The organism is Microbacterium canaveralium, assembly GCF_047238045.1.
GTDB lineage: Bacteria > Actinomycetota > Actinomycetes > Actinomycetales > Microbacteriaceae > Microbacterium.
Window position 1 is genome coordinate 2,325,051 of sequence record NZ_JBDFMA010000003.1, and the last position, 55,871, is coordinate 2,380,921.

Below are 55,871 nucleotides of genomic sequence, written 5' to 3' on the forward strand. Positions count from 1 at the left end.
GTACCCGAGTCCCCGCACGGTGACGAGCATCGACGGCTCGCTCGGGCTCTGCTCGATGCGCGACCGGATGCGCTTGATGTGCACGTCGAGCGTCTTGGTGTCGCCGAAGTAGTCGGTCCCCCAGACGCGGTCGATGAGCTGGCCACGGGTGAGCACGCGTCCGGCGTTGCGCATGAGCACCTCGAGGAGCTCGAACTCCTTCAGGGGCATGTTGATCTCGCCGCCGTCCACCGAGACGGTGTGCCGGTCGATGTCCAGGGTCACGCGCCCGCCGCTGAGGATGCGCTCATCCAGGTCGGACTCCTCCGGGCTGCGGCGACGCAGGACCGCGCGCATGCGAGCCAGGAGCTCGCGCGTGGAGTAAGGCTTGGTGACGTAGTCGTCGGCTCCGAGCTCGAGCCCCACCACGATGTCGACCTCGGAATCCTTCGCGGTCAGCATGATGATCGGCACCTGGGACGTCAGACGCAGCTGGCGGCAGACCTCGGTCCCCGGCATGCCCGGGAGCATGAGGTCCAGCAGCAGGATGTCGGCCCCGCGCTCGCGGAACGCGGTGAGAGCCAGTGCGCCGTCCTCGGCGATCTCGACCTCGTAGCCCTCCCTTCGCAGCAGGTAGGCGAGCGGGTCGGCGAGATCGGGCTCGTCCTCGACGATCAGAACACGGGTCATGCGGTGTCTCCCTTCACGGGTGCGGGACGGGTTGCAGGGCCGGACTTGCGGCTCTTGCGACGCGCCTTGGGACGAACGAGGTCGAGGTCGGGCGCCTCGGACCGGGGCAAGCGGATGGTGAACGTCGAGCCGCGCTCGGGCCGAGACCACAGGCGAACCTCACCGCCGTGTCGCTGCACGGCGTGCTTGACGATCGACAGGCCGAGGCCCGTGCCTCCGGTGCGCCGCGAACGCGCCTGGTCGGCACGGTAGAAGCGTTCGAACACGCGGTGCTGATCGCTCTCGGGGATGCCGATTCCCCGGTCGGTGACGGCGATCTCCACGACGTCCTCGTCGAGCTTGATCCCCACCCCGACCTTCGAACCCTGCGGGGAGTAGGCGATGGCGTTCGCGATGAGGTTGCCCACCGCCTCGGTCAGGATCTGCGGCTCGCCCCGGACCCACAGGCCCTTCGTCCCTCCGCGCACGACGGTGACCTGGGCGGAGTCGGCCTGGATCGTGTGCGACTCGATCGCGGCCGTGACGACCTCGTCGATCGAGACGTCGCGCACCTCGCTCAACTCGTCCGACGCCTGAAGCCGCGACAGGCTGAGGATGCGGTTCGTCAACGCGGAGAGGCGCTGGATCTCCGCCTGCAGCCGACCGGAGAAGTACCGCACCTGCGCGGGATCGTCCGCGGCGGACTCGATCGCCTCGGCCAGGAGGCTCACCGCACCGACCGGAGTCTTCAGTTCGTGGCTGGTGTTGGCGACGAAGTCGCGGCGCATCTCCTCGACGCGCTCGCGCTCGGTGATGTCGCGGAGGACGAGGAGCACCAGCCGTGGCGACACGGGTGCCGCACGGACGGCCACGAGCCGCGGCTCGGCCGGCGCCGCACCCCGCCGGAGCCGGAGCGTCTCGCTGACGGAGGCACCGTTCTCGCGCGCCGCCCGCGCGACGCGGCGCAGATCGTCGTCGGCGATCGCGCTGCCGGCATCCAGCCCGAAGACCTCAGCGGCCGGAGACAGCGCCAGGACGGTCGCCGACGTGTCGCACACCACGGCGGGGTCGTCGAGGGCACCGAGCATGGACTGCACGCCCTCGGGGAGTTCGGAGGAACCCTGGGCGAGAGCCCGTTCCCTGGCCCGCTGCGCGACGACGATGAGGCTCACGACGGAGCTCCCGACGATGATTCCCACGAGGAGCGCGAGCAGCGAGAGCTGCGTGTGATCCATGCCCCCAGCGTAGAGCCGCCCATCGGACGTCACCGGACGTTCAGACGGGGAGGGCGAGGGCGAGCGGCTACTATTCACTGTCACAGCACCACTCGTTAACCTTCGGTGGGAAGAATCCCGGAGGGTCGCGGGACATGTGTGTGCCGTGCCGACGAGGAAGGTATCGCGATGCGCGAAGTGTTCCACCAGTCCCTCGAGGACGTCCAAGGTCGACTGGTCGAGATCGCCGATCTGGTCGCGGTCGCCATCGACCGTGCGACGCGCGCCTTCGGCAGCAGCGACGTCTCCCTCGCAGAGGAGGTGATCGAGGCCGACGCGATCATCGACGAGAAGGCCATGGCCCTCGACGAGCTCGCGATCGAGATCCTCGCCCGTCAGCAGCCTGTCGCTCGCGACCTCCGCATCGTCGTGACGGCGCTCCGGGTCAGCGCCTCGCTCGAACGTATGGGAGACATGGCCGAGCACATCGCTCAGCTCGCGCGTTCCCGCTTCCCCGAGCGCGCCATCCCCAAGGGCCTCAAGAGCACGTTCACCCGCATGGGTGAGCTCGACGTGGAGGTCGCACGCAAGCTCGCCGAGCTGCTGCGCACGCAGGACCTGCGTATCGCGGAGGAGATCCGCGACGTCGACGACGACATCGACGAACTGCACATCAGCGTCTTCGAGAAGGTGCTCGGCGACTCGTGGAAGGGCGAAGCCACCGCAACGGTCGACGCGACGCTCGCCAGCCGCTATCACGAGCGGTTCGCCGACCACGCGGTCTCGGTGTCCAAGAAGGTCGTCTACCTCGCCACCGGAGACTGGGCCGGCGCCGACGACGTCACGCCGACGACAGCGCTCTGACGCCGCACACGTCGAAGGGGGTGGATGCCACTGGCATCCACCCCCTTCTCGTTGACGCGGGCGTTACTTCTTGTTGCCCTGCGCCGCGACGGCAGCAGCACCGGCCGCGGCGGCCTCGGGGTCGAGGTACTCGCCGGGTCCGAGCGGCTTCATGTCGTCGTCGAGCTGGTAGACGAGCGGGATGCCGGTGGGGATGTTCAGCTCGGCGATATCGGCGTCACTGATTCCCTCGAGGTGCTTGACGAGGCCACGCAGCGAGTTGCCGTGCGCGGTGACGAGCACCGTCTTGCCGGCCTGCAGGTCGGGGACGATCTCGCTGTGCCAGTACGGGAGCATGCGGTCGATGACGATCTTCAGCGACTCGGTGTCGGGCACCTCGCCGTCGATGCCGACGTAGCGCGGGTCACCGACCTGGCTGTACTGGTCGTCGGCGGGCAGCGGCGGCGGCGGAACGTCGAACGAACGACGCCAGAGCATGAACTGCTCGTTTCCGAACTCCTCGAGCGTCTGCGCCTTGTCCTTGCCCTGCAGGGCACCGTAGTGGCGCTCGTTGAGACGCCACGAACGCTTCACGGGGATCCAGAGGCGATCGGCCGCGTCGAGGGCGATGTTGGCCGTCTGGATGGCACGGCTGAGCACCGAGGTGTGCAGGACGTCGGGCAGCACACCCGACTCCTTCAGGAGTTCGCCGCCGCGCTGGGCCTCGGCCTTCCCCTGATCGGTGAGCCGGACGTCGACCCAGCCGGTGAACTGGTTGGTCTTGTTCCACTCGCTCTGCCCGTGGCGGAGGAGGATCAGCGTGTGAGGCATGCCTCCATGCTAGCGACGCCGAGCGAGCCCCTCGGAGCCGACGCCTGGCATCATGTCGCAAGTGACTCCCTCCCCCGTCGGCCGCCCCACGCGCGGCACCACGGGAGTCAATCGCCTGCGCCGCGTGGACCGTTGGATCGCCCGGCATCCGGTGCTCCGACGCGCGGACGATCCTCTCGTGGTCGATCTCGGATTCGGGGCGAGTGCCGTGACCCCCCTCGAATTGCACGCGCGCCTCCGCCGCACCCGTGCCGACGTCGAGGTCCTCGGACTCGAGATCGACCCCGAGCGCGTCGCTCGGGCGCGGGCACAGGCGGAGGGAGTGGAGGGGATCGGCTTCGCGCTCGGCGGCTTCGAGGTACCGACGCCCGCTGGACGGCGCCCGGCAGTGATCCGCGCGATGAACGTACTGCGGCAGTACGACGAGGCCGACGTCGCCGGGGCGTGGGCGCGGATGTGCGCGCGGCTCCCACCCGACGGCATCCTGGTCGAGGGAACGTGCGATGAGATCGGCCGCGTGGTGACCTGGGTCGAGGTGGGGGCGGATGCCGTGCCCCGGTCGCTCACGGTGTCGTTGCGGCTCGCGGATCTCGACGATCCCGCGATCCTCGCAGAGCGGCTCCCGAAGGCGCTGATCCACCGCAACGTCCCGGGCGAGCGGGTGCACGACTACGTCGCCGCGCTCCAGCGCGAGTGGAACCGCGCCGCAGCGGTCGCGCCGTTCGGGCCCGTGCACCGGTGGCGGACCGCGGTCGAGGCGCTGGCCGCCGACGGGTGGCCCGTGCGGGGCCGATCGCGCTGGCGGCTCGGCGAAGTCGGGGTCGACTGGAGCGCCGTCGCCCCCGGCTGATCACACGCGCGGCAGGAGCGCCTGAGCCTCGGCGAACGGCATACCCGTCGCCACCAGCAGGTCGACCGTCAGCGGCCGCATCGCGGCCACGAGGTTCAGCTCGCCGACGTTGCCGTCGGGGAGGATGCGTGCCGGGTCGAGCCGGGCGGCGAGGGCCGCCAGCGTCGCGCGGGCGGCGGGTTCGACCGAGACGTCGTCGAGCGCGTCGCGCACGAGACCCGCCCCGCGCTCGATCTCGGCGAGCAGGTCTGCGGGAACGGCCCGCGACTGACCGTCGGCGCACAGGTACGCGGCCCGTCGCCCCACCACGCGGAGGTTGCGGGTCGCCAGGTCCATCGCGGCGCGGACGCGGGCGTGCCGTTCCAGCTCGGTCCGCTGACGGCGCAGGAACGGCGAGATCCGGGCCACTTCCTGCCCGGATTCGAGCGAGCCGCTCCACGCGTCCACGTAGGTCTGCAGCGCTCGCGCGCGTTCCAGCCCCCGATCGGCACGAGCACGGTCGCCACGCCGGAGCGCACGGACGATCGTCGCGATGGCGACGTCGAATGCGTCGAAGAGTTCGTCGGCATCCCGCAGTTCCGTGCGGCGGAGAGTACGCGGGATCAGCGCCGTCACGAGCAGGGCCGCCACTCCCCCGACGACGCCGTCGATGAGACGGACGAACGGGGCGCCGGTCACGATCACCAGGGCGATGAGCGATTGGACCACGGCGGCCAGCGCGAACCCCGGCTGCGGCGAGAGGAACCGCGCCACGACGAGAGTCACGAACATCGCCACCGCGATCTGCCACCACCCGGCGCCCGCGATCAGGAGGACCAGCTCGGCGAGCAGGATGCCGACGAGCATCCCCGCGACGGTCTCGGCGACGCGCCACGGTCGGGCGTCCCGCACCAGGCCGAGGCTCGACACCGTCACGGTCGCCGCGAGAAGGGGAACGGTGTGTCCGAGCACGAAATGCGCGAACACGAACGCCGCGGTCGCGGCGACGACGATCTGCACGATGGCGGGGAGCGACTCGCGCACACGACCCCACCGACGTCGAAGCGTCGTGCGCAGGCGCGAGCGCGGCACGACGACGCCGACGGTCGTCGAGGACTCCTCGCCTGTCATCCCGCGGCGCGTCGGCGTCCGAGGCGCGGCAGCCGCGGAACCCCGGCGGTGGCCCCCGCGTCGGCGGGGACGACCGTCTCGACCGCGGCGGCGATCGGACCGTCCGCGGTGTCGACCACGTACGGCACGTCGGCGGGCGCGGTGCGCTTGACGAGGGCGAGCGCGATGGGGCCCTCCTCGTAGTGCACGGCGACGGAGGTCACGGCCCCGATCGCGTCGTCACCGACGCGCACCACATCACCGCGCGACGGGAGCACGCTGTCGCTGCCATCGAGCTGGAGCGCGACCACGCGGCGCGGCGGATGACCGAGGTTGTGCACCTTCGCCACGGTCTCCTGGCCGCGGTAGCAGCCCTTCGACAGGTGCACGGCGGTGCGGAGCCAGTCCATCTCGTGCGGCAGCAGCCGCTCGTCCGCGTCGACCGACACGCGCGGACGCCACGCGGCGACCCGGAGTGCCTCGACGGCCTCGCGCCCGGCGAGGGACACCTCGCCGGCCACCGCCGCGGCGACGATGCGGTCGAATTCGGCGGCATCCACGACGGCTTCCGCCCAGTCACGGTCGCTGCCGGGATGATCCTCGACGCGGGCGTACGCCCAGCCACCTGGAGAGACGTCGGGCCACGGGTCGACCCACACGACGGGGACCCCCGCAGGGGCGAGCGGGTTCAGCGACCCCACCGCCGCGCGCGTCCCGCCGATCACGAAAGCCTCTTCCGACCGGTCGCGCACCTCGACACGCAAGCGGAAGCGCATGCGGCCGAGCCACGCGGCGAGGGGCTCGGCGTCGGCGGCATCCACGATCAGCCAGGTGGTCTCGCCGTCATCGATGACCGACGCGGCGTGCTCGACGCGACCGTTCGGATCGAGGATGAGCATCTCGGTCGACACGCCCGAGGGCAGATGCGTCAGGGCCTGCGACGACAGCGAGTCGAGCCAGCTCAGCCGATCGGGGCCGTCCACCGACAGCACCCGACGTTCTCCCAGCGGTGCGAGCGCCGCGCCGGATGCGAGCCGGCGCTGCTCGGTCAGGGGCGAACCGACGTGGCGGAGGCCCGCCTCATCGACGATCGCGCCGGGAACCTCCGAGAGCGACGCCATCACTCGGCCCGAGCCAGACGGGCGGACGCGTGGGAGGCGAGTTCGCGGCCGAACGCTGCGATGTCCCACGCCCACAGCAGGTGGTCGTCGACGAGGCCGTAGAGACGGGTGGCGGAAGCGTACGGCTTGGCGCCCGCCGTGCGGACGATCGCGTCGCTCGCGAGGTCGACGCGGGGCCCCCGCACCTGGCCGATGTACAGCTCGAGGACGCCGTTCGAGTGAGCCGCGCTCACCTCGAGCGGGAACCCGCCCTCGGCGGTGCGGAGCGTCTCGACGTCGTCCGCGGTGCGGCGCGGCGCGGACTCGGTCGGCGGGAGGAGCGCGGGTCCGGCATCGGCGTCGGTGGCCGGACGAGCCACCCGCCAGTAACCGGTCTCGGACACCAGGGCGCGACGGTCTTCACCGTCGAGCAGCCACGCGTGCGCCGAGTAGTTCAAGAAGTCGCCACCGTCATGGCTGAAGCTCACGCGGTGCGCGAACTCGCCCGTGAAGGTGCGACCGTCGGCCTCGTAGTCGATGACGCCGGTCCCCTCCCACACCCCGATCAGCCACGACAGCGGGACGAGGTCGGCCGGAAGGTCGGTCGGAATCTCGATCACGACGGCGCTCGTCAGCGCTGACCGCGATAGAGGTTCCAGATGACGGTGCCGGAGACGAAGGCGATCGCCAGCGAGGCGAGACCGAGAAGTCCCACGAAGAAGAGTTCGAGCGCGAGGAGATCCATGCGACAACTCTATCGGGGAACGATGGATGCCAGCCCGAATGCGGCCGTGATGAGACCCAGCACGACGACGGCTCCCAGGACGCTCGCCGCGACCCTCTGGATGAACGCCTGCGAGCGTCCGTACCAGAGCTGCACCGCGAAGGCGGCGATGACGCATCCCCCCAGCGCGACCGTGATCCACGGGGCGTGCAGGTCGGTGGGAACGAACAGCCCGATCGCGAGGCCGGCCACGAGGGCGAGCACCCAGACGGCGACGATGCCGCCGAACGTGCGGCGCGGCGCGAGGTCGGGAGTCGACATACCGTCCATCATCGCGCACACCGGCCCATCGGCGCGCGAGGAGGATGCGCGAGGCGCGCCGCGACGCGGGCGGCGGCGGGGGTGACGGCACGACCGCGCAGCTCCCCCCTAAGATGGGCGGGTGCGGCAGGACCGCACTGGGAGGTCCGTTTGGCTCAGCTTCTCGTTCTCAGCTCCGCCCCCGGCGGTGGTGCGGCGTTGCCCGCGCTCGAATTGTTGAGCCATCGCGTGCGGCAGATCCCGGCTGAACCGGCGCAGCTGGTCAACGCCCCGAGCGCCGACGTCGTCTTCGTCGACGCGCGCGTCGACCTCGTCGGCGCCAAGTCGCTGTGCAAGATCCTGACGACGACAGGGATGGAAGCCCCTCTCGTCATCATCGTGACGGAGGGCGGACTCACCGCCGTCTCGACCGACTGGGGCGTGGATGACGTCGTGCTGGTCGGCGCCGGGCCCGCCGAGATCGACGCCCGCATCCGCCTGGCGATGGGACGCCGCAGCGCCGAGCAGGTTTCGTCGCGCATCTCCACGTCCGGCATCACGATCGACGAGTCGTCGTATTCGGCGAAGGTGCACGGCAAGCCGCTCGACCTGACCTACAAGGAGTTCCAGCTCCTGCACTTCTTCGCCACCCATCCGTCCCGCGTGTTCACGCGTGAGCAGCTGCTCAGTGAGGTGTGGGGATACGACTACTTCGGCGGCACCCGCACGGTCGACGTCCACGTCCGCCGCCTGCGCGCCAAGCTCGGCGACCTCGAGCAGCTCATCGGCACCGTGCGCAACGTCGGCTACCGCTTCAACGTGTACGAGGACGACCAGCCGCCCGTTTCCGCGACGTCGTCCTGACCCCTCCGCGCAACCGTTCACGCGCACGTCATCGACCCCTGCAATGATGAGGGAATGATCGAACACGACGTGCTGGACGCGGGCCTGGGTGACGCGGACGACGACGACTTCGACGAGGCCGTCGAGGCCGAGGACGAACAGCTCCCCGACCACCGCTACCTCGACCGCGAGGTCAGCTGGTTGTCGTTCAACCAGCGCGTGCTGGAACTCGCCGAGGACCCGACCGTTCCGGTTCTCGAACGCGCCAACTTCCTGGCGATCTTCGCGAGCAACCTCGACGAGTTCTTCATGGTCCGCGTGGCCGGCCTCAAGCGCCGCATCGTCACCGGTCTGGCCGTGCCGACGAATGTCGGGCGCGCCCCGCTGGATGTGCTCGCCGACATCTCCGCCGAGGCGCACCGCCTGCAGCTCCGCCACGCGGGCGTGTGGACCGATCAGGTGCGGCCGGCCCTCGCCGAGGCCGGAATCGAGGTGGTGTCCTGGGATTCGCTCGACGAGGACTCCTCCGCGCGCCTCACCGAATACTTCCAGCGCAACGTCTTTCCGGTCCTCATGCCGCTCGCGGTCGACCCGGCACACCCGTTCCCCTACATCTCGGGCCTGTCCCTGAACCTCGCCATCCGCATCCGCAACGCGCGCACGGGTCGTCAGGAGTTCGCCAGGCTCAAGGTGCCGCCGATGCTCCCCCGCTTCGTCGAGGTGCCGGGCGACGGTCCCGGTGTGCGGTACCTGCCCCTCGAAGAACTCATCTCCAACCACCTGGGCGACCTGTTCCCGGGCATGGAAGTCCTCGACCACCACGCCTTCCGCCTCACCCGGAACGAAGACGTCACGATCGAGGAGGACGAGACCGAGAACCTCATCCAGGCGCTGGAGGCCGAGCTGCTGCGCCGCCGATTCGGGCCGCCCATCCGCCTCGAGATCACCGACGACATGGACGACCTGACGCGCGATCTCCTCCTCAGCGAGCTGGACATCACCGATCAGGAGGTCTACCGCCTCCCCGGTGCCCTCGACCTGCGCGGACTGTTCGACATCTCGCGCATCGACCGCCCCGACCTGCACTATCCGCCGCACGTGCCGAAGACGGCCCTCCCCTTCCAGCCTCCCGAGCAGAGCAGCCGCGCCGACATCTTCGGTGCGATCCGCAAGGCCGACGTCCTCGTCCACCACCCGTACGAGTCGTTCGCCACCAGCGTCCAGGCGTTCCTGGAACAGGCGGCGAAAGACCCGAACGTCCTGGCCATCAAGCAGACGCTGTATCGCACGTCGGGCGACAGCCCCATCGTCCAGGCGCTCATCGACGCCGCCGAGGCCGGCAAGCAGGTTCTGGCGCTCGTCGAGGTGAAGGCGCGCTTCGACGAGGCGAACAACATCGTGTGGGCGCGCAAGCTGGAGAAGGCCGGTGTCCACGTCGTCTACGGCCTCGTGGGACTCAAGACGCACTGCAAACTCGCCCTCGTCATCCGCGAGGAGGAGGGGCGCCTGCGTCATTACAGCCACGTCGGGACGGGCAACTACAACCCGAAGACCAGCCGCATCTACGAGGACTTCGGCCTGTTCACGGTTGATGACCAGGTCGGCCGCGACCTCACGCGCCTGTTCAACGAGCTCAGCGGGTACGCGATCGAGAAGAAGTTCAAGCGCCTGCTGGTCGCCCCTCTGCACCTGCGGAAGGGTCTGGTCCGGCACATCGAACGCGAGCGCGTCAACGCCCTCGAGGGCAAGCCGTCGGGTGTGCGGATCAAGGTCAACTCGATGGTCGACGAACAGATCATCGACGCGCTGTATCGGGCGAGCCAGGCCGGGGTGCCGGTCGAGGTGTGGGTGCGCGGCATCTGCTCCATCAAGCCCGGCGTCGAGGGCATGAGCGAGAACATCCGAGTCCGGTCGATCCTCGGTCGCTACCTCGAGCACTCGCGCATCTTCACCTTCGTCAACAACGGCGACCCGCAGGTCTTCATCGGCAGCGCCGACATGATGCACCGCAACCTCGACCGTCGCGTCGAGGCGCTCGTGCGGGTCGTCGATCCGAAGCAGATCCAGGAGCTGTCCGACCTCTTCGACCTCGCGATGGACGAGGGAACGAGTTCGTGGCACCTCGGCCCGGAGGGCGAATGGGTCCGGCACAGCGTGGATGCCGAGGGCACCCCGCTGATCGACCTGCAGGAGCACACCATGGCAATGGTGCAGCGCAAGCGACGTTCCCGGGCGGCTCGGTGACGGAAACGGCCGTCTACGCTGCCGGGGGCGTGGTCTGGCGCATGATCGAGGGCAAGTACCGCGTCCTGCTGATCCACCGCACCAAGTACCGCGACGTCACGCTTCCCAAGGGCAAGGTCGACCCCGGGGAGACGCTCGCCGAGACCGCCGTGCGCGAGATCCGCGAGGAGACCGGCATCCGGGTCGCCCTGGGTGTGCCCGTCGGCGTCTCGCGATACCGGATGCCGAGCTCCCGCACCAAGATCGTCCACTATTGGGCGGCCGAAGCGACCGATGCCGCGGTGCGGACGTCGACGTTCGTGCCCAACAAGGAGATCGCGGCGATCGAGTGGGTCAGCGTGAAGAAGGCGCGCAAGCACCTCAGCTATCCGGTCGACATCGAGATCCTCGACGAGTTCGTCCGTCTCATCGACGAACTGGCACTGCCGACCTTCCCCGTGATCGCTCTTCGCCACGCGAAGGCCCGCTCGCGCGAGGAGTGGGACGGCACGGATACCGCTCGACCGCTGACGCCGCGCGGTCGGCGGCAGGCGAACGCGATCGTCGGGCCGCTGCTCGCCTTCGGGGTCCGACGGATCGTCTCCAGCCCGGCCGAGCGCTGCGTGCGCACGGCGGTCCCGCTGTCGGCGGCCCTCGCTCAGCGCATCGAGCTGACCGAGGCCATCAGCCAGGACGCGTGGGAAGAGGGGCGCAGCGACGCCCGCTCTGTCGTCGGCGAACGCGTGCGTCTGCGCAAGCCGGTCGTGGTCGTCAGCCACGGCCCGGTGCTTCCCGACATCATGCACGAGTTGGCTCTGGCGACCGGCACGATGCGCGGCTCGTATCTGGGCAGCTCGTCAGCACTCGAACCCGCGGGATTCTCCGTGGCGCACATTCCGGTCGCGCACCCCGGTTCGGGGATCGTCGCGATCGAGACGCACGAGCCGCAGGTGTGACGCTCCCCGCCGGGATTCGGCTCGCGTGGCGCCGCGTTCCCGAGGGCGAGCCTCGCCGTTCGGTTTCGCGGGCGCTGCTGGCCGAGCTCCTCCCCGGAGCGACGTTCGTCTCGCGATGCGCGTCGTGCGGCGGCGACCACGGTCGCATCCGGGTGGTGGGGACGGATGCCACGGTGTCGGTGTCCTACGTCGACGGGTGGGCGTTCGCGATTTCGGGTCCGGGGAACGCACGCCTCGGACTGGATGCCGTCCCCGCCGCGGCCTCGGGACTCGAACGCGTGCTGCCGCGGGGCAACGCCCGATCCTGGGCACGTGTCGAAGCGGTGCTGAAAGCCGACGGGCGCGGGCTCACCGTCGATCCGGCCCGGGTCCGGGTCCGTGCGATCGCCGACGGCGCCCACTGGAGCGCGCGCATCGACGACGACGCGCCCGTGGTCGGCTGGGACATCCCCGGTCCCCCCGGGGTGCTCCTCGCTGTGGCCCTGGGCTGACGGCGTCAGGGCAGCGGCGGGAGCTCCACGCGGTCGATCCAGCGCGACAACATCTCGGCGGCGTCGGGTCCACCGGCCGAGAGGACCGCGGCGCGGAAATCGTCGGTGGTCACGAGTCCGTGGCGGTGCTCGCGCGTCCATCGACGCACGAGGTCGAAGAACGCACCGTCGCCGATGCTCCCCCGTAGAGCGTGCAGCGCGAGCGCTCCGCGCTTGTAGACGCGGTCGTCGAACATGTCGTCGGGACCGGGGTCGACGAGCAGCAGATCCTGGGGCTTGGCGGAAAGGCGCGCGAAGTGGCTGCGCGCGCAATCGTCGGCCGAGCGTCCGCCGGATGCCTCGGACCACAGCCACTCGGCGTAACAGGCGAAGCCCTCGTTGAGCCAGATGTCGCTCCACCGCGCGATACCGACGCTGTTGCCGAACCACTGGTGGGCCAGTTCGTGCGCGATGAGACGCTGCGCCGCCGGCACGAGGTGGTTCATGCCGAACACGGCGAGTCCCTGCGCCTCCAGGGGAATCTCCAGCTCGTCGGCCGTCACGACGAGCGCGCAGGCCTCCTGCGGGTACGGGCCGAAGAGACCGTCGAAAGCACGGAGCATCTCGGGGACCGCCGCGAACGCACGGTCGGCGGCGGCGAAGAGGGCGGGAGGCGCGGTGACGGTCACCGCCGGCACGACGCCGACCCCCGAACGGGCCAGGGGACGCGTCCGGTATCGCCCCACATGAACCGCGGCCAGATAGGTCGCGGTCGGGACGTCGGAGGTGAAGACGGTGGTCGCCCGGCCCCCGCGACGAGTCGTGGCAGCGGGCACACCGGTGGCCGCGACGGTGTAGCCGTCGTCGACCGTGATCCGCATCGTCATCCGCGCTCGATCATCGGGGCGGTCGTTGCAGGGGAACCAGGTGGGCGCGCCGGTCGGCTGGCCCGCGACGAGCGCGCCATCCGTGAGTTCCTCCCAGCCGACCGCTCCCCAGCGGGACCGGCGTGGGGCGGGCGCCCCCGCGTAGACGACCTCGACAGCGAACGGATCGCCGGCCGCGATCGGCCGCGGTGGCACGACACGGAGCTTCCCCGCCGAAGCGGAGAACCGTGCGGGGGCACCGTCGACGCGGGCGCGCGTCGCGCGCAGTCCCACGAGGTCGAGCACGATCGCGGACAGATCGGCCGCGGCGGTCGCGCGGATCGTGGCGCTTCCCTCGAGACGGTTCGTGCGGACGCGGTAGTCGAGCGTCAGGTCGTACGACTCGACGCGGTATCCGTCATCGCCGCTCTGCGGGGCGTACAGGTCGCCGCCGCTCACGTGGTCGACTGATAGGCGCGCACCTTCACGGCGCGCCAGGGTCCGATGGGGTTGCCGCTCCACCGCGAACCGACGGGGACGGTCTCGCCGCGCATCACGAGGGACGCGGGACCGACGGTCGCGTGCGCCCCGAGGGTCGATGCGGGGAGCACCACGCTGTGCGGCCCGAGGGTCGCACCGGGTTCGAGCTCGACGGTGTCCATACTCATGATTCGATCATGGAAGAGGTGGGTCTGGACGACGCACCCGCGGTTGACCGTCGACGCGTCACCGAGAGTCACCAGATCCGGTTCGGGCAGCCAGTAGCTCTCGCACCACACCCCGCGGCCGATGCGGGCGCCCAGACTCCGCAGCCAGACCGCCAGCGCGGGCGTTCCCGCGGCGGCACGGGCGAACCACGGCGCCGCCACCATCTCGGTGAACGTGTCCGATACCTCGGTGCGCCACACGAAGCTCGACCACAGCGGCTGCTCCCCCGCCCGGATGACGCCCACGATCACCCATTTCGCCGCCGTCGAGACGGCCGCGGCGAGGGCGCCCGCGGCGAGCAAGACGAGTCCCGAGAGGAGCAATGTCCATACCGGACCGGTCGTCTCCCAGAGGCCCGCGAGCGTGAAGAGGACGCCGAGTCCGATCGCGCACGTCACGACGACGGGGATGAAGCGCCCCAACTCCCACAGTGCGCGTGCGAGCCGCAGCCCCGGCGTCGGACGGTACGTGCGCGACTCGTCGCCCTCGGCCGACAGCCGACGCAGCCGCACGGCCGGCGAACCGAGCCACGACGACCCCGGCTTCGCCTTGAGCGGCGCCGCCGAGAGTACGGCGACGAGGCCGTCGCGCGGCACCCGGTGGCCCGGCGCGGCCATGCCGGAGTTGCCGAGGAACGCCCGCTTGCCGATGCGCACGGGGCCGATGCGCATCCACCCGGCGCGCAGTTCGTACGACGCGACCATCGTGTCGTCCGCCAGGAAGGCTCCGTCCTCGATCCGTGCCATGGTCGGCAGGAGCAGAACTGTGGATGCCTCGACGTCGTGGCCGACGCGAGCGCCCAGCATCCGCAGCCAGACGGGTGTGAACAGGCTCGAGTACAGCGGGAAGAGGATGGTGCGCGCCGAGTCGAGCAGCCGCTCGATGGTCCACGCCTGCCAGGCGACCCGGCTGCGCACGGGGAAGGTGCCCTCCACCAGCCCGATCGAGAAGACGCGCACGAGCAGGACGACGGATGCCGCGAACACCAGACCCGTGACGGCGACGCCCGGCACGAGCCAGACGAAGGCCGCCCCGGTCGCAGCCGCGAGCGACTCGGCACCCCGCATGCCCTGTGCCACGACGAGACCGCCGACGGCGAAGGACAGCAGGGGCAGGACGGCGAGCATCACGGCGGACGCGGCGTAGGCCCACAGCCACCGCGTGGGAGCGGACGGCCGCTCCGTCGGCCAGCCCTTCGCCGTACCGCCGACGCGCGCGGCGGGCGAGCCCGCCCACGACTGGTCGGCCTTGACGCGTCCGAAGACGGCGGAACCGGGCGCGATCTCGGCGCGACGACCGATGCGCGTGCCCGGGGCGAGGGTCGAGCGCGCTCCCACCGCGGCCTCCGCCCCGATCCGCACCTCGCCGATGCGGACGAGGTCGCCGTCGATCCAGTAGCCGGTGAGATCGACCTCCGGCTCGATCGACGCGCCGTCCCCGATGACGAGCATGCCGGTGACCGGCGGCAGGGCGTGAAGGTCGACGTTGCGGCCGATACGGGCACCGAGGGCGCGAGCGTAGTACGACACCCACGGTGCACCCGCGAGGCCGACGGCGTCCACCTGGGCGGCGATCTGCTCCGCCAGCCAGAGCCGCACGTGCACGCCCCCTCCCCGGGGGTAGTCGCCGGGTCGGAGACCGGCCAGGAGGAGACGCGCCGACATGACAGCGATCGCCATGCGGCCGAACGGCGTCGCGAACACCAGGAGGCCGATCAGCAGCACCGGCCAGGGGACGGAGGGCAACACGTCGAAGCCCGGGACCAGCCGCAGAATCGCTGAGCCGGTCAACAGATAGAGCAACCAGCGCACGCCCGAAAGGATGAACAGCGGCGCGCCGAGAAGGGTCTGCACCCACTGCGTTGCGCGGGGGGTCGGCGTCGGCCGGTGGAAAGCGGCCGGAGCGTCGTCGGTGAGTTGCGGGCCCAGGGCTTTCGCCATCGCGCCGAGACGGGGGACGTCGTAGATGTCGGCGACAGAGAACTCCGGAACGCGGACACGGATGCGAGAGACGAGCTGCGCCGCGGACAGCGACCCGCCACCGAGGTCGAAGAAGTCGGACTTCCGGTCGGTGACGGGAAGCCCCAGCACCGCCTGCCACTGCTCGGCGAGCCACTGCTCATCGGCGGAGAAGTCGGTGGGGGTCGGCGCGTCGACCCCGGGAAGCGGCCAGGGCAGCGCGGCCCGATCGACCTTGCCCGAGGTGCGGACGGGGAGTTCATCGACCACACCCAACAGCGGAATGGTCGCGGCGGGCAGGCGCTCGGCGAGCGCGGCGCGGGCGGCGGCTCGGTCGAGCTCGGCGCCCTCCTCCATCACCAGGTATCCCACGAGGATGGGAACCCCCGCCTCGGTGGTGCGCACCGCGACCGTCGCCGCGTGGACCTGCGAGAGGTCCTGCAGCGCCGACTCGACCTCGCCGAGCTCGATGCGACGGCCCCCGACCTTCACCTGATCGTCGGCGCGCCCCTGGAAGACCAAGCCCGCGCTCTCGAAGCGGACGAGGTCGCCGGAGCGATAGGCGCGCTCCCACCCGAGCGTCGGCATCGGCGCGTACTTCTCGGCATCCTTCGCCGGATCCAGGTAGCGGGCGAGGCCCACTCCCCCGATGATCAGCTCACCCGCCTCGCCTTCGGCCACCGGCTGCCCGTCGGCGTCGACGACCGCGAGGGCCCACCCGTCCAGCGGCAGACCGATGCGGACGGGGGGTGTCCCGTCCAGGAGCGCCGCGCACGCGACGACCGTCGCCTCGGTGGGCCCGTAGGTGTTCCAGACCTCTCGACCGTCGGCGACGAGTCTCGCGGCGAGCTCGGGCGGGCAGGCCTCGCCGCCGAAGATGAGCAGGCGGACGTTCTCGATCGAGTCCGCCGGCCACATCGCCGCGAGAGTCGGAACGGTCGAAACGACCGAGATGCCCTGGCGGAGCAACCACGGCGCGAGATCCTCGCCCGAACGCACGAGGGAGCGCGGCGCGGGCACGAGGCACGCCCCGTGGCCCCAGGCGAGCCACATCTCTTCGCACGAGGCGTCGAAGGCCACCGAGAGTCCCGCGAGAACACGGTCGCCGGGGCCGAGGGGGTCGCCCTGCAGGAACAGGCGCCCCTCCGCCTCGACGAACGCCGCCGCGGATCGGTGCGAGACTGCCACACCCTTGGGCACGCCGGTCGAGCCCGACGTGAAGATGATCCAGGCGTCGTCGTCGACGGTCGGCGGCGCGACGATCGGCACCGCGCTCGTGCTCGGGTGCGGCGCTTCGCCGTCGTAGAGGCGGACCAGCGCCTCGTCGCCCGCGACGAACTCTCCGTCGCCGGCGATGATCCCCTTCACGCCGGCCTCCCCGAACACCAGGCGTGCGCGCTCGTCCGGGTCGTCGGCATCCACCGGGACGTACGCGGCCCCAGCCGCCATGACGGCCAGGATCGAGACGTACAGCTCCTTCGAGCCGGACGGCATCCGAACGCCCACTCGATCACCGCGGCGCACCCCGGCCGCGTGGAGCGCCGCAGCGGTGCGCCACACGCGCGCCAGGAGTTCGCGGTAGCTGAGGGCGCCTGATCCGTCGTCGATCGCCGAGGCCTCCGGATACCGGGATGCCACGTCGGCGAGGATGTCGATGAGCGTGCGCGCCGGCGCGGCGAAGCTCGTACGGTCGAGCAGCTCTTGGCCGGGATACGCGGGGGTCGTCACGGGGGTGAAGCGTACACAGGCCAGGAAAACACCCCGGAACGGCGGCACCGGTTCACCTTCCGTTCACCCGTGCAACGCACTCTCGTAAGGGACGGTGTTTACCGTGCGGGAGAACCCTGCACCGGGTTCGTGTCCCCGACATGCGAAGGATTCACATAGTGAAGCTCTCCCGACTCGCCCAGCTGGGCACCGTGGCCGCCGTGGCCTCTCTTGCCCTCGCCGGCTGCGCCTCCTCCAGCGGAGGCACCACGGAGTCGTCTCCGTCCGCTTCCTCCACGGACGTGGCGTTCACGATCGACCCCAACCTCGCCGGCACCATCACCGCCGGTGGGTCCAGCGCCCAGGCCAACGCGCAGGCCGCCTGGACCAGCGCCTACAACGCCACCGCCAAGGGCGTGACCATCAACTACGACAAGTCGCAGGGCTCCGGCGGCGGTGTCACCAACTTCCTCAGCGGCGCGTACGACTTCGCCGGCTCCGACTCGCCCCTCAACGCCGACCAGACCACGCAGTCGCAGGCGCTGTGCACCGACGGAGCGGTCAACATCCCCGTCTACCTCGACGGCGTCGCGATCATCTTCAACATCCCCGGCGTGACCGACGTCAAGCTCAGCGGCGAGACGATCGCCAAGATCTTCGCGCTCCAGATCACCGACTGGTCCGACCCGGCCATCACCAAGGACAACGGCACGGCCCTCGCTGCCGGCCCCATCACCACGGTCGCTCGCTCGGACGGCTCGGGCACCACGCAGAACTTCACCAACTACCTCGCCGCGACGCAGTCGTCGGTCTGGACCTCGCCGGCTGGCAAGGACTGGCCGATCGAGGGCAACGTGTCGAAGCAGAAGGGTGGCTCCGGCGTCGTCGAGGCGGTCAAGGCCGGTTCGGGCACCATCGGCTACGCCGACCACTCGGCCATCGGCGACCTCAACTCGGTCGCGATCATCCAGGACGGCGCCGCTCTGCCCTACAGCGCTGAGGCCGTGACGGCCACCTTCGACGCCGCTGCTGTCGAGGCATCCAACGGTGTCCCCGGTGACCTGTCGAAGAAGTTCGACTACTCCAAGCTGACCGCCGAGACGTACCCGATCCCGCTGGTCTCGTACGCCATCACCTGCACCGAGTTCAAGGACACCAAGCAGGCCGATCTCGTGAAGTCGTACCTCGGCTTCGTCACCAGCACGCTCGGCCAGCAGGTCGCCGCGAAGAACGCTGGTTCGGCTCCGCTCCCCGAGTCGGTCCTCGCGGACGCCGCGAAGACGCTCGAGGCGATCAAGTAAACATCTCTCGGATCCGAACCGGTCCGCACCCTGGTGCGGGCCGGTTCGGGCTGATCAGGAGCGTCGACGTCCGCGTCGACGCTTCCGCTGAGCCCGATCATCCTCAGAGAGAATCCCGACCCGAGGAGCACACCATGACCACTGCCGAGCGCGAGGTCAGCCGTGGCTGACACCGTCTCTGCTCCCCCGGCCGGGGGCCCTTCCACGATCGTCGGCAAGCGCCGCGCCGGGGACACCGCCTTCCTCGGCCTGTCGATGACAGCCGCCGTCTCGATCATGATCATCCTGGCGGGCGTCGCGATCTTCCTGATCATCAAGGGACTCCCCGCGATCACCGGTGACTGGACGCAGGGCGACCTCGCCGGCTACCAGAACGGCTCGTGGACGAACTTCTGGGAGTACGTCGGACCGCTCCTGTGGGGAAGCATCTGGGCGGCTCTGATCGCCATGGTGCTCGGCACCCCGGTGGCGATCGGGATCGCGCTGTTCATCTCTCACTACGCGCCCCGCCGCATCGCCGGGGCGCTCGGCTACATCGTCGATCTGCTCGCGGCGGTCCCCTCGATCGTCTTCGGCCTGTGGGGCATCATCGTGATGCGCCCGCTGCTGATCCCGCTCGGTGAGTTCCTCAACACGTACTTCGGCTGGATCCCGCTCTTCGCCGGTTCCCCGTCCAGCACCGGGTCGACGTTGCTCACCGGCTCGGTGGTCCTCGCCGTCATGATCCTCCCGATCGTCACCTCGATCACGCGCGAGATCTTCCTGCAGACCCCGCGTCTGCACGAAGAGGCCGCGCTGGCCCTCGGCGCCACGCGCTGGGAGATGATCCGCCTCTCAGTCTTCCCCTACGCCCGTAGCGGCATGGTGTCGGCCACTCTTCTCGGCCTCGGCCGCGCACTCGGCGAGACGATGGCCATCGCGCTCATCATCTCGCCCAGCCTCATCTACTCCGTGCTGATCCTCACCGACGGCTACAACTCCCAGACGATCGCCGCCAACATCGCGCTGAACTTCCCCATCGCCACCGACCTGCAGCGCTCCGCGCTCATCGGCACCGGTCTGATGCTGTTCGTGGTGTCGCTCGCGGTGAACATCCTGGCCCGCTACATCATCGGCGCGACTGGCCCGGGGGCGAAGGGTCGCAAGAAGGGGAAGCGCTCGTGACCACCACCAAGAGCCCGTCGAAGGTGTCGACGGCATCGCCGCCCCTGGCGCTCACCAGCGGCCAGCTCCCGCGCTTCATCGAGCCGATCATGCTGCTCGGTGTCGCGGTGCTCGTCGCCGCCGTGCAGTTCCTCCTCGGCGGTTTCCACCTTCCGAGCTGGCTGATCCTCACCGCGGTGCTCTACCTGATCGCGATCGGGGTCGGGTCGTCCATCGTCGAGAGCCGGCGCAAGGCCGTCGATCGCGTGGTCCGTGGCCTCGTCACCGCGGCCTTCCTCCTGGCTGTCGCCCCCCTCATCTCGACGCTGTGGACCGTCGTGTCCAAGGGGCTCGAGGTCGTGAACTGGACCTTCATCACGCAGACGGGCGGCAGCGCGTTCGACCCCGAGACGCTCGAGGTCGTCGCCACCCCCGGTGCCCTCCAGGCGATCGTGGGAACGCTCATCATCACCGGTATCGCCGCCCTCATCTCGGTGCCGATCGGTATCCTCGCGGCGGTCTACCTCGTCGAGTACGCCCTGCCGACCAACCCGCTGCGTCGCACGATCACCTTCCTCGTCGATGTCATGACGGGTATCCCCTCGATCGTCGCCGGTCTGTTCGCGTTCTCGTTCTTCGCGCTGATCGTGGGCCCCAAGGCGTTCAGCGGGTTCTCGGCATCCATCGCCCTCTGCGTGCTGATGATCCCCATCGTCATCCGCTCCACCGAGGAGATGCTGCGTCTGGTGCCCGCCGATCTGCGCGAAGCCTCGCTCGCGCTCGGCGTGCCGCGATCGGCGACGATCGTGAAGGTCGTGCTGCGCACCGCCGCGAGCGGAATCATCACCGGTGTCGTGCTCGCCGTGGCCCGCGTCGTCGGCGAGACGGCGCCGATCTTCATCGCCGCCAGCTTCACCGACAACTTCAACTCCAACCCGTTCGACGGTCCGATGCAGACCCTTCCCGTGATGGCGTACACCGCGTACAGCTTCCCGGGGCAGAACATCGACGCCTCCCAGGCCCAGGCCTGGGGCGCCGCGTTCCTGCTGGTCGTGCTCGTCGTCATCTTCAACCTGATCGCCCGCATCGTGGCCTCGGTGTTCGCACCGAAGGCGCGCTGATCCCAGGAAGGCCCCCGTGTCCAAGCGCATCGAGGTCGAAGACCTCAACGTCTACTACAGCGACTTCCTCGCGGTAGAGGGCGTCTCGATCGACATCCAGCCCCGCACCGTCACGGCCTTCATCGGCCCGTCGGGCTGCGGCAAGTCCACATTCCTCCGCACCCTGAACCGCATGCACGAGGTCATCCCCGGCGGTCACGTCAAGGGACGCGTCCTCGTGGACGGCGACGACCTGTACGGACCCGGCGTCGACCCCGTGCTCGTGCGCCGTCACGTCGGCATGGTGTTCCAGCGCCCGAACCCGTTCCCGACGATGTCGATCCGCGAGAACGTCCTGGCCGGCGCGAAGCTGAACAACAAGCGCCTCTCCAAGAGCGACGGCGACGCGCTCGTGGAGAAGTCGCTGCAGGGCGCGAACCTGTGGAACGAGGTCAAGGACCGCCTCGACAAGCCGGGCGGTGGCCTCTCCGGCGGTCAGCAGCAGCGCCTGTGCATCGCCCGCGCGATCGCGGTGTCCCCCGACGTGCTGCTGATGGACGAGCCCTGCTCGGCGCTCGACCCGATCTCGACCTTCGCGATCGAAGAGCTCATCTCCGAGCTGAAGAACCAGTACACGATCGTCATCGTCACGCACAACATGCAGCAGGCCTCGCGCGTGAGCGACAAGACGGCGTTCTTCAACATCGCCGGCACCGGCAAGCCGGGCAAGCTGATCGAGTACAACGACACCGCGACGATCTTCACGGCCCCCACCGTCCAGGCGACGGAGGACTACGTCTCGGGTCGCTTCGGGTAATTCCCTGCTTCCGACGATGGCCCCGCTTCGCGGGGCCATCGTCGTTTCCGCGGTCAGTCGCGGGGAGAGAGCAGGTACGCGTTGAGCTCGTCCGTCACGGCGCGGTCGACGGCCTTGGGGTGCCCGTCCACGGCGGCGATGGGAGCGGCCAGGCGCACGCTCGACAGGAGCCAGGCGGCATCCGCCCGGGCCAGATCGGCCAAGGCCACCGTCTCGTACACGGCCTCGAAGCCTCGCTGCTCGAGGTGGGTGAACAGACTCAGCTGGGTCGTCCCGTGCAGGATGCCGGCGTTCGGCGTCGGCGTGACGAATCGGTCTCCGAAGCGGAGGATGACGGAGGCGGTGGGCGCCTCGAGCACGTAACCGTCGCTCGTGACGAACACGGCGTCGTCGGCGCCGCGGCGCCTGGCTTCGCGCAGGGCGGCCATGTTCACCGCATAAGACAGCGTCTTGGCACCGAGGAGGAGCCAGGGCGCTCGCGCCGGGACCTCGAGCGCGTAACCCCGGTCGAGCGTCACGACGCGGACGCCCTCGAGGCGTGCGCGGCGGCTGTCGGGGGCGTCGGCGAGCGTGACCCACGCGGTGGGAGTGGGGCCGTGCTCGACACCGCGGCTGAGGATCAGTTTGACGACGCTCTCACCGGCCGGGGCCTCGGCGGCGACACGCTCGATCGCGGCGCGCCACTGCGCGAGATTCGGCTCGGGCAGATCGCACAGCCCCGCGGAGTGAGCGAGTCGTGCCAGGTGCGGGCCGACCTCCTGCGGGTGTCCGTCGATCACACCGATCGACTCGAAGACGCCGTCACCCCGCTGCGCGCTGAGGTCGCCGACGCGCAGTGCCGGACCGTCCGGGTCGATGACCGTGAACGTGTCGGAGAAGTCGTCTCGCCGGATGTCGGATGCCAGGGGGTCGATCACGAGAGCGGAACGCCAAGCCATGGATCGACCCTATGCCCTCGTGCCGACACGCCCGGGCCGCGTCAACCAGCCCGCGCGAGGGAATGCCGAGGTGCCCCACTTGTTACACTTGGATAGCCGGGCCGCAGTAACCCCGGGCTCCATCTTCTGCCGCTGTGAGCGGCCTTGCGCCGAGAGGCGTTCTGCGGCCCGGCACTTTTCTGCCCTGACGGCGCGGCGGCGGGGCGCTCCCTCCGCGAGTCAGGTCAGCGCGTCCCGGCGCCACAGGGTCGCCGCCGCGGCCAGATCATCGGCGTAGGTCGACAGCCGGAGGGCGCGCGTGGTCAGTGCGCTCGCCCTCTCGGACTCGGTGTTCTCGTAGTCGTCGGCCACGTGCGTGGCCCCCGATGCCTGAACGCGGCAGAATGCCGCGGCGCGTTCGAGCGCCACCGCGAAGTCGCCCTCGAACAGGCCGCGCAGGATCGTGTCGATGAGCTGCACGAGCTCCTCCGGACCCGCGGGGGCCGGGGCGCCCACGACCACCGGGTCGACGGTTGCCATCTCGACGCGCCCCCGCTCGAACAGGAGCGCTGCCGTCGCCGCATCGTCGTGGATCATCAGCTGCAGCAGGTAGAGCCGCCAGAGCGCTCCGGGGAGCGACCGGGCAGGCGAACGTGACCAGAGCTCGGCGATGTCGTCGATGCCGTGGTCATCGGTGAACGTCACGAGCCGGTCGACGACATCGCCCGTCGGATCAGCGCGGACGCGCGACAGCAGGGCCTGAGCCGTGCTGTGCGCGACGCGCGACACCTCGGCCGGGTCTTCCGCGGCGAACAGGCGGTCGAACAGTTCGGCGGGACGCCGTACGGGCTTGTGGAAATCGCGAGGGGAATCGCTCATCGTTCCAGGCTAGAGCGTGCGCGCGTCCGGCCGGGCCGGGACAGCGATCGTTCAGGCCGTGGCCAGCGCGACGACAGGCGCAGAGCTCGGTGTGCCGTCGGGCGACCCACCCGCGGGCTCGACCGTCACGGCGATGACGTCGCCGGAGTGGAACTGCCCCTGCAGGATCGCGGTCGCCCGGCCCTCGGCATCCGTCGAGAAGATCCCCGCCGCGATGGGGGTGTCGTCACGAACGAACCACAGCTCGTACGTCTGGTCCGTGGAGAGCGCGGGCATGCCGTCGGTCACGAGCACGCTCTGGCCCGTGGAGGCCGACCAGTGCGCGGTGACGACGCCACCGTCAGGCATGGTCGTGCTGGCCGATTGCGCGTCCGGCGCGGTCGTCACCTGCTCGAGTGCGACGAGCGACGCCGGCCGCGTGAGCTGCTGGCCGATGGTCACGGCGCCGAAGCCGAGGACCAGCACCGCCACGATGGAGGCGGCGAGGGTGAACCAGCGACGCGGGCCCCAGCCCGCTCCGGCGGGGGGTCCCGCGGTCACGGCTTCGAGTTCGGGCTCGACCGGCGCGGGTCCGGCGGCGGCGAAGTCCTCGACGTCGTCTGAGCTGCGCTCCGGCTCTGCCTGCGACAGCTGCGGGAGGTCGGTGATGCGCGCCAGAAGGGAAGCGCGAATGGATGCCGGCGGCTCGACGGGCTCGACCGTCGCGCTGATCGCGGCGACGGCGTCAGCGGCATCCCGAACGTGGGAGGACCAGTGGGGGTTGCCCGCCAAAGCCTCCTGGTACGCGCGTTCATCTGCTTCCGACAGCGCATTCAACGCGTGACCGGCAGCGAGGTCGGCGAAATCCCTCTCGTTCACTTGTCCACCCCCATTTCCATTCTCAAGCGCGACAATCCGTCACGCATCCTGGTCTTGACCGTACCGAGCGGCGCTCCGACGAGAGTAGCGATTTCACTCTGGCTGTACCCGCCGAAGTAGGCGAGCGTGAGTGCTTCCTTCTGTGCGTCGGGCAACGTCGCGAGTGCATCCACGACGCGCCGCCCTTCGATCTTGAGTTCTACGTTCTCTGAGACATCGTCGTAGGCGACGTCGATATTCCGGAAGCCTGCGCGCACATCGCGATCACTGCTCGACTGCGAAGACCGCACGCGGTCCACCGCTCGTCGGTGCGCGATCGTGAGAACCCACGACCTTCCCTGTCCTCTGTTCGGAGTGAAGCGCGAGGCGGATTGCCAGATCTCCAGGAAGACCTCTTGGAGGACTTCCTCGCTCTGCGACCGGTCGACGAGAACTCGCAGGATGAGACCGAACGCGCGAGCAGACAGCGTGTCGTATAGCTCGGCGAAGGCATTGCGGTCGCCCGTGGCGACTTTTTGCAGCAGCTCTCCGACGTGGTCGACGTGGTCCGCCCCGTCATCGGGGAGGGAGAAACCGTCGATCACCATGAATCCCAGCATGCCGCACGCAGTGGGTACTTCCCTTCCCCGTGCGCGCGTGGCGCGCATGAGGTACGCAACCGTGACCCGGCCGAGGCGAATCGCCGGCACCGAGGCACCTGGTCGGCATCCCTGGAAATATTCCAAAGAATATTTTCGACCGTCCGACCTGGGATTTCTTGCCACTCCTCACGCGAATTCGCAACAAACCGCAATCCGAACCGGAGGGGGTCCCGAAGACCCTGTGTACGCCGCAACACGGCGAACCGCCCCTCGCACCGGGGTGTCCTAACGGGTCGCAGACGCGGTCCGAACGATTTCGGAGGAATGTCATGCTCACCAAGAAGAAGCCTGTCGTCGCCGGTCTCGCCCTCGTTCTGGGTTCGGCCTTCGCTCTCACCGCATGTTCGGGTGGTTCCACCACCGCCGGCGGCACCACCGAGGAGTCCTCGTCGGCTCCCTCGATGGCCGCCTCCCCCTCGGCCTCGTCGAGCATGATGGACCCGGCCGCCAACCTCGTGGGCCCCGGTTGCGCCGACTACGCTGCCGCCGTTCCCTCGGGCGCCGGTTCGGTCGACGGCATGGCTGCCGACCCGGTTGCGGTCGCCGCCTCGAACAACCCGCTGCTGACCACGCTCACCGCTGCCGTCAGCGGCCAGCTGAACCCCGACGTCAACCTGGTCGACACGCTGAACGGAAGCGAGTTCACCGTGTTCGCTCCCGTCGACGACGCGTTCGCGAAGATCGACGCCGCCACGATCGACTCGCTGAAGACCGACTCCGCCACGCTGACCAAGATCCTCACGTACCACGTGGTTCCCGGCCAGATCACCCCGGACGAGATCGACGGCACCCACACCACCGTCGAGGGCCAGGACGTCACCGTCTCCGGCTCGGGCGACTCGATTAAGGTCAACGACGCCAACGTCATCTGCGGTGGCGTCCAGACCGCCAACGCGACCGTGTACCTCATCGACTCGGTGCTGATGCCCCCGATGTAATTCTCGGAGCGTGATCATCACGCATCCGACCGGTCGATGAACGATCGGACCTGACGGCGAGCGCCGGACCCCAGGCGAGGGGGTCCGGCGCTCGCTCCTTTGTGCGTTCAGCCGCCGACGACGCGAACGATCTCGTCTTGGACGAGGCCGGCCGCCGTGGGCCCGGCGTTCATGAACCACGGATCGAAGTCGACCGTCGTGGTCTGCCCCTCGGCCACCGCGCTCAGCGTCGACCACAGCGGCGCCGTTTCGATGAACGCGACGCCCTGGCCGGTGCCGCCGTAGAAGACGTGGTCGGCGTCCGCGAGGTCGATCTGCTCGGCGCTGATGTCCTGCGAGGTCTCGTCGAAACGCTGCGATTCCGGTCGCCCGAGACCGAGGTCTTCTGCGAGGCCGCCCACGAAGGACGGCACGCCCATGATCCGCGTGCGATCGCCGGTGGACTGCAGAAACGACACCGTCGGGGCCGTTCCCGGCAGCGTCTGCGCGAACGTCGCGCTGTCGGACTGCAGGGAGTCCAGGACGCCTCGCGCAGCACCCTGCTCGCCGAGCGCGTCGGCGATGAGCAGGAAGTCGCTCTTCCAGTTCACGCCGTTGCCCTTGGTGACGACCGTCGGTGCGATCGCCGAGAGCGCGTCAAAGATCTCGGTACCGCGCGTGGAGTTGATGAGGATCAGGTCGGGGGCCGCCTGAGCGATCGCCTCGAGGTCGGGCTCGGTGCGCTCTCCGATATCGGCCATGGCGTCGAGCCCGGCCGCATCGGCGGCGAAGGCGTCGCGCAGGTACTGCGGCACGAGGCCGCTGTTCTCGGCCCGCGTGGCCGCCACCGGGACCTCACCGAGGCTGAGAACGGCATCCAGCTGACCCGTCGACACCACGGCGATGCGCTCGGGGGCGGCGGGGATCTCGGTCGTTCCCGCGAAATGCGTGACCTCGCGCGGGAAGACCCCGTCCGCTTCGCTCGATCCCATGCCGGGCTCGAGGTCGCGCGACACGACCCACTCGCCCGTGGAGCCGGCCTCCGCATCGGGCAGCGCGGGGGCGGGCGCGGCGGAGGCGCAGCCGGCGAGGGCGAGCAACGCGCCGATGCTCGCCGCGGACACGGCGAGACGTCCTCGGGAACGGAAGCGGGAAGACGGGAAACGAAGGAACGACATGGGGTTAGGTTAGCCTTATCTACATGCCGCTGACTGACGTGGGAGCTCCTCCCGCGGCGACACTCGTCGCTGTCCGGCGGCGGCAACGGCACGTGCGCGCGGTGGTCGTCACGGTCACGGTGTGCGCCCTGCTGCTGGCCCTCGTCGTCGCGAGCCTGGCGGTCGGATCCCGTCCGCTCGCGTTCCCCGATGTGATCGCCGCCCTCGTCTCGGATCGACGGGATGCCACGGGCGTCATCGTCCACGAGCTGCGGCTCCCCCGCACCCTCACCGCACTGCTCGCCGGCTCTGCCCTCGGTGTCGCGGGGGTTCTCATGCAGGCGGCAACGAGGAACCCTCTCGCCGACCCCGGCCTCCTCGGGGTCAACGCCGGAGCGGCGGTGGGTGTCGTCGTGGCGATCGCGTTCTTCGGTGTCGGAACCGCGGGCGGATACGTCTGGTTCGCTTTCGCCGGAGCGGCGGGCGCCGCCGCGGCGGTGTATCTCGCGGCGCGCCCGGGAGGCCGTGGAGGCGCGGTGGGGCTCGTCCTGGCCGGCGTCGCGCTGAGCGCGTGCCTGAGCGCCGTGGTCCGCATCATCACGCTGGCCGACGACGACACGTTCGAGTCGTTCCGTTTCTGGGCGGTGGGGTCGTTCGAGCGCCGCGACGCCGACGTCGCCGTGCAGCTCCTGCCCTTCGCGGTGGTCGGACTCGTCCTCGCGGTCGTCGTCGCGCGCGGCCTCGACCAACTCCGCCTCGGCACAGACCTGGCGCGCGCGCTCGGCGTCTCGCCCGCTGTCGTGCTCGTGGCATCCGGGATCGCGATCACGCTGCTCTGCGCGACGGCCACGTCGGCCGCAGGGCCGCTGGCGTTCATCGGTCTGCTCGTGGCGCATACCGTCCGCGGCGCCGGCCCCGCCGACCTGCGCGCCCAGCTCCCCCTCGCCGCCCTCACCGGCGCGACGGTGACACTCGCGAGCGACGTGATCGGACGTGTGATCGCCGTGCCCGCGGAGGTCGAGGCGGGCATCGTCGCCGCGTTCCTCGGCGCGCCGCTGCTGCTGTGGCTCGTCCTGCGGAGGACGACGTCGTGACCAGCGCCGTGCATCGCGTGCGGTCTCGTCGTCGCATCCGATACGGCGTCGCTGTGGCGGTTACCCTTGCGATCGCCCTCGCCGCGGCGGTCGTCGGCGTACTGACCGGCTCGTTCCAGGCGTCGCCGGCGGAGGTGGCATCCGCTCTCCAGGGAACCGGCGAGGCCCGGACGACTCTCGTCGTCGTGGGCATGCGGATGCCGCGTATCGCGGCAGCGCTGCTGATCGGGGCGGCGCTGGGGCTGGCGGGGGCGGTGTTCCAGACGCTCGCGCGAAATCCGCTCGCGAGTCCCGACATCGTGGGCTTCAGCGCAGGTTCGGCCACGGGCGCGCTGATCGGCCTCACTCTCATCGCCCCGACCGCGTCGCCCGCCGCCGGAGCCTGGATCGGCGGGCTGCTCACGGTTGCGGTCGTGATGCTCATCGCGCGCAGCGCGGGGGTGTCGAAGGAGCGCACGATTCTCGCGGGCATCGCGCTGGCGATCCTCCTCGCCGCGGTCAACGACTACCTGCTCACCCGCGCGCCGCTCGAGATCGCTCGCAACGCGAGCCAGTGGCTGTACGGCAGTCTCGCGGCGACGTCGGCTGCGGACGTGCTGACGCTCGCGGTGTCCGTCGGCGTGCTCGCCGTGGCGATCGCGGTGGTGCACCGCGACGTCCGCGCGATCGAGCTGGGCGACGACACGGCGCGGTCCTTGGGCGTCCGCCTGGGCTGTGTCCGGCTGTTCCTCATCGTGGTCGCGGCCCTGCTCACCGGTACCGCAACGGCCGTCGCCGGGCCGATCGGTTTCGTCGCCCTGGCCGCGCCGCAGCTCGCCCGGCGTGTGACCGGGTCGAGCGGCATCCCTCTTCTCGCGTCGGCGGTGACCGGCGCGACGGTGCTGCTCGTCGCCGACGTCATCGCCCAGCGGGCGCTCGCTCCGCTGCAGATCCCGGTGGGGCTGCTCACCGGCGTTGTCGGCGGGGCGTACCTGTTCTGGGTCGTGGCGCAGGGGCGACGGTGAGGGGTTGCTCTGGCCTGCACGCAGCGGCCGCGGCGCGGGTCTCGCACGGGCCCGTCGGGGCCGTTCGTGGACGCTGGCACCCCGCGACCGCCGGTAGGGTGGATGCCACGGGCCTCTAGCTCAGTCGGTAGAGCATCGGACTTTTAATCCGCGGGTCGTGGGTTCGAGCCCCACGGGGCCCACCACGTTAGCGTTACTCGAAATATCGTCCCTGGCGATGTTTACGGTGCGCCGGTAGGCGACGCATGCGACCTCCGGTCCCTCTGGCCAGATACCGAGGACCTGCACCTCGTCCGCCCAGTAACGCTCAACTGCGGCGATGATGTGCCCGATGAAGTCCATGTTCATCTCCCGGGGAGCTGGAGGCGCGAGCGGGGACGCCCCGATGCTCAGCCTGTCACGACGGCTCGGCGATCGCTTCTGCGAGCGGCTCGCCGGCGTCGAGGTTCTGCGTGAACCATCTGGCTGCCAGCCCACCTGCCTCTTCCGTGGAACGCTCTCGCGCCTTCGTCCCGAGACCGCAGTCCTCTGAAACAGAGCACTCTGCTGAAACAGAGCACTCTGCGACCGCCCCGGTTGCGGTGGTGGAAAGGTCCCGCGAGCACCACGTGGAGCGGGGCGGCAGATCTCTTGGTCCCCACCTTCACCCGGTTCAGCGCCAACCTCCCATACTCGTCTGGATGTGGAACCGTGCTCGCGCGATGTTGCCCCGAACCTGCCCGGTGGTGAGTCCGGTTGTCCGGGCGATCTCCGTGTAACGCATCTGTTCGACCTCGCGAAGCAGCCAGCAGTCCCGTTGCGTGTTCGTCAGCGCTCGCACGGCGACAGAGAGGTCAGTGAGCTGTGCGTTTCTCATCGCCGACGCTTCGGGGCCGTTCTCGTCGGGGCTCTGGAGGAAGCGGGGAAACGGAACCTCGTGCCGATGTCCGCGCAGGTGGGTGAGCGCCTGGTGGGTGGCGATTCGGATGAGCCATCCCCGCACGTGTTCTCGCTCCCGCAGCTGCAGCAAACGCTTCCACGCGATGACGAACGCTTCTTGGACGGCGTCGTCGGCTTCGATAGGGGTCCCCGCGATCCGGGTGGCCGCGCTCATCATCGCCGGGCCATGCCGAAGAGCGAGCGCCCGAAATGCGGAGACATCGCCGGCGATCGCGAGGCCGACGAGAATCCCATCCGCGATCGGGAGCGAGGCGGCCGGCCACGGGACGTTGGAGGCGTGGAACGGTGGCATGGGTGTGGCCCTCCCTGCACGCGAGGCGGAGCGATCCAGAAGGCGAGAGTCAGCGGCTGAATTCCGCTACCCGAAACTGCATAGGGCTCTGGGTCACCTCGTTCACAGCCTCGCGGTCGGGCTCCGGGCAGACGTACAGACCGCGCCGGCTTTGCGCATGGTGGCTGAGGTCGTGCAGCCACGCCTGGTTGAGCGTCGGGTGGCGGCTGCCCTGGTACTTGAATGCCATGGCGGAATGGGCGTGGATGTAGACGGTGGTGCGTCCGCCACCCGTACTGAGGTCGTCTTTCCACGTGAAGGAGAATGCTTCGCCTCGGCGCACCTTCGAAAGGATCACGGTTTGCAGATGAGCCAGGACGCGGTCGTCAATGTCGATCTTGAGAGTGGTGCCGAAGATGAACTTGCCCATGATGGGACCGTCCTGCGCGGGCACGAGACGTCGGATTGCACTCCGAGTCGAGCGGAGCTGAGGACAACGACGCGCCTGAACCCACTTCTGACCTCCAGAGTCGCGGGCCGCGCCGCATGACGCCACCGGTTGCGCATCGGGGCGGGCCGTGCTTCTTCATTGTGGCGAGTCGGGCCACCCCGGGCGCAGCAGGCGAGCCACCCCCGACTGAGCGGGTTACGCGGGAATTCTGCGCACGAACTCATGGATGCGACGAGCAACGTCGGCGGCCGCGGTGAACTGTGCGAGGTGCCGGTGACGTGGGATGACGACGACATCTGCCGAGGGAGCGGACTCTTTCAGCTGTGTGCACCACCGTTGGCCGGCGATGACGTCGGCGCTGCCACGGACGATGAGGAGAGGCATCCGGAGGAGGGCCACCCTCTCATCGAGGCGATAGCGGAGCATATGGCGGACCTGAGTGGCGTACCAGAGGGGCCCGCACCGCAGATAATCACGGAACACCATGACATTGAGGGCGAGAGGTTCCCGCAGAAAATCGGTCACGAGCAAGAGCATCTGAGCGCTCAGGCTGCGATGTCGACGGTCGGTCACCGGTCCGCAGACGACCACCGCGGATGCCCGCTCGGGATGCTGCAGGGCGAGTTCGACAGCCCACTGGGCACCCATGGAATGTCCGACGAGAATCCCGCCGGACACCCCCAAATCCTCGAGCACGGTCGCGAGCGCGTTCGATATCTCAGCGACATCCGGCGCCCCGGCGGGTTTGGGGAGGCCGCCGAAGCCGGGAAGATCGATCGAGTGCACGTCCCCGTGTGCAGAGAGTTCGCGATGGAGTCTCGTGAAGTACTTGTGTGAGGTACCGAGTCCGTGGACGAGGACGAATGCGAGCGCGTTCGGCGCGCGCCGGTGACTGGAGACGGCCCGGAAAGTCAGGCCGTTGACTGTCCGCTGCGTGACCGAGCGATCGACGGCATGTGATTCATCCGACACGCGCTCCGCGGTGGGGCGTGCAGGAGTCTGGCGGGTCACGCCCCGGCCCCGGATTCGGGAACGCGGATGGTGAGTGCGCCCGGCTCGATCCAGGCATGGAAAGCCGTGGCTTCTCCGAAAGCGTCACCGTCGAGCTCGATCTGTTCCGGACGCGACAGTCGGGCGGTGAAGCGGGTGGCCGTTTCGTAGTGCAGGTCACCGTCATTGCGACGCTCACCCGCGATCGACCGGCCGGGCGCGGTGCGACGGACGATCCCGTTGATCCAAGCGATCTTCCACCACACGCGGATCCAGCCGAGCGCTCCGCCGGGGCGCATCAGAAGAAGGTCGAGAAGGCCGTCGTCCACGACCGCGTCGGGCATCAGCAGGATGTTGGAGGGGAGGGATCCACAGTTGCCGAGGATGACGGTATGAACGGTCGCGCGTTGGGGCTTGCGGTCGTCCCGTCGGAAGCGCAGGTGCAGTTCGTCGGGATCGCGCAGCGAGGCGATGATTGCTCGCAGATACGCAATCCACCCCGCCTTCTTCTTCAGGTCGTCGTCGGTGTTGTCGATCATCTTCGCGTCGATTCCCATTCCGGCCATCACCACGAAGACGTGACGAGTGCGCGTGCGGTCCTGACGTTCGATGTCGATGACGCCGAGATCGATGTGCCTGTCCACTCCGGTGAAGGCGGTGCGCACGGAATGAGGCAGGTCGTTGAGGGTGAGGTGCAGATTCCGGGCGAGCAGGTTGCCGGTCCCGGAGGGAAGCAACGCGACGGGGACGGTCGTGCCCCGGACCGCCTCCGCGATGGCGCGAACGGTCCCGTCACCACCCGCGGCGATGATCAGATCGGCGCCGGCCTCGAGCGCTCGCGCGGTCACGCCTTGCCCGACGTCCTCGACGGACGTTTCGTACCAAGAGGTTTCCGACCACCCGGCATCGGTTGCCGCATCCGTCACGGCGGCGCGGAGGCTGTCGATATCCACTTTGGTGGGGTTGTACACCACCGCGGCGGTCTTTCGCGCCGTGTCCGGTGTCACGGGCGCCCCGTGCGGCCGAGGTCGTGCAGGTGTGGGACGAGCGTGGTGCGAGCCGACATGGCGCCGCCTCTCAGATTGCGGACTCCGACAACACACCACCGTGAGCGAAACCGCCACATGGTTGCCAAGGCCCGAAATCCGTGCAGCGCGTGCGGCCACTCCCCTTGCCGCCTTCGGTCGACCGTGAGGGGATACGCTGGCATGCGGCGTAGCCGCACGTGCGGGCCACCGCCCCACATCATGAAGACCTTCTCCTCGCTCTCCGCCCTCCGGCTCGATGCACCGGTGCTCATCGTCGGCGACGGCCGGATGGGCCGCGCACTCGCCGAGGCCCTCGCCGACGCCGGCGTGCCCGTGGTCGGCCCCGCCGGCCGCGGCGAGCACGGCGCGGATGCCGGGATCGTCCTTCTCGCGGTTCCGGATGCCGCGATCGTCGACGCCGCGCGGGCCATCGCCCCGGGCCGACTCGTCGGGCACCTCTCGGGTGCACTCGACCTTTCGGTGCTCGCGCCGCATGAGGCTTTCGGCATCCATCCCCTGATGACCGTGACGGGCGCCGGAGCGTCCTTCTCGGGGGTGACCGCGGCGCTGGCCGGCACGACCCCGCGCGCGCACGCGGTCGCCGAAGCCCTCGCCGACGTGCTCGGGATGACCGGGGTCACGGTGCGCGACGACGATCGGGCGGCGTACCACGCGGCCGCGTCGATCGCCGCGAACTTCCTCGTCACGCTCGAGGGGATGGCGGAAGACCTCGCCGCCACCGCCGGCGTCGACCGCGACGCGCTCGTCCCGCTCGTGCGCGCCGCCGTAGAGAACTGGGCCGAGCGCGGGGCGGAATCCGCCCTCACTGGACCCGTCTCGCGCGGCGACACGGCGACCGTCGCGCGGCAGCGCGCGGCCATCGCCGAGCGGCTGCCCGATCGCCTCGCACTCTTCGACGCCCTCGTGAACGCGACGCACGACCTGGCCGCGACGCAGCACGCCGGAAGGACGGCGGCCTCGTGAGCCCCCGGATCGTGCGGACCGTCGCCGAGCTCCGCGACGTCCTCGCGCCGCGCCGGGGCGATGGCGTCGGGTTCGTGCCGACGATGGGCGCTCTGCACGAGGGCCACCTCTCGCTGCTGCGTGCCGCCCGGGAGGACAACGGCACGGTCGTGCTGTCGATCTTCGTCAACCCGACGCAGTTCGGCGAGGCCGCCGACCTGGACGCCTACCCGCGTACCGAGTCCGCTGACGTCGCCCTCGCGGCCGAAACGGGCGTCGACGTTGTCTTCGCTCCGTCGGTGTCCGAGATGTACCCCGCCGGTTTCGCCACGACGGTGTCGGTCGGCGGCGCCATCACCGGCACGCTCGAGGGCGCGGAGCGCGGGCGGGCGCACTTCGACGGCGTCGCCACCGTCGTCGCGAAACTGCTCCTGGCCGTCCAGCCGGATCGCGCGTACTTCGGCGCGAAGGACGCCCAGCAGGTCGTCGTCGTCCGCCGGATGGTCGCCGATCTCGGCATCCCGGTCGAGATCGTCACGCGTCCCACGTCCCGCGACGCGGACGGCCTCGCGCGGTCCAGTCGCAACACGCGCCTCTCCCCCGCCGACCGTGCGCTCGCGGCCGCGATCCCGTGCGGGCTGCGGGCAGCCCAGGATGCCTTCGCCCGTGGCATCCGGGATCCTCAGCTCCTCACCCACGCCGTGCGTGGCGAGCTGACCGCGGTAGACCTCGACCCCGAGTACGTCGAGATCGTGGATGCCGACAGCCTCCAGCCGATCGCGGAGATCGAGCGCCCCGCGCTGCTCGCCCTCGCCGTGCGCGTCGGAGACGTGCGGTTGATTGACAACGTGGTGCTGGCGCCCGGCGTCGACGATCGCATCGTCCTGAACCCGGCCGAGAGGAGCCACGCATGACGGGTCCGAAGGTCACGCTGCGGCGGCTCCGCGAGCTCGCCGACGCCGGAACGCCGATCGTCATGGTCACCGCCTACGACTTCGTGTCGGGGCGCGTCGCCGAACGCGCGGGCGTCGACATGGTGCTGGTCGGTGACTCCGGCGCCCAGGTGGTGCTCGGCCTCCCCGACACGACCTCGGTGACGCTCGACGAGATGCTCATGCTCGCCAAGGCCGTCCGCCGGGCGGTGCACACCCCTCTCGTCGTGTGCGACCTCCCGTTCGGCACCACCGAGCTCAGCGACGAGCAGGCGGTGGCGACCTCCGTGCGCTTCGTGCACGAAGCCGGCGCCGACGCCGTCAAGCTCGAGGGCGCGAATCCCGCCCGGCTCTCGCGACTGCGGGCGATCGTGGATGCCGGCATCCCCGTCGTGGGACACGTCGGCCTCACGCCGCAGACGGCCACGGCCCTCGGCGGTCTCCGCGCACAGGGCCGCACGGCCGACGACGCGATCCGGGTGGCGCGCGACGCGATGGCCGTTCAGGATGCCGGAGCGTTCGCGGTCGTGATCGAAGCCGTTCCGGCCGATGTCGTCGAGGAGATCCGGCGAGCGCTTCGCATCCCGGTCATCGGCATCGGAGCGGGCACCGCGGACGGTCAGGTGCTCGTGCAGCACGACCTGCTCGGGATCACCGAGGGTCGGGCTCCCGTGTTCGTCAAGCGCTACGGCGCCGTCGGCGACGCGATGGTCGAGGGCGTCGAGGCCTATGCGCGGGAGGTGCGCGAGGGCGCGTTCCCCGGCGCGGAGCACGTGTACCCGGCGTCCGCCGAGGTCGCGGCTGCGGTGCGTGCGTTCGTCGAGGGGCGGAGCCGCTAGCTCAGCTTCCGCTCTTCGCCCAACCGTCCGGCGCCGCGATGTTGAACATCCAGGCGACGCCCCACGGGTCGACGAGTTCGCCGTAGAAATCGCCCCAGACCTGCTTCTCCAGCGACTGGACGACCTCGGCACCACGCTCCACGAAGCTGTCGTAGAACCCCGAGACGCGATCGATCTCGTCGCTCATGAACGCGGCGTGCACGCGATTCTTCCCCCACCCCTCGGTGGGTTCTCCGAAGGCATCCGCCCCCATGACCGTGAATCCCTCGGCGCGGAGCTCGGAGTGCATCACCCCGTCCGCGGGAGCATCGGGGATCCCGAAGTCGGCGAATGTCGCGATCACCAGCTCACCGCCGAAAACGGACTGGTAGAAGGTCATCGCCTCACGGGCGTGGCCGGCGAACGAGATGTAGACGACGAGCGCGGTGGACATGGCGGCATCCTTCCGGGAGTGCGACGGTTCACGCTCACCGTAGACCGCGGCACTCGCGCGGAGAAGAAGAGGAATCCACGGAGCAGAGGAATCCCATAGCAACGGTGAGGATGCCACGAGTCCGGGCCGGGCATGCTGACGGCGTCCCCGACCCACCGGCATTCAGGAGCCCGACATGAACCGCATCCCCGAACCCGACCAGACGCCCCTCGGTCCCGCCTACGAAGGCCGCCTGCTCGACCGACCCGGCGACGAAGTCGTCGACCAAGGAGCGGGGTTCGACCTTCGGACCATGGTGGGCCGACGCGGGCTCCTCGGGCTGGTGGGCCTGGGAGCGGGTGCGACGATCCTCGCCGCGTGCACGCCGCAGAGCGACGCGGCCGTTCTCGCCACCCCCTCCCCCACGACCACCCCGACCTCGACACCGACCCCGTCGGCAACCGCGTCGGCCGCGGCGTTCGCGACGGACGAGATCCCCCAGGAGACGAACGGTCCCTACCCCGCCGACGGAACCAACGGTGTCAACGTGCTCGAACGATCGGGCATGCTCCGCAGCGACATCCGCTCGAGCCTCGACGGCGGCGCCACCGCCGATGGCATCCCGCTCACCTTCACCTTCACGCTGAGCGATCTCGCCAACGGCAACACCGCGTACGCCGGCGCCGCCGTCTACGTCTGGCACTGCGACGCCCAGGGCCAGTACTCGATGTACTCGGAGGCGATCGTGAACGAGACGTACCTCCGTGGCATCCAGGTGGCCGACGCACAGGGGCGCGTGACGTTCACGACGGTCGTTCCCGGCTGCTACAGCGGTCGGTGGACGCACATCCACTTCGAGGTGTACCCGGATGCCGCGTCGGCCACGACCGTGACGAACCAGATCGCGACATCGCAGGTGGCGTTCCCGAGGGACATGCTCGACGCTGTCTACCGGGACTCCGCGTACACGGGGTCGGCCGAGAACCTTGCCGACCTCGGCAGCATCGACAACGACAACGTGTTCTCCGACGGCTACGCGCTGGAGATGGCGAGCTTCGCGGGAGATGCGGCCAACGGCTACGTCGGGACCCTCGCGGTGGCGGTGGATGCCACGACCGCCTCGGCCGTGTCGTCGCCCGGTGGGCCGCGGTCCTGACGGAGCCGCTAGCTCACCGTCCCCCGGCCATCGGGGCCCCTCCCCGCCGGCAGACGCACCTCGAACGTCGTCGCGCCCGGGCGGCTGTCGACGGTGATCGTCCCGGCGTGGGCGAGGACGATGGCCTGCGCGATCGAAAGCCCCAGGCCGGTGCTGCCCGCGTCGCGGTTGCGCGACTCGTCGCCGCGCGCGAAGCGTTCGAACAGGCGGTCGGCGACCAGCCCATCGATTCCCGGACCGGTGTCCGAGACGCGGAGGACGGCCTCTTCTCCGTCGGGGAACACCGAGGTCGTGACCACGGTCCCCGGCGGAGTGTGGGTATGGGCGTTTCGCAGCAGATTGGCGATGACCTGGCGGAGGCGGTCCTCGTCGCCGGGGACGGTGAGCGGCGCATCCGCGGCGATCTCCAGGCGCCACTCCCGATCGCGGTCGACGGCCTGGGCGTCGCTCACGGCATCCACCGCGAGCAGCGGCAGCTCCACGTCGTCGTCGCGCAACCGCTGGCCCGCATCGAGGCGGGCGAGGAGGAGCAGGTCCTCGACGAGCGTCCCCATCCGCCGGGCCTCGGACTCGATGCGCTCCAGCGAGCGACGCTGGGAAGCCGTCATCGGTTCGGTGCCCGCGAGCGACAGTTGCGCGTAGCCGCGGACGCTCGCGAGGGGCGTGCGGAGCTCATGACTGGCATCCGCGATGAACCGGCGGAGCTCGCTCTCGCTGTGCTCGCGCGCGGCCAGGGCCGACTGCACGCGCCCGAGGAGGTCGTTCAACGATGCGCCCACGCGACCGATCTCCGTGCCGGAATCGGTGTCGGCGGCATCCACGCGATCGGGGATGTCGACGTCTCCCCGTTCGAGAGAACGCTCGGACACGCGTTGGGCAACGGCGGCGACGCGATCGAGCGGGCGGAGGCTCCGGCGGACGAACCACGACAGACCCGCGACGGCGGACACGAGGGTGAGGGCACCGACCGCGACCAGGATCGCGGTCAGTGCCCGGGTGGTCGCGTCGGCATCGGCGAGCGACAGCCCGGAGATGACAGTGCTACCGTCGGACGTCGCGCGAGCGACTGCCCGGAAGGACCCGAGGTCGCCGCCGAGATCGACGGTCGTCGGTGGGTCACCGGGGCGCACGGCCGACATCAGCGCCGCGATCTGCGCGTCGGTGAGCGCGACCTCGGAGCCGTCCGCACCCACGTACCCGGAGAAGCGCGGCTCGCCCCCGCTGTCGACGACGGCCTGCAGCGACCCTGACCGGGGAGCCGGCCGCCCGCTCGGCGCGACAGCGCTCGGAGTCGGCGCGGCTCCGGATCCGGACCTCCCGGGCACGAAGTCCCCGGGCGTCCCGCCGTCACGTTGCGCGGCGAACTGCAGCGTGGCGGAGACCTGCTCGTCCAGCCGGTCGTACACGAAGGCGCGGAGCGCCGTGAGCGTCGCGAGACACATCACCACGATCGCGAGAGCCACCAGCGCGCTCGCCCCCACGACGAGCACGCGCTGCAGAGTGGGCGGCCGGCGACTCACGACGCCTTGATCGTGTAGCCGACCCCGCGCACGGTGTGGATGAAAGGTTCCCGGCCCGCGTCGATCTTGCGGCGGAGATACGAGATGTAGATCTCGACGACGCCGCTGTCGCCGCCGAAGTCGTATCCCCACACGGCATCCAGGATCTGCGCCTTGCTGACGACCCGGCGCGTGTTCTGCATCAGATACCGCAGCAGCTCGAACTCTTTCGCGGTGAGTTTGACCGGGATGCCTCCCCGCTCGACCTCGTACGCGTCCTCGTCGAGCGCGAGGTCACCGACGCGAAGAAGGGTGTCTGCGGCCGCCGCGGCGGCGACGTGACGTCGAGCCATGCCCCGCAGACGCAGGATCACCTCCTCGAGGTTGAACGGCTTGGTGACGTAGTCGTCTCCGCCGGCGGCGATGCCGGCGATGCGATCCTCGACGGCATCCTTGGCGGTCAAGAAGAGCACGGGGACGTCATTGCCCGCGGCCCGCAGGCGCGTCAGCAGCTCGACACCGTCGAGCCCGGGCATCATCACGTCGAGGACGAGCAGGTCGGGGTCGAAATCACGGATGACGTCCATCGCGTCGCGTGCGTTCGTGACCGCGCGCGCATCCCACCCCTCGGCTCCCATCGCCATCCGCAGCAGCTCGCCGAGGTTCACCTCGTCATCCACCACCACGGCGCGCACGGGAGAGCCGTCGGGGCGGGTCAACGGGAGTCTCGGGGCAGACATGTGCCTCAGCATGCCGTGTCCCGGCCCCGCATGCCACGCGTTCGAGGGCGATCGAACCACCCGCATATGCGCTACATAGCAACGCTGAGGGATCGATGAGGGCGCCGTCCCTACTTTCAGGGCCACGGCCGCACTCCGCGCCGAGAAGGAGAACCATGTACTGGACGTACCTGCGGCGCGAACTCGCGGGCCGCACCAAGCAGACCGTGATCGTCGCCGTCGGACTCGCCGTGGCGATCGCCCTCGTGATCGTCGTCAACGCCCTCTCCGCGGGGGTGCGAGACGCTCAGACCCAGGCACTGGCATCCGTGTACGGGGTGGGGACCGACCTCACCGTGACCGGTGCCCAGACCGAGCCGACCGAGGGGCAGCGAGGACCTCGTTTCGACTTCGGGGAAGGCGACGGATCCTCGCAGGACGGAACCACCTCGCTGAGTCAGTCGCGGTTGATCACCGACTTCCTGAGGGCGAACCTCGATGCCTCGACGGTGACGACGGTCGCCGAGATCGACGGCGTCGCCGCAGCCACCGGAGCGCTGTCCCTGACCAACACCACGTTCTCGGGGCAGATCCCCGACCGCAGTGCCCCATCCGGACCCGAGAGCGGCGAACAGAACGGACCACCCGCGGGTGGCGAAGGCGGGAGCGCTTTCGACATCCAGTCGTTCAGCGTGCTCGGCGTCGACCCTGCCGCGACCGTCGGCCCCCTGTCCTCGGTCACCGTCTCCGACGGCCGCGCCCTCGCCGCCTCCGACGCCGGCGCGAACGTCGCGGTGGTGGACGCGACCTACGCCGCGAGCAACAGCCTCACCGTCGGCGGCACCATCGACGTCGGCGGCACCGCCATGCAGATCGTCGGTATCGTCGCCTCGGCATCGGCCGACGCCGACACCGCCGCGAACGTCTATCTGCCCCTCGATGTTGCCCAGTCGCTCTCCGGTGCCGGCGACGTCGTCTCGACCGTGTACGTCCAAGCCGCATCGGCGGATGCCATCGGCACCGTGCAGAGCGAGGTGCAGGCAGCTCTCCCCGACGCGACCGTGAGCTCGCAGTCGCAGCTCGCCTCGACCGTCTCCGGATCCCTCTCGAGCGCCTCATCCCTCATCACGAACCTCGGTACCTGGCTGTCCATCGTGGTGCTCGTCGTCGCCGTCGCCCTGGCGGTGCTGTTCACCCTCTCCGGTGTCGCGCGCCGCACCCGAGAGTTCGGCACCCTCAAAGCCATCGGCTGGTCCAACGGCCGGGTCGTCCGGCAGGTCGCCGGGGAGTCGCTCGTGCAAGGACTCATCGGGGGCGCCGCGGGCCTGATCCTCGGCCTCGGCGGCATCCTTCTGGTGAACGTGATCTCCCCCACGATCTCGGTCACCGCCTCCGCCAGCGGCGAGAACGGCCCGGGCGCCGGGCGCGGTCCGGGCAGTGGTGGCTTCGGCGGCGGCGGTTTCGGACAGGCGGCGGCCCAGGCCACCGACATCGTCCTGCACGCCCCCGTCACGCCCGTGATCGTCATCGCGGCAGTCGGCATCGCCGTCCTCGGCGGAGTGCTCGCGGGGGCGTTCGGTGGCTGGCGCGCCGCGCGCCTCAGCCCCGCCGCCGCCCTCCGCTCCGTCGCCTGACGGACACCCTCACCCAAGGAGAAGACATCGTGACCATGACAACCGCATCCTCCAGCGACGCCACCGCGGCGAAGGCGATGGCCTACCGCCTCGAAGGCGTCACGCGCACGTACCGGCAGCGAGAACGCGCCGTGACGGCGCTGGCCGGGATCGATCTCGAGATCACGGCCGGGGACTTCGTCACCATCCAGGGTCCCACCGGCGGCGGCAAGTCGACCCTGCTGCAGATCCTCGGGGCACTGGACCGCCCGACGTCGGGGGCCGTGCGACTCGGCGATCTCGACATCGCCCAGGCCTCGAACGACCAGCTCGGCCGAGTGCGCGCCGCCGAGATCGGATTCGTGTTCCAGGGGTTCAATCTCATCCCGACCCTCACCGCCGCCGAGAACGTCGACATGGGACTGGAGCCGCTCGGCCTCGACCGGCAGGAGCGCCGACGGCGGGTCGCGGAAGCTCTCGAGCGCGTCGGGCTCGCCGACCGGCACGACCATCGGCCCGGAGAGCTCTCGGGCGGTCAGCAGCAGCGCGTCGCGATCGCCCGCGCCGTGGCCAAGCAGCCGCGAGTCCTGCTGGCCGACGAGCCGACGGGCAACCTCGACGAACACATGCGCGACGAGATCCTGGACGTGCTCGAAACGCTCAACACCGAGGGGCTGACTCTCGTCGTCGTCACGCACGACTCGGCCGTGGCCCGCCGCGCGCGGCGACGGCTGCGCCTGGCGAAGGGCACGATCACCGACATCACGCACCGGTGAGACGCGCTGCTGCCGATGCTGTCAACGCATCGGCAGCAGCGCGACTACGAGGCACGCGATCCCGGCGACCGCGAGAACACCGGCGTACAGCCAGCGATGATCGGTGCGCGCCAGCCGACCGTAGAACCCCTCCACGCGGGATGCCGCCGAGGGGAAGAGCGACCACGCACCGGCCAGCCCCGCGAACGGAGCGGCGAGCGCCACGAGGAACACCGCGAACGCCGCGAGTCGCAGGACCGGGTCTCCCGTGACTCCCTCGGTCACCCGCCCGGTCATGTACATGATGGGCAGGGTCGTGAACCCGACGACCGAACAGCCGAGGCCGAGGAGGAAGTAACTCCACGTGCGCGTCCGGGGAGCGGCGGTCGCGGCTCGGGGACGGCGGATCGGCTCGCGCAGCTTCCATCCGGCGACTCCGACGGCGGCGGTCAGGAAGAGCGCCCCCGCCACGGCATCCACTCGGGCGTCTCGCAGGGCGTCCGTCGTGCGCTCCTCGGCCGCGGTGACCAGAGCGGTCGGATCGAAGCTCTGCAACAGCGCGTACAGGAGCGTCGCCCCGACGGCGAGGCCGCCGATCATCCAGCCGATTCGCCTCGCGACCCGGGTGTTCTGCGCCAGCACGTCGGCGGTCGCGGCATAGAGCGCGGGATTGAGGCCAAGACTGAGCCCCAGGCCCACGAGCGTCGAGAGCGCGGCGAGCCAGCGGACGACGTCGGTCACAGCGGGCTCCCCTCGCGCGAGCGGGCGGATGCCACCGGGCGAATGTGTCACAGCGTAGCGGCGGGCCGTTCTACTCCCGGTGTGCCGCGGGGTCCGCCCGGCGGATTCGGCCCGAGACGACGCGCGGTGGCGCGTCGACGTCGCGGATCCGTCACCGCGCGGCATCCGTTCCCGCCCCCGCTCCGAATAGACCCATGACGGCGGCGCTTTGCGTGTCGTCGACACGGAGAGGGATGCCATGACCACCGACACCGCCACCCGCACCGACGAGCCGACCACGGTCCGTCGTCCTCGAGGCTGGTTCTGGGCCGCGCTGGCCGGGCTCATCTCCGCCGCCGCGCTGCTCGCCGTCGCCGAACTGTTCGCGGTGCTGGTCGCGCGTTCGGCGAGCCCCGTCCTGGCCGTCGGATCGGTCATCGTCGACATCGTGCCGCGCCCCCTCAAGGAGTTCGCGATCACCGTCTTCGGCGAGTCCGACAAGATCGCCCTCCTCGCCGGTGTCGGCCTGGGGGCCGCTGTCGCCGCCGCCGTCGCGGGTGTGCTGGAGTACCGATTCCGTCCGGTCGGCGCGATCCTGCTCGGCGTGGGCGGTGTCCTGGCCACGGTCGCGATCGTCACGCGTGCGGGAGCCACCGGTCTCGCCTGGCTTCCGCCTGTCCTCGGAACCATCGCGGGCGTCGCGCTGCTGCTGATCCTCAGCCGTCGTCTGCGTCGCTGGTCGACCGCGGCGGCCGCCGGCGATGCGCAGGCGGCGGGCGTCAGCCGACGGGGCTTCTTCCTTCTCTCGGGCTTCAGCGCGGCGACGGCCATCGTCGTCGGTGTCGGCGCCCGTGTGGTGAACGCGGCCACGGCGTCGGTAGCGGCCGCTCGCGACGCTCTCCGCCTCCCGGCCGTGCGCAGCACGGTCACCGTCCCCGAGGGCGCGTCTCTCGACGTCCCCGGGCTTTCGCCGTTGATCACGCCGAACGCCGACTTCTACCGTGTCGACACCGCCCTCACCGTGCCGAATGTCGACCCGTCGACCTGGCGCCTGACCATCGACGGCATGGTCGACACGCCCGTCGAGCTGTCCTTCGACGACCTGGTCAACATGGGTCTGGACGAGTACGGCGTGACCCTCACGTGCGTCTCGAACGAGGTCGGCGGAGGGCTCGTCGGCAACGCGATCTGGCAGGGCGTGCCGATCCGCGACGTGCTCCGGCTCGCCTCCCCGCAGGGCGACGCCGACATGGTGCTCTCCGAGAGCGTCGACGGGTTCACGGCATCCACTCCCCTGTCGTCGCTGACCGATGACGGACTGGATGCCATCTTCGCGGTGGCCATGAACGGCGAACCGCTTCCGTTCGAGCACGGCTTCCCGGTGCGCATGGTCGTTCCCGGTCTGTACGGCTACGTCTCGGCGACGAAGTGGGTGACGAAGCTCACGGTCACCCGGTTCGACCAGATGGAGGCGTACTGGACACCCCGCGGGTACTCCGCCGAGGCCCCCATCAAGATGTCGTCGCGCGTGGACACGCCCAAGATCGGCTCGCCCGTCCCGGCAGGCAAGGTCCCGATCGCGGGAATGGCCTGGGCGCAACCGATCGGCGTGAAGACCGTCGAGGTGAGCATCGACAACGGCGAATGGCAGCAGGCGACGCTGTCGACGCCGATCAACGACCAGTCCTGGGTCCAGTGGATGCTCGAGTGGGACGCCCAGCCCGGCACGCACTACATCTCGGTCCGCGCGACCGACAAGCAGGGCAACGTGCAGATCCAGGAGCCGGCGGCGATCGCGCCGAACGGCTCCAGCGGATGGCAGCGCACGCTGGTCACGGTGAGCTGACATTGCGCGTAACGGCCATGGCACGGTTCGTGTCAAGCGGTGGTCTTGCGCGCGTGGCCCCGGCATGATCGGCTCATGCCTTCAGCAAGCATTCTCCCGGTCATCGGCGTGCGCCCGTGAGCGTCGCCGAGCACGACGGGTCTTACCGTGGCCCTCACCATCCCTCTCCCGTGGACGGTCGACCCATCGCTAGCCTGAGGCGGGCGTTACCCGCCGACTGGGACGGGCAGGTCGACCAGTTCGCGATCGTCAAGCTCGACGGCGGCGGTGTCGTACGCGGGTGGAACCTCGGCGCCCAACTCATCAAGGGGTACGCCGAGAACGAGATCATCGGTGAGCACTTCTCGCGGTTCTACCGGGATGACGATCGCGGTCGCGGCCTCCCCGACCGTCTGCTCGCAGCCGCGCAACGCGACGGACACGTCGAGGACACCGGGTGGCGCGTTCGCAAGGACGGCAGGGAGTTCTGGGCGAGCGTGACCATCTCGGCGATCCGCAACGAGTCCGGCCAGGTGCTCGGGTTTGTCAAGATCGTGCGCGACCTGACCAGCGAGAAGCGGAGTGCGGACGAGAAGGCGACCCTCCAGCGCACCTTCGCCCATGATCTGCTCTCGCCCGTCACCGCGCTGCGCGGCTACCTCGATCTCCTGGCCGATGAACTCCCTGCCGATCACCGGCTCCTCCAACTCGCCGGCGAGGCCAGCGACCACCTCGTCGCGATGGCGCAAGCCCTGATGGCCGACGCGAACTCCCGCCCCGAGGGTGGGCGCAGCCGGGCGACGATGGACCTCGTCACCCGCGGTGCGATCGCGCTGGTCCTGCCCGGTGACGCGGCGGATCGAGTCGCCCTCGGCCAGATGGATGCCGTTCCCGTGGTGGGCGACGTCCTGAGCCTCCGCCGCGCGGTGGCCAACGTGCTCGAGAACGCGGCGAAGTACTCCGACGACGTCATCGACGTGGAGGTCTACGAGACCGACGAGGGAGCGACCGTGCGCGTGCGCGACCGGGGGCGAGGCATCCACCCCGACGATCTCCGGTCGGTACTCGACGAAGGCGAACGAGGACGTCTCGCCGACCCGCATGACGGCGGCAGCGGAATCGGCCTGGCGAGCGTCCGACAGATCGCGCAGGAGCACGGGGGCACCGTACGGATCTCCAGCGAGCTCGGGGTGGGAACGAGCGTGACCCTCACGATCCCCCGCGCCGAGGCAGAGATCACTCCGAACGAGTGAGGCGCGCCCCCGCCGACTCGATCTCGGACAACGCCGCGGCGCTGGAATCGGGGTGCACGCCCGCGATCAGGTCGGTGAGCACCCGCACGGTGCGTCCGGCCGCGAGCGCATCGAGCGCCGAGGCCCGCACGCAGTAGTCGGTCGCGATGCCGACGACGTCGATGTCGCCGATGGCGTACTGGTTCAGGATGTCGTCGGCGGTCAGACCGTCGTCCGTCACTCCCTCGAACAGGGAGTAGGCGGGCTTTCCCTGCCCCTTCTTCAGGTGGTGGGTGACCCGGCGCGTGTCGAACACCTCGTCGTAGTCAGCGCCGTAGGTTCCTCCGACGCAGTGCACAGGCCACGTGTCGACGAAGTCCGGCTCCGCCGCGAAATGACCGCCGTTGTCGTCATCGCCGTGGTGCCAGTCCCTCGAGGCGACGACGATCGCATAGTCGTCGGCGCGGGCGTCGAGATACCGCGAGATGCGTTCGGCGACCTCGTCGCCCCCGACCACCCCGAGGGCTCCGCGTTCGGTGAAATCGTTCTGGACGTCGACGATGAACAGTGCCCGGCTCATGCGTCGAGCCTACGCTCGGCAGCGAGGGCCGGGTCGGTCACCCGCGCGCGAAAAGAAGCACGACCGAAAGGGCGAAGGCCAACGCGCCGAGGCTGAGGACTCCGATGGCGAGCAGTCCGACGAAGCGGACCAGGGGCGACGATGGCGTCAGCCGCATGCGGTGTCGCGAGCCGCGACGCGCGTAGACGTCGGCCATGTCGGCGGCACCGATCCGCGCATCGTCGTGGGGCGAGAGCGGTGCCTCGTTGACTCCCCCGTGCTCATCGAACCAGCGAACCACGCGGTGGTCATCGACATCCTCGACCACGGCACGCACGGGCACCCAGGTCCCGTCGGCGACGTAGAGGATCAGAGCGGCGATGGCCAAGAGGATGCCGGCTCCGAGGCCCACCCAGGTGAACAGCTCGATCACGATATCGACGACGTTCGACACGGGGGCTCCTGCGGGCGGGGCGACGATCTCCGCGCGTGGCGCGACGGGTGAGGCTTCAGCCTATCGGCCGGGGCGACACCCTCCCGACGTGGTCCGCCCGTTGCCAGGTAGGCGTAAGCGAACGACAAAAGGCCCCCGGTCCGCCTGTTTCCAGGTGATCCGGGGGCCTTCGTCGTTTGGAGCCGCCTAAGGGAATCGAACCCTTGACCTATTCATTACGAGTGAATCGCTCTGCCGTCTGAGCTAAGGCGGCGTGCGGGCGCTGACGCGTGCACGATCATCGATCTTACATGGTCACCGGTCCGCCGGACGAATCGGGCCGAGGGTCAGTAGTCGCCGGTCGCGGAGCGGTCGGCGAGGATGTCACGGCTCGATGACAGGCCGAGACGGGTCGCACCCGCGGCGATCATGTCTTCGGCCGCGGCGCGGGTGCGGATGCCCCCGGATGCCTTGACTTCGGCGCGGTCACCGACCGTGCGCTTCATGAGCTCGACAGCGTGGACGCTGGCTCCGCCCGCGGGGTGGAACCCGGTCGACGTCTTCACGAAGTCGGCACCCGCGGCGACGGCGGCCTCGCAGACCGCGACGATCGCCTCATCGGTGAGCGCGGCGGACTCGATGATCACCTTGAGCACGGTCGGGGCGGGCACGGCGGTGCGGACGGCACGGATCTCCGCCTCGACGACCTCGTAGCGGCCCTCGATCGCGGCTCCGATGTCGATGACCATGTCGATCTCGTCAGCGCCCTGCGCGACCGACAGCGCCGCCTCTGCCGCCTTGACCTCGGCGTGGTGCTTACCGCTGGGGAAGCCGCAGACCACGGCGACTTTCAGCCCCTCGGGCACCTCGACGGGAAGGAACGACGGCGACAAACACACGCTGTAGGTGCCGAGTTCGGCAGCCTCGGCGATGGTGCGCTCGACGTCGGCTCGCGTCGCCTCTGGCTTGAGCAGGGTGTGGTCGATGTAGGTGGCCAGGTCGGGGGTGGTCATGGTGCTCCTTCGGGCGGGGACATCGACAAGCCTACGTTCCGCCACCGGCCGATCGCTCGTCTGCGCCGGGCCACTTGGGCTGGCGTCAGCCGCAGCGGAGCCCGTTCTCGGGGACCGTTCCGTCGACGAGGTAGGAATCGACGGCGTCGGTGACGCACGCGTTGCCCTTGTTGTATCCCAAGTGCCCCTCGCCGACGTTCGTCACGAGGATGCCTTGGGCGAGCTGCGAGGCCAGACTCTGCGCACCGTCGTACGGCGTCGCGGGGTCGCCCGTCGTTCCAATCACCACGATGGGCGGTGATCCCGGTGCGGTGATCGGCTGGCGCACACCGGTGGGCGGCGCGGGCCACGAGGCGCAGGGGTCGCCGCCGCCGGCCCAGTACGGGGCGACGACGGGAGCTGCGGCGTCGAGCTTCGCCTGGAGCGCGGCGACGTCGGCATCCGTTCCCTCGTCGGGATAGTCCATGCAGTTGTACGCGACGAAGGCTTCCATCGTGTTGCCGTCGTAGCGATCCCCGAGGCGACCGGTGTAGAAGTCGGCAAGTTGGAAAGCGACGTCGGCACGCCCGTTGCTGACGTCGGTCAGGGCGGAGCGCAGGTACGCCCAGCTTTCTTCGCTGTAGAGCGCCGCGGTGATCGCGGTCATCAGGGTGTCGCCACCGAGCTGGCGCCCATCGGACGCGGTGATCGGTCGCGCGTCGACGCGGGCCAGGAGGGCTGACAGGTCGGACATGGCGTCGTCGACGCTTCCCGCGAAGGGGCACTCGCTGGTGCGGAGACAGTCCGCCATGAAGGCGCGAAGCGATTGCTCGAAGCCGACGGCCTGACGCAACGACGTGTCGGAACCCGACACGCTCGGGTCGATGCCGCCGTCGAGCACCATCCGGCCGACACGTTCCGGGAACAGGCCGGCGTAGGTGGCACCGAGGAACGTACCGTACGAGAACCCGAGGTAGTTGAGCTTGGGGTCGCCGAGGACGGCACGGAGTACGTCCATGTCGCGAGCGGAGTTGTCGGTGGTGATGTAGGGCAGGATGCCGTCGCTGCGGTCTTCGCAGGCCTTGGCGAAGTCCGCGGCGCGCTTGTCGAGGGCCGCTTGGCGCTCTTCGCTCCCTCGCGCCCCGGGCGGGATGTCGTAGAGGTAGGCGTCGAGCTGCGGCGGGTCGTAACAGGTGACCGCGGTGGACTCGCCGACTCCTCGCGGATCGAAACCGATGACGTCGTAGGCCTGGGTGAGCTTGTCGTCGACGAGGATCGACAGCGCTTGCTTCATGAGAGAGACGCCGGCTGCTCCGGGGCCGCCCGGGTTGGTCAGGAGCGAACCGATCGGCTGTCCGGAGGAGGCGCGGTGGCGGACGACCGCGAGGTCGAGATCACCCACACTCGGGTCGCTGTAGTCGCGGGGAACCGTGACCGTGGTGCAATCGAGCCCGGTCCCGCACTCCTGCCAGTCCAGGGTCTGCCCGTAGTACGGCAGGAGTTCGGCGGACACTCCGTCGGTCTGCGGTGCGAGGGATGCCCCGCCCCCGGGCGCCATGGGCGGGATCTGAGCGTAGAGGCATCCGGAGAGCGCCACGGCGAGCGCCGCGACACCGGCTACGGCCGTGGCGAGTCGGCGACGGAGGCTCACGGCGCGGATCCGTTCGCGACGGTGATCAACAGGCTCTCGAGCGCCAGGAGCGGAGCGGCGTTCTGCTCGAGGTTACGGCGGGTGTCGGTGATGCGGTCGAGGACGCCGAGGGTGCGGGCGGGTGTCCATTCCGCGGCGAGGGAGCGGAGGTCGTCGATCCTTTCCTCGTTGACGAGGTCGCCGTCGCGCCCGTACTGCAGCATGACGACGTCGCGGAAGAGCGACTGGAGGTCGGTGAGGACGCGATCGATGCCGTCGCGGAGGCTCCGGGTGGCCCGGCGCTTCTGGTCGTCTTCGAGGGCGTTCAGCTGGCCCCGCACGCTCGGCGGCACCGCGGCACCCTCGGCGACCCCGAGGGTGCGCAGCAGCGAGCGGCGCTCCTCTTCGTCGCGGGTCGCGGTCAGGGCCTTGGCGTCGTCGGTGGCGAGGCGCACGATCTGCCCGGCGACGTCGACGGCGTCGCTGATGCCGCGGACGGCGAGGACGGCGGACAGCGTCTCGGCGCGACGGGCGCGGGCGTCGTCGTCGGTCGCGAGGCGCTGCGCCATTCCGATGTGGCGCTGGGCATGACGAGCCGACTCTTCCGCGACGTCGGCGGTGACGCCGGTGCGTTCGACGATGAGGGAGGCGACGTCGGCGACGGACGGCTCGCGCAGGCGCAGGACGCGGACCCGGGAGCGGATGGTGGGCAGCAGGTCGGCGTCGCTCGGCGCGCACAGGACCCAGACGGTCTGCTCCGGCGGCTCTTCGAGGGCCTTGAGCAGCACGTTCGACGTGCGCTCGGCCATGCGGTCGGCATCTTCGACGACGATCACGCGGTGGCGCCCGAGCGACGGCGCGAACGAGGCGCGTTCGACGAGTCGGCGTGCTTCGTCGATGCGGATGACGACCTGCTCGGTGCGCAGAGCCGTGAGATCGGGGTGGGTGCGTGCGAGCACCTGCCGCTGGGCGACCTCGTCGCCGGGGTCGGCGATGAGCGCAGCCGCGAAGGCGTAGGCGAGGGTCGACCGGCCCGATCCGGGGGGCCCGGTGATGAGCCACGCGTGGGCGAGTGCGGAAGGGTCGTCGGCGGCGGCACGAAGCGTCTCGACGGCCTCGGTCTGCCCCCACACGGCGTCCCACGGGAAGGGCGCCCCGACGGTTCGCGCGGGGGATTCCACAGCGGCCGACATGGGTTCCACCCTAATCGCGGCTGCCGACACGACCGCTGCTGATCGGCTGAGGGTCGGCGAGCGAGGGCGTCATGAGAGACGGGATGCCACGGCCGCACGCACCTTCTCGGCCAACGCGGGCGGTGGCTCGGTGGCATCCAGGACGAGGAAACGCTCGGGCTCGGCGGCGGCCAGGGCGAGGAACGCGGCGCGGACGCGTTCGTGGAACTCGGCCTTCTCCGCCTCGAGGCGGTCGAAGGGCTTGTCGTCCGCGTCCAGCCGCGCTCGCGCCGACGCGGGGTCGAGGTCGAGGAGAACGGTCAGGTCGGGAAGCAGTCCGCCGGTGGCCCAGAGCGACAGCTCCCGCACGTCGTCGGCATCGAGCACGCGGCCGGCTCCCTGGTACGCGACGGAGGAGTCGAGGTAGCGGTCCTGGATGACGACGTCGCCTCGCGCGATCGCGGGCTGGACCACCGTCTCGATGTGGTGCGCGCGGTCGGCCGCGTACAGCAGCGCCTCCGCACGCGGGGCGATGTGTCCGCGGTGGTGCAGGACGATGTCGCGGATGCGGACGCCGACGTCGGTGCCGCCGGGTTCGCGCGTCCGCACGACCTCACGACCTTGGGTGCGGAGCCACTCCTCGAGCAGCACGGCCTGGGTGGTCTTGCCCGCGCCGTCACCGCCTTCGAAGGTGAGGAACAGCCCCGGTCCCCCGGCTGCCGCCGCACGCGGGGCGTGCGGCGGCCGAGAGGGTTCGGTCGTCACGACTTCTTCGCCGGGGCCTTGCGCGTGGTCGTCGTCTTCTTCGCCGCGGCACGCTTGGGGGCGGGACCCTTCGCGCGCTTGTCGGCGATGAGTTCGACGGCCCGCTCGAAAGTGATGGCCATCGCGTCCTCTCCGCGCGGCACCGTGGCGTTCGTCTCGCCGTCCGTGACGTACGGGCCGAAACGGCCGTCCTTGAGCTTGATCGGCTTGCCGCTGACGGGGTCGGCCTCGAACTCCTTGAGGGCGCTCGATGCGCGCCGGGCGCCGTACTTGGGCTCGGCGTACTTGGCGAGGGCGTCTTCGAGGGTGATGTCGAAGATCTGGGCCTCGGAGTCGAGCGACCTCGAGTCGGTGCCCTTCTTCAGGTACGGGCCGAAGCGACCGTTCTGGGCGGTGATCTCTTCGCCCGAGGTCGGGTCGGCACCCACGACGCGCGGGAGCGACAGCAGCTGCAGCGCGGTGTCGAGGTCGATCGTGTCGACGGACATCGAGCGGAAGAGCGAGGCCGTGCGGGGCTTGGGGGCAGCCTCTTTCTTGGCTCCGCGCTTCTTCGGGGCCTCGACGACCTCACCGGTGGCCTGGTCGACCTCTTCGGGCTCCTCGGCGTCGACCTCTTGAACGTAGGGGCCGAACCGACCGTCCTTGACGACGACGAGCTTGCCGTTCTCCGGGTTCTCACCGAGAACGCGGTCGCCCGCGATGGGCGCGTCGATGAGCTCCTGCGCCTTCTCAGGCGTGAGCTCGTCGGGCGCGAGGTCTTCGGGGATGTTGACGATGCGCGGCTTGGCATCCTCGGGCGCACCGGGCTGGACGACCTCGAGGTAGGGGCCGTACTTGCCGAAGCGGAGGGTCGCAGTGTCGGTGATACGCGTCGAGTTCAGCTCGCGCGCGTCGATCTCGCCGAGATTCTCGACGATGTGACGCAGCCCCACCTGCTTGTCGGATCCGAAGTAGAACGCCTTGAGCCACTCGGTGCGGCGCTGCTCACCGCGGGCGATGGCGTCGAGGTCGTCTTCGAGGGCGGCCGTGAAGTCGTAGTCGACGAGGTCGGCGAAGTGCTGTTCGAGCAGACGCACGACGCTGAAGGCGAGCCAGCTGGGCACGAGCGCCTGACCACGCTTGGTGACGTATCCGCGGTCGAGGATGACGCCGATGATGCTGGCGAAGGTCGAGGGACGACCGATGCCCTTCTCTTCGAGCGCCTTGACCAGGCTCGCCTCGGTGTAGCGCGGCTTCGGCGAGGTGCTGTGCCCCTTGGGCTCGACATCGCTGATGGCGAGCTCGTCGCCGACCGCCACGGCGGGGAGCGACTGGTCGGCGTCCTCGTCGTTGCGCTTCTCGTCGTTGCCCTCTTCGTACGCCTCGAGGAACCCCTTGAACGTGTACACGGTGCCCGACGCGGTGAACTCGGCGTGCTTCTCCCCCGCCTGGACGGCGAGGGTGACCGTGGTGGTCTCGTACTTGGCATCCGACATCTGGCTGGCGACGGTGCGCTTCCAGATGAGGTCGTACAGCTTCTGCTCGTCACGGTCGAGCGACGACGCCAGCGACGCGGGCGTGCGGAAGTGCTCACCCGAAGGGCGGATGGCCTCGTGCGCCTCCTGCGCGTTCTTGGAGTTGCTGCGGTAGACGCGGGGGTTGGCGGGCACGGCCTTGTCGCCGTACAGCGCCACCGCCTGCTCGCGCGCGGCCTTCACGGCCTGCGTCGACAGTGCGGTGGAGTCGGTACGCATATAGGTGATGAACCCCTTCTCGTAGAGACGCTGAGCGACGCCCATGGCGTGCTTGGCGCTCATCGAGAGTTTGCGTCCCGCCTCCTGCTGCATCGTGGAGGTGGTGAAGGGGGCACGGGGGCTGCGGGTTCCGGGCTTGGCCTCGACCTTGGCGACGGTGGCCTTGGCGGCGGCGACGATGTCGGCGGCGAGCGCGCGAGCCTGGGCCTCGTCGAGCACGACGACGGCCTTCTTGAGCTTTCCGTTGTCGTCGTAGTCGCCACCGCGGGCCAGCGGGGCGCCGTCGAGACGGTTCAGACGCGTCATGAACGACGAGCCGGACTTGGATGCCAGCGCCTCGACGTCCCAGTACGACGCCGAGACGAACGCCATGCGCTCGCGCTCACGCTCGACGACCATGCGCGTGGCGGCGGACTGCACGCGGCCGGCGCTGAGCGCGGTGCCCTCACGGCCCGATCCGACCTTGCGCCACAGCACGGGCGAGACGTCCCACCCGTAGAGGCGGTCGAGGACGCGGCGGGTCTCCTGTGCGTCGACAAGGGACTCGTCGAGCTCGCGCGTGTGGTTGACGGCGTCTTGGATGGCGTCCTTGGTGATCTCGTGGAACACCATGCGGCGGACGGGAACCTTGGGCTTGAGGACCTCGCGCAGGTGCCACGCGATGGCTTCGCCTTCGCGGTCACCATCGGTTGCGAGCAGGACTTCGTCGGCGGACTTCAGGGCGCGCTTGAGCTCGGCGACCGTCTTGGTCTTGCGGTCGTTGACGACGTAGTACGGATCGAAGTCATTCTCGACGTCGATGGAGTACTTGCCGTAGGCCGCCTTCTTGTCGGCGGGGATCTCCTTCTTGGAAGCGAGGTCGCGGATGTGCCCGACCGAGCTGAGCACTTCGTAACCGTCGCCGAGGTATCCCTGGATCGACTTCATCTTCGTCGGGGACTCGACGATGACGAGCTTCTTGCCGTTAGCCACTGGGGTCCTTTCTTCGTTGCACACCATACACACGCCTCCCTGGTCGGGATCCGGGAGGTCATACGCGGTCGAGACATCGGGTGGTCCGGCCTTCGCGCGTGCAGCGAACGGAATCCCACCGTACGCGCTGCCGACGGTGACCGTGGCGACGAGGCCGTCGACATCGCATTCGTTCAGGTTCGCGTCACCCGCCCGCGTCACCGCTTCCGCTGCCTCGCACGGCACCCCCGGTACAGCGCCGCTCACGGTGTCGGCCGCGGCGAGGGCAGCGGCATCCGCGATCCCGGAGAGTCGCTGCGCCTGCGCGGCGGCGCCCGCTACGACGGCCAGACCGAGGGAGGCCACGGCGATGGCCGCGACCACCCCCATCGCGCTCGCAGAACCCGCCACTATCCGCCCCCGTCGAGCGCGCACGAACGAGCGGAGAGCGGACCCAATGCCAGAGGGAGCGGAATCGCTGCCGAGGCCTCGACACACACCAGCGTTTCGCCCCGGTCGACCGAGACCGTTGCGCCGATGCTCGTCACGACGGCTCGCGCGCCGGCCTCGTCACCACGACCGAACAGCCGCGCCGACTCGGCCGCCGCGTGCTGCAGCCGCACCTCCGTCGCCCCCGCGGCGAGCGCACCGAGGCCGAGCGCGAGCACCACGACGATCGCGGGCAGAGCAACGGCGAACTCCGCCGTCACGGACCCGCGATCATCGAGTGTCATCGGTTTCACTGCACCGTGAGCGCACGGCGGATCAGATCGGTCAGGATGCCGCGCACCTCGTCCGACCTCATGATGACCACGAGGAGGCCCGCGAACGCGACCGCCGCAACCGTCGCGGGATCAAAGCGGATATGGGCCGCCCCGCTAGGCTCGGCGCGTGACGCCTTCGCCTACACCCGAGCCGCTCGTGATCGAAGGGCCGATGACGCTCGGCTCGCTGCCCGAATGGGTCGCCGCGGGGATCGCCTTGCTCGCCCTCATCGGCGCGGCGGTGTCGCTCTACTTCTCAGCGCGCGCCGCGCGCCTGTCGGCAGAGGCTAACAATCTGACGGCGAGCGCGTACCGCGATGACGTGAAGGTGCGGACGGAAGCTCAAGCTCGCCGCGTGTGGTCGACGCTGGACGGCGTCTACACGATCACGAAGGGTCTGGACGTCTATCCGCCCGACAACTTCCGTGCGTTCGGTGGCGAGGTCGGCATCGAGCCGAATGTGATGGAGGGCGTCAATTGGGGTTGGAAGGCGACCGCGGATCAGACACAGATCCAACTCACCGTGCACAACCAGAGCGACGAAGTCGTCGGCCCGATTCGCGCCTACGTGTGCGACCGGCAGACGCTGACCCTGATCGACCGAACGGTCATCGGCTTCGACGAGCCTCTTCTCCCCGGCCAAACGGCGAAGATGTGCGTCGTGCATCGACTCGAAGAGCACCGCGGCTTCTGGCCGGTGATCGAGTATCGCGATGCGGCGGGGGTCTGGTGGCGTCGCCGGCACTACGAGCCGATCGAGCAGCTAGGCACGAACGACCCGCGCGGCTGGACGCAAGCCGCCCCGGTCACCGAAGAGGACTCAGGCGCCGCGCGAATGCCGTGAGCGGCTTCTCGATCGCCAGCGACCGCGCGAGATGCGGACGGTCGAGCTCGGGAACGTGGCGCATCGCTTCGATGAGAGCGAGGGCGACGTCGATCTCATCGCTGTCGCGCATCTGACGGGTGAGTGCGACGTGCTCGCTCTCCCGGCGCGTGAGCGTCGCCTCGGCCCGATCGTAGGCGCGTAGGGCCGCGGCATATTCGACGCCGTCACCGGCCGCGGCACAAGCCGCTACGCGGGCGTCAGCCTTCGCGAGCTCGCTCTCGGCGGCGTCTATCCGACGCTCACGCTCGGCGGCGCGCGCTTCTTCAAGCCGGGCCGCTCGCTTCGTCGCATATGCGCGAGCTCGCGCCCCGATCGTCGCGGCGTTGAGCCGGTGACCGAGCCCGCCACGCTCGACGGGCATCGCGGAGAGCTCGCTCGCTTCGGCTCTGCGCTCGTCGGCGTGCAGATGCGCCCACCGCTCTTCGATGAGCACGCGGGCGACGATTGCGTCTCGCTCGGTCATGGCTTCTCCAATCGGGACCGC

53 protein-coding genes, 2 tRNA genes and 1 pseudogene (1 of these 56 only partly in view) are annotated in these 55,871 nt (G+C 69.9%); 23 read left to right on the forward strand and 33 right to left on the reverse strand.

The window, feature by feature from the left end; all coding sequences use genetic code 11:
• Together ABC271_RS12060 and ABC271_RS12065 are read right to left on the reverse strand one after the other, a co-directional pair.
• Positions 1-669, reverse strand: partial view of a response regulator gene (locus ABC271_RS12060; protein ID WP_412925091.1) — the 5' portion only. It extends 15 nt beyond the left edge of the window; 669 of the gene's 684 nt are visible here — the first part of the coding sequence; the start codon lies at positions 667-669; the stop codon falls past the left edge of the window.
• Positions 666-1,883, reverse strand: coding sequence for a sensor histidine kinase (locus ABC271_RS12065; protein ID WP_412925092.1), 1,218 nt, complete (start codon positions 1,881-1,883; stop codon positions 666-668). Before ABC271_RS12065 ends, ABC271_RS12060 begins: the two co-directional genes overlap by 4 nt.
• Before the next feature lie 168 nt (positions 1,884-2,051).
• Between ABC271_RS12065 and phoU the strand changes: the two genes are divergently transcribed.
• Positions 2,052-2,726, forward strand: coding sequence for a phosphate signaling complex protein PhoU (gene phoU / locus ABC271_RS12070; protein WP_412925093.1), 675 nt, complete (start codon positions 2,052-2,054; stop codon positions 2,724-2,726).
• A 63-nt stretch (positions 2,727-2,789) separates the two neighbouring features.
• Here the strand turns inward: phoU and ABC271_RS12075 are convergent, their stop codons facing one another.
• A complete protein-coding gene (locus ABC271_RS12075) occupies positions 2,790-3,536 on the reverse strand; it encodes a phosphoglyceromutase (RefSeq protein WP_412925094.1) in 747 nt (248 codons plus the stop codon).
• 52 nt (positions 3,537-3,588) lie between these two features.
• Between ABC271_RS12075 and ABC271_RS12080 the strand changes: the two genes are divergently transcribed.
• Positions 3,589-4,386, forward strand: a complete 798-nt coding sequence (locus ABC271_RS12080; protein WP_412925095.1) for a class I SAM-dependent methyltransferase — start codon at positions 3,589-3,591, stop codon at positions 4,384-4,386.
• Here ABC271_RS12080 and ABC271_RS12085 read toward each other — a convergent pair whose 3' ends face one another.
• From ABC271_RS12085 to ABC271_RS12100, 4 genes are all read right to left on the reverse strand, one after another.
• Entirely contained in the window at positions 4,387-5,496 is a 1,110-nt protein-coding gene (locus ABC271_RS12085) for an FUSC family protein (RefSeq protein WP_412925096.1), read from the reverse strand.
• Entirely contained in the window at positions 5,493-6,596 is a 1,104-nt protein-coding gene (ygfZ, locus tag ABC271_RS12090) for a CAF17-like 4Fe-4S cluster assembly/insertion protein YgfZ (protein ID WP_412925097.1), read from the reverse strand. Before ygfZ ends, ABC271_RS12085 begins: the two co-directional genes overlap by 4 nt.
• Positions 6,596-7,195: a heme-binding beta-barrel domain-containing protein gene (locus ABC271_RS12095; protein ID WP_412925098.1), complete on the reverse strand. Its 600-nt coding sequence runs from the start codon at positions 7,193-7,195 to the stop codon at positions 6,596-6,598. Before ABC271_RS12095 ends, ygfZ begins: the two co-directional genes overlap by 1 nt.
• A 134-nt stretch (positions 7,196-7,329) precedes the next feature.
• On the reverse strand, positions 7,330-7,620 hold the full coding sequence (locus ABC271_RS12100; protein WP_412925099.1) for a hypothetical protein: 291 nt from the start codon (positions 7,618-7,620) through the stop codon (positions 7,330-7,332).
• Positions 7,621-7,770: 150 nt separating this feature from the next.
• On the opposite strand from ABC271_RS12100, the gene ABC271_RS12105 reads away from it, so the two are divergent.
• From ABC271_RS12105 to ABC271_RS12120, 4 genes are read left to right on the forward strand one after another with little or no spacing between them, the layout of a single operon-like run.
• Positions 7,771-8,463, forward strand: coding sequence for a winged helix-turn-helix domain-containing protein (locus tag ABC271_RS12105; protein ID WP_412925100.1), 693 nt, complete (start codon positions 7,771-7,773; stop codon positions 8,461-8,463).
• Positions 8,464-8,517: 54 nt separating this feature from the next.
• Positions 8,518-10,686, forward strand: coding sequence for an RNA degradosome polyphosphate kinase (locus ABC271_RS12110; RefSeq protein WP_412925101.1), 2,169 nt, complete (start codon positions 8,518-8,520; stop codon positions 10,684-10,686).
• The gene (locus tag ABC271_RS12115) at positions 10,683-11,621 is read left to right on the forward strand and encodes an NUDIX hydrolase (RefSeq protein WP_412925102.1); all 939 of its coding nucleotides are present in this window, start codon (positions 10,683-10,685) and stop codon (positions 11,619-11,621) included. Before ABC271_RS12110 ends, ABC271_RS12115 begins: the two co-directional genes overlap by 4 nt.
• Complete coding sequence (locus ABC271_RS12120) at positions 11,618-12,112, forward strand: hypothetical protein (protein WP_412925103.1); 495 nt, start codon at positions 11,618-11,620, stop codon at positions 12,110-12,112. The genes ABC271_RS12115 and ABC271_RS12120 overlap by 4 nt, the downstream gene beginning before the upstream one ends.
• Positions 12,113-12,117: 5 nt before the next feature.
• On the opposite strand, the gene ABC271_RS12125 is transcribed toward ABC271_RS12120, so the two are convergent.
• Positions 12,118-13,416, reverse strand: coding sequence for a M1 family metallopeptidase (locus ABC271_RS12125; protein WP_412925104.1), 1,299 nt, complete (start codon positions 13,414-13,416; stop codon positions 12,118-12,120).
• A complete protein-coding gene (locus ABC271_RS12130) occupies positions 13,413-17,351 on the reverse strand; it encodes a Pls/PosA family non-ribosomal peptide synthetase (RefSeq protein ID WP_412925105.1) in 3,939 nt (1,312 codons plus the stop codon). Before ABC271_RS12130 ends, ABC271_RS12125 begins: the two co-directional genes overlap by 4 nt.
• Before the next feature lie 158 nt (positions 17,352-17,509).
• On the opposite strand from ABC271_RS12130, the gene ABC271_RS12135 reads away from it, so the two are divergent.
• From ABC271_RS12135 to pstB, 4 genes are all read left to right on the forward strand, one after another.
• Entirely contained in the window at positions 17,510-18,631 is a 1,122-nt protein-coding gene (locus ABC271_RS12135; protein ID WP_412925106.1) for a phosphate ABC transporter substrate-binding protein PstS, read from the forward strand.
• 162 nt (positions 18,632-18,793) lie between these two features.
• A complete protein-coding gene (pstC, locus tag ABC271_RS12140; RefSeq protein ID WP_412925107.1) occupies positions 18,794-19,795 on the forward strand; it encodes a phosphate ABC transporter permease subunit PstC in 1,002 nt (333 codons plus the stop codon).
• Positions 19,792-20,895, forward strand: a complete 1,104-nt coding sequence (pstA, locus tag ABC271_RS12145; RefSeq protein ID WP_412925108.1) for a phosphate ABC transporter permease PstA — start codon at positions 19,792-19,794, stop codon at positions 20,893-20,895. Before pstC ends, pstA begins: the two co-directional genes overlap by 4 nt.
• 16 nt (positions 20,896-20,911) lie before the next feature.
• Positions 20,912-21,691, forward strand: coding sequence for a phosphate ABC transporter ATP-binding protein PstB (gene pstB / locus ABC271_RS12150; protein WP_138172720.1), 780 nt, complete (start codon positions 20,912-20,914; stop codon positions 21,689-21,691).
• 53 nt (positions 21,692-21,744) lie between these two features.
• On the opposite strand, the gene ABC271_RS12155 is transcribed toward pstB, so the two are convergent.
• From ABC271_RS12155 to sigK, 4 genes are all read right to left on the reverse strand, one after another.
• Positions 21,745-22,629: an aminodeoxychorismate lyase gene (locus ABC271_RS12155; RefSeq protein WP_412925109.1), complete on the reverse strand. Its 885-nt coding sequence runs from the start codon at positions 22,627-22,629 to the stop codon at positions 21,745-21,747.
• Between the two features lie 219 nt (positions 22,630-22,848).
• Positions 22,849-23,487, reverse strand: a complete 639-nt coding sequence (locus ABC271_RS12160) for a DNA-directed RNA polymerase subunit beta (protein WP_412925110.1) — start codon at positions 23,485-23,487, stop codon at positions 22,849-22,851.
• Positions 23,488-23,538: 51 nt separating this feature from the next.
• Entirely contained in the window at positions 23,539-24,345 is an 807-nt protein-coding gene (locus ABC271_RS12165) for an anti-sigma factor (RefSeq protein WP_412925111.1), read from the reverse strand.
• Positions 24,342-24,944 (reverse strand): ECF RNA polymerase sigma factor SigK, encoded by a 603-nt coding sequence (gene sigK / locus ABC271_RS12170; protein WP_412926156.1) that lies wholly within the window; start codon positions 24,942-24,944, stop codon positions 24,342-24,344. The genes ABC271_RS12165 and sigK overlap by 4 nt, the downstream gene beginning before the upstream one ends.
• Before the next feature lie 311 nt (positions 24,945-25,255).
• Between sigK and ABC271_RS12175 the strand changes: the two genes are divergently transcribed.
• Positions 25,256-25,924, forward strand: coding sequence for a fasciclin domain-containing protein (locus ABC271_RS12175; RefSeq protein ID WP_412925112.1), 669 nt, complete (start codon positions 25,256-25,258; stop codon positions 25,922-25,924).
• 107 nt (positions 25,925-26,031) lie between these two features.
• On the opposite strand, the gene ABC271_RS12180 is transcribed toward ABC271_RS12175, so the two are convergent.
• On the reverse strand, positions 26,032-27,081 hold the full coding sequence (locus ABC271_RS12180; protein ID WP_412925113.1) for an ABC transporter substrate-binding protein: 1,050 nt from the start codon (positions 27,079-27,081) through the stop codon (positions 26,032-26,034).
• A gap of 23 nt (positions 27,082-27,104) precedes the next feature.
• Here ABC271_RS12180 and ABC271_RS12185 point away from each other — a divergent pair, with 23 nt between their 5' ends.
• The 3 genes from ABC271_RS12185 to ABC271_RS12195 all read left to right on the forward strand — a co-directional run bounded on the left by ABC271_RS12185 (position 27,105) and on the right by ABC271_RS12195 (position 29,343).
• Positions 27,105-28,154, forward strand: a complete 1,050-nt coding sequence (locus ABC271_RS12185) for a FecCD family ABC transporter permease (protein ID WP_412925114.1) — start codon at positions 27,105-27,107, stop codon at positions 28,152-28,154.
• Complete coding sequence (locus ABC271_RS12190; protein WP_412925115.1) at positions 28,151-29,158, forward strand: FecCD family ABC transporter permease; 1,008 nt, start codon at positions 28,151-28,153, stop codon at positions 29,156-29,158. The genes ABC271_RS12185 and ABC271_RS12190 overlap by 4 nt, the downstream gene beginning before the upstream one ends.
• Positions 29,159-29,267: 109 nt before the next feature.
• Positions 29,268-29,343 (forward strand) — tRNA-Lys (locus ABC271_RS12195).
• A 467-nt stretch (positions 29,344-29,810) separates the two neighbouring features.
• Here the strand turns inward: ABC271_RS12195 and ABC271_RS12200 are convergent.
• The 4 genes from ABC271_RS12200 to ABC271_RS12215 all read right to left on the reverse strand — a co-directional run bounded on the left by ABC271_RS12200 (position 29,811) and on the right by ABC271_RS12215 (position 32,816).
• Positions 29,811-30,389, reverse strand: a complete 579-nt coding sequence (locus tag ABC271_RS12200; protein ID WP_412925116.1) for an RNA polymerase sigma factor — start codon at positions 30,387-30,389, stop codon at positions 29,811-29,813.
• Positions 30,390-30,438: 49 nt separating this feature from the next.
• Complete coding sequence (locus tag ABC271_RS12205) at positions 30,439-30,798, reverse strand: DUF7882 family protein (RefSeq protein ID WP_412925117.1); 360 nt, start codon at positions 30,796-30,798, stop codon at positions 30,439-30,441.
• Positions 30,799-31,014: 216 nt separating this feature from the next.
• Positions 31,015-31,830, reverse strand: coding sequence for an alpha/beta fold hydrolase (locus ABC271_RS12210; RefSeq protein ID WP_412925118.1), 816 nt, complete (start codon positions 31,828-31,830; stop codon positions 31,015-31,017).
• Entirely contained in the window at positions 31,827-32,816 is a 990-nt protein-coding gene (locus ABC271_RS12215; protein WP_412925119.1) for a diacylglycerol/lipid kinase family protein, read from the reverse strand. Before ABC271_RS12215 ends, ABC271_RS12210 begins: the two co-directional genes overlap by 4 nt.
• A 240-nt stretch (positions 32,817-33,056) precedes the next feature.
• On the opposite strand from ABC271_RS12215, the gene ABC271_RS12220 reads away from it, so the two are divergent.
• The 3 genes from ABC271_RS12220 to panB are packed head-to-tail and all read left to right on the forward strand — an operon-like array spanning position 33,057 to position 35,571.
• Entirely contained in the window at positions 33,057-33,821 is a 765-nt protein-coding gene (locus ABC271_RS12220) for a DUF2520 domain-containing protein (RefSeq protein WP_412925120.1), read from the forward strand.
• Positions 33,818-34,714 (forward strand): pantoate--beta-alanine ligase, encoded by an 897-nt coding sequence (gene panC, locus ABC271_RS12225; RefSeq protein ID WP_412925121.1) that lies wholly within the window; start codon positions 33,818-33,820, stop codon positions 34,712-34,714. Before ABC271_RS12220 ends, panC begins: the two co-directional genes overlap by 4 nt.
• Complete coding sequence (panB, locus tag ABC271_RS12230) at positions 34,711-35,571, forward strand: 3-methyl-2-oxobutanoate hydroxymethyltransferase (protein WP_412925122.1); 861 nt, start codon at positions 34,711-34,713, stop codon at positions 35,569-35,571. The genes panC and panB overlap by 4 nt, the downstream gene beginning before the upstream one ends.
• A 1-nt stretch (position 35,572) precedes the next feature.
• Here panB and ABC271_RS12235 read toward each other — a convergent pair whose 3' ends face one another.
• Complete coding sequence (locus ABC271_RS12235; protein WP_412925123.1) at positions 35,573-36,004, reverse strand: VOC family protein; 432 nt, start codon at positions 36,002-36,004, stop codon at positions 35,573-35,575.
• Positions 36,005-36,179: 175 nt separating this feature from the next.
• Between ABC271_RS12235 and ABC271_RS12240 the strand changes: the two genes are divergently transcribed.
• A complete protein-coding gene (locus ABC271_RS12240) occupies positions 36,180-37,139 on the forward strand; it encodes a dioxygenase family protein (RefSeq protein ID WP_412925124.1) in 960 nt (319 codons plus the stop codon).
• Between the two features lie 8 nt (positions 37,140-37,147).
• Here the strand turns inward: ABC271_RS12240 and ABC271_RS12245 are convergent, their stop codons facing one another.
• On the reverse strand, positions 37,148-38,659 hold the full coding sequence (locus ABC271_RS12245; protein ID WP_412925125.1) for a sensor histidine kinase: 1,512 nt from the start codon (positions 38,657-38,659) through the stop codon (positions 37,148-37,150).
• Positions 38,656-39,378 carry a response regulator transcription factor gene (locus ABC271_RS12250; protein ID WP_412925126.1) on the reverse strand — a complete coding sequence of 241 codons (723 nt, stop codon included), beginning with the start codon at positions 39,376-39,378 and terminating at the stop codon, positions 38,656-38,658. Before ABC271_RS12250 ends, ABC271_RS12245 begins: the two co-directional genes overlap by 4 nt.
• A gap of 155 nt (positions 39,379-39,533) precedes the next feature.
• Between ABC271_RS12250 and ABC271_RS12255 the strand changes: the two genes are divergently transcribed.
• Positions 39,534-40,991, forward strand: coding sequence for an ABC transporter permease (locus tag ABC271_RS12255; protein WP_412925127.1), 1,458 nt, complete (start codon positions 39,534-39,536; stop codon positions 40,989-40,991).
• 35 nt (positions 40,992-41,026) lie between these two features.
• Positions 41,027-41,746, forward strand: coding sequence for an ABC transporter ATP-binding protein (locus ABC271_RS12260; protein WP_412926157.1), 720 nt, complete (start codon positions 41,027-41,029; stop codon positions 41,744-41,746).
• Positions 41,747-41,767: 21 nt separating this feature from the next.
• Here the strand turns inward: ABC271_RS12260 and ABC271_RS12265 are convergent, their stop codons facing one another.
• Entirely contained in the window at positions 41,768-42,466 is a 699-nt protein-coding gene (locus tag ABC271_RS12265) for a hypothetical protein (RefSeq protein ID WP_412925128.1), read from the reverse strand.
• A 238-nt stretch (positions 42,467-42,704) separates the two neighbouring features.
• Between ABC271_RS12265 and ABC271_RS12270 the strand changes: the two genes are divergently transcribed.
• Both ABC271_RS12270 and ABC271_RS12275 read left to right on the forward strand, forming a co-directional pair.
• Positions 42,705-44,291: a molybdopterin-dependent oxidoreductase gene (locus tag ABC271_RS12270; protein WP_412925129.1), complete on the forward strand. Its 1,587-nt coding sequence runs from the start codon at positions 42,705-42,707 to the stop codon at positions 44,289-44,291.
• Positions 44,292-44,461: 170 nt separating this feature from the next.
• Positions 44,462-45,523, forward strand: a complete 1,062-nt coding sequence (locus tag ABC271_RS12275; protein WP_412925130.1) for a PAS domain-containing sensor histidine kinase — start codon at positions 44,462-44,464, stop codon at positions 45,521-45,523.
• Here the strand turns inward: ABC271_RS12275 and ABC271_RS12280 are convergent.
• The 10 genes and pseudogenes from ABC271_RS12280 to ABC271_RS12325 form a co-directional block, all read right to left on the reverse strand.
• The gene (locus tag ABC271_RS12280) at positions 45,507-46,082 is read right to left on the reverse strand and encodes an isochorismatase family protein (RefSeq protein WP_412925131.1); all 576 of its coding nucleotides are present in this window, start codon (positions 46,080-46,082) and stop codon (positions 45,507-45,509) included. The two genes, ABC271_RS12275 and ABC271_RS12280, sit on opposite strands and share 17 nt — an antisense overlap.
• A gap of 37 nt (positions 46,083-46,119) precedes the next feature.
• Complete coding sequence (locus tag ABC271_RS12285) at positions 46,120-46,515, reverse strand: hypothetical protein (RefSeq protein ID WP_412925132.1); 396 nt, start codon at positions 46,513-46,515, stop codon at positions 46,120-46,122.
• Between the two features lie 177 nt (positions 46,516-46,692).
• Positions 46,693-46,768, reverse strand: a tRNA-Thr gene (locus ABC271_RS12290).
• A 73-nt stretch (positions 46,769-46,841) separates the two neighbouring features.
• Positions 46,842-47,507 (reverse strand): deoxyribose-phosphate aldolase, encoded by a 666-nt coding sequence (gene deoC, locus ABC271_RS12295; protein ID WP_412925133.1) that lies wholly within the window; start codon positions 47,505-47,507, stop codon positions 46,842-46,844.
• 85 nt (positions 47,508-47,592) lie between these two features.
• Positions 47,593-49,137, reverse strand: a complete 1,545-nt coding sequence (locus tag ABC271_RS12300) for an alpha/beta hydrolase (protein WP_412925134.1) — start codon at positions 49,135-49,137, stop codon at positions 47,593-47,595.
• On the reverse strand, positions 49,134-50,309 hold the full coding sequence (locus tag ABC271_RS12305; protein ID WP_412925135.1) for a DNA polymerase III subunit delta': 1,176 nt from the start codon (positions 50,307-50,309) through the stop codon (positions 49,134-49,136). The genes ABC271_RS12300 and ABC271_RS12305 overlap by 4 nt, the downstream gene beginning before the upstream one ends.
• Before the next feature lie 69 nt (positions 50,310-50,378).
• Positions 50,379-51,053 (reverse strand): dTMP kinase, encoded by a 675-nt coding sequence (tmk, locus tag ABC271_RS12310; protein WP_412925136.1) that lies wholly within the window; start codon positions 51,051-51,053, stop codon positions 50,379-50,381.
• Positions 51,050-53,758 (reverse strand): type I DNA topoisomerase, encoded by a 2,709-nt coding sequence (topA, locus tag ABC271_RS12315; protein ID WP_412926158.1) that lies wholly within the window; start codon positions 53,756-53,758, stop codon positions 51,050-51,052. Before topA ends, tmk begins: the two co-directional genes overlap by 4 nt.
• A 389-nt stretch (positions 53,759-54,147) precedes the next feature.
• Positions 54,148-54,471, reverse strand: a complete 324-nt coding sequence (locus tag ABC271_RS12320; protein ID WP_412925137.1) for a TadE family type IV pilus minor pilin — start codon at positions 54,469-54,471, stop codon at positions 54,148-54,150.
• Between the two features lie 5 nt (positions 54,472-54,476).
• Positions 54,477-54,623: pseudogene (locus ABC271_RS12325) on the reverse strand (DUF4244 domain-containing protein); the annotation flags it as partial.
• A gap of 95 nt (positions 54,624-54,718) precedes the next feature.
• Between ABC271_RS12325 and ABC271_RS12330 the strand changes: the two are divergent.
• Positions 54,719-55,345 carry a hypothetical protein gene (locus ABC271_RS12330; RefSeq protein WP_412925138.1) on the forward strand — a complete coding sequence of 209 codons (627 nt, stop codon included), beginning with the start codon at positions 54,719-54,721 and terminating at the stop codon, positions 55,343-55,345.
• Here the strand turns inward: ABC271_RS12330 and ABC271_RS12335 are convergent.
• Positions 55,308-55,850, reverse strand: coding sequence for a hypothetical protein (locus ABC271_RS12335; protein ID WP_412925139.1), 543 nt, complete (start codon positions 55,848-55,850; stop codon positions 55,308-55,310). The genes ABC271_RS12330 and ABC271_RS12335 overlap by 38 nt on opposite strands.
• Between the last annotated feature and the right edge of the window lie 21 nt (positions 55,851-55,871).

What these genes read in the sequence shown, in the direction of transcription:
- ABC271_RS12065 (WP_412925092.1), bottom strand. Translation starts at nt 1,883, where the DNA reads ATGGATCACACGCAGCTCTCGCTGCTCGCGCTCCTCGTGGGAATCATC.
- phoU (WP_412925093.1), top strand. Translation starts at nt 2,052, where the DNA reads ATGCGCGAAGTGTTCCACCAGTCCCTCGAGGACGTCCAAGGTCGACTG.
- ABC271_RS12075 (WP_412925094.1), bottom strand. Translation starts at nt 3,536, where the DNA reads ATGCCTCACACGCTGATCCTCCTCCGCCACGGGCAGAGCGAGTGGAAC.
- ABC271_RS12080 (WP_412925095.1), top strand. Translation starts at nt 3,589, where the DNA reads ATGTCGCAAGTGACTCCCTCCCCCGTCGGCCGCCCCACGCGCGGCACC.
- ABC271_RS12085 (WP_412925096.1), bottom strand. Translation starts at nt 5,496, where the DNA reads ATGACAGGCGAGGAGTCCTCGACGACCGTCGGCGTCGTCGTGCCGCGC.
- ygfZ (WP_412925097.1), bottom strand. Translation starts at nt 6,596, where the DNA reads ATGGCGTCGCTCTCGGAGGTTCCCGGCGCGATCGTCGATGAGGCGGGC.
- ABC271_RS12100 (WP_412925099.1), bottom strand. Translation starts at nt 7,620, where the DNA reads ATGTCGACTCCCGACCTCGCGCCGCGCCGCACGTTCGGCGGCATCGTC.
- ABC271_RS12110 (WP_412925101.1), top strand. Translation starts at nt 8,518, where the DNA reads ATGATCGAACACGACGTGCTGGACGCGGGCCTGGGTGACGCGGACGAC.
- ABC271_RS12155 (WP_412925109.1), bottom strand. Translation starts at nt 22,629, where the DNA reads ATGGCTTGGCGTTCCGCTCTCGTGATCGACCCCCTGGCATCCGACATC.
- ABC271_RS12160 (WP_412925110.1), bottom strand. Translation starts at nt 23,487, where the DNA reads ATGAGCGATTCCCCTCGCGATTTCCACAAGCCCGTACGGCGTCCCGCC.
- sigK (WP_412926156.1), bottom strand. Translation starts at nt 24,944, where the DNA reads ATGCTGGGATTCATGGTGATCGACGGTTTCTCCCTCCCCGATGACGGG.
- ABC271_RS12175 (WP_412925112.1), top strand. Translation starts at nt 25,256, where the DNA reads ATGCTCACCAAGAAGAAGCCTGTCGTCGCCGGTCTCGCCCTCGTTCTG.
- ABC271_RS12180 (WP_412925113.1), bottom strand. Translation starts at nt 27,081, where the DNA reads ATGTCGTTCCTTCGTTTCCCGTCTTCCCGCTTCCGTTCCCGAGGACGT.
- ABC271_RS12185 (WP_412925114.1), top strand. Translation starts at nt 27,105, where the DNA reads ATGCCGCTGACTGACGTGGGAGCTCCTCCCGCGGCGACACTCGTCGCT.
- ABC271_RS12200 (WP_412925116.1), bottom strand. Translation starts at nt 30,389, where the DNA reads ATGCCACCGTTCCACGCCTCCAACGTCCCGTGGCCGGCCGCCTCGCTC.
- ABC271_RS12205 (WP_412925117.1), bottom strand. Translation starts at nt 30,798, where the DNA reads ATGGGCAAGTTCATCTTCGGCACCACTCTCAAGATCGACATTGACGAC.
- ABC271_RS12220 (WP_412925120.1), top strand. Translation starts at nt 33,057, where the DNA reads ATGAAGACCTTCTCCTCGCTCTCCGCCCTCCGGCTCGATGCACCGGTG.
- panB (WP_412925122.1), top strand. Translation starts at nt 34,711, where the DNA reads ATGACGGGTCCGAAGGTCACGCTGCGGCGGCTCCGCGAGCTCGCCGAC.
- ABC271_RS12235 (WP_412925123.1), bottom strand. Translation starts at nt 36,004, where the DNA reads ATGTCCACCGCGCTCGTCGTCTACATCTCGTTCGCCGGCCACGCCCGT.
- ABC271_RS12240 (WP_412925124.1), top strand. Translation starts at nt 36,180, where the DNA reads ATGAACCGCATCCCCGAACCCGACCAGACGCCCCTCGGTCCCGCCTAC.
- ABC271_RS12250 (WP_412925126.1), bottom strand. Translation starts at nt 39,378, where the DNA reads ATGTCTGCCCCGAGACTCCCGTTGACCCGCCCCGACGGCTCTCCCGTG.
- ABC271_RS12255 (WP_412925127.1), top strand. Translation starts at nt 39,534, where the DNA reads ATGTACTGGACGTACCTGCGGCGCGAACTCGCGGGCCGCACCAAGCAG.
- ABC271_RS12260 (WP_412926157.1), top strand. Translation starts at nt 41,027, where the DNA reads ATGACAACCGCATCCTCCAGCGACGCCACCGCGGCGAAGGCGATGGCC.
- ABC271_RS12270 (WP_412925129.1), top strand. Translation starts at nt 42,705, where the DNA reads ATGACCACCGACACCGCCACCCGCACCGACGAGCCGACCACGGTCCGT.
- ABC271_RS12280 (WP_412925131.1), bottom strand. Translation starts at nt 46,082, where the DNA reads ATGAGCCGGGCACTGTTCATCGTCGACGTCCAGAACGATTTCACCGAA.
- deoC (WP_412925133.1), bottom strand. Translation starts at nt 47,507, where the DNA reads ATGACCACCCCCGACCTGGCCACCTACATCGACCACACCCTGCTCAAG.
- ABC271_RS12305 (WP_412925135.1), bottom strand. Translation starts at nt 50,309, where the DNA reads ATGTCGGCCGCTGTGGAATCCCCCGCGCGAACCGTCGGGGCGCCCTTC.
- ABC271_RS12320 (WP_412925137.1), bottom strand. Translation starts at nt 54,471, where the DNA reads ATGACACTCGATGATCGCGGGTCCGTGACGGCGGAGTTCGCCGTTGCT.
- ABC271_RS12335 (WP_412925139.1), bottom strand. Translation starts at nt 55,850, where the DNA reads ATGACCGAGCGAGACGCAATCGTCGCCCGCGTGCTCATCGAAGAGCGG.